The 57,397-nt window shown below is 70.5% G+C and carries 49 protein-coding genes and 2 pseudogenes (1 of these 51 running past the window's edge); 33 read left to right on the top strand and 18 right to left on the bottom strand.

Annotated features, from left to right (window positions below; all coding sequences use genetic code 11):
• The 5 genes from DSC45_RS16745 to DSC45_RS16725 all read left to right on the top strand — a co-directional run.
• Positions 1–1,020 carry the 3' portion of a zinc-binding dehydrogenase gene (locus DSC45_RS16745; protein ID WP_119291642.1) on the top strand. 99 nt of this gene lie to the left of the window's left edge, so only the last 1,020 of its 1,119 coding nucleotides appear in the window; its start codon lies beyond the left edge, outside the window; it ends in the stop codon at positions 1,018–1,020.
• A gap of 73 nt (positions 1,021–1,093) precedes the next feature.
• Positions 1,094–1,864, top strand: coding sequence for an IclR family transcriptional regulator (locus DSC45_RS16740; RefSeq protein ID WP_162929247.1), 771 nt, complete (start codon positions 1,094–1,096; stop codon positions 1,862–1,864).
• 115 nt (positions 1,865–1,979) lie between these two features.
• Complete coding sequence (locus DSC45_RS16735) at positions 1,980–3,443, top strand: NAD-dependent succinate-semialdehyde dehydrogenase (protein ID WP_240434670.1); 1,464 nt, start codon at positions 1,980–1,982, stop codon at positions 3,441–3,443.
• A gap of 22 nt (positions 3,444–3,465) precedes the next feature.
• Positions 3,466–4,914, top strand: a complete 1,449-nt coding sequence (locus DSC45_RS16730; protein ID WP_119291636.1) for an MFS transporter — start codon at positions 3,466–3,468, stop codon at positions 4,912–4,914.
• On the top strand, positions 4,911–5,444 hold the full coding sequence (locus DSC45_RS16725) for a formaldehyde-activating enzyme (protein WP_119291634.1): 534 nt from the start codon (positions 4,911–4,913) through the stop codon (positions 5,442–5,444). The genes DSC45_RS16730 and DSC45_RS16725 overlap by 4 nt, the downstream gene beginning before the upstream one ends.
• Before the next feature lie 48 nt (positions 5,445–5,492).
• Here the strand turns inward: DSC45_RS16725 and DSC45_RS16720 are convergent, their stop codons facing one another.
• Positions 5,493–6,176 carry a class I SAM-dependent methyltransferase gene (locus tag DSC45_RS16720; protein WP_119291632.1) on the bottom strand — a complete coding sequence of 228 codons (684 nt, stop codon included), beginning with the start codon at positions 6,174–6,176 and terminating at the stop codon, positions 5,493–5,495.
• Positions 6,177–6,283: 107 nt separating this feature from the next.
• On the opposite strand from DSC45_RS16720, the gene DSC45_RS16715 reads away from it, so the two are divergent.
• Positions 6,284–7,105 carry a helix-turn-helix domain-containing protein gene (locus tag DSC45_RS16715; protein ID WP_119291630.1) on the top strand — a complete coding sequence of 274 codons (822 nt, stop codon included), beginning with the start codon at positions 6,284–6,286 and terminating at the stop codon, positions 7,103–7,105.
• A gap of 20 nt (positions 7,106–7,125) precedes the next feature.
• Here DSC45_RS16715 and DSC45_RS16710 read toward each other — a convergent pair whose 3' ends face one another.
• From DSC45_RS16710 to DSC45_RS16690, 5 genes are all read right to left on the bottom strand, one after another.
• Positions 7,126–8,205, bottom strand: coding sequence for a LacI family DNA-binding transcriptional regulator (locus tag DSC45_RS16710; RefSeq protein ID WP_240434686.1), 1,080 nt, complete (start codon positions 8,203–8,205; stop codon positions 7,126–7,128).
• Positions 8,206–8,362: 157 nt separating this feature from the next.
• Positions 8,363–9,163, bottom strand: a complete 801-nt coding sequence (locus tag DSC45_RS16705; protein ID WP_240434669.1) for a succinate dehydrogenase/fumarate reductase iron-sulfur subunit — start codon at positions 9,161–9,163, stop codon at positions 8,363–8,365.
• Positions 9,160–11,118 (bottom strand): fumarate reductase/succinate dehydrogenase flavoprotein subunit, encoded by a 1,959-nt coding sequence (locus DSC45_RS16700; RefSeq protein ID WP_119291624.1) that lies wholly within the window; start codon positions 11,116–11,118, stop codon positions 9,160–9,162. Before DSC45_RS16700 ends, DSC45_RS16705 begins: the two co-directional genes overlap by 4 nt.
• Complete coding sequence (locus DSC45_RS16695; protein WP_119291623.1) at positions 11,118–11,942, bottom strand: hypothetical protein; 825 nt, start codon at positions 11,940–11,942, stop codon at positions 11,118–11,120. The genes DSC45_RS16700 and DSC45_RS16695 overlap by 1 nt, the downstream gene beginning before the upstream one ends.
• A gap of 63 nt (positions 11,943–12,005) precedes the next feature.
• Positions 12,006–12,302, bottom strand: coding sequence for a hypothetical protein (locus DSC45_RS16690; protein WP_119291621.1), 297 nt, complete (start codon positions 12,300–12,302; stop codon positions 12,006–12,008).
• 473 nt (positions 12,303–12,775) lie between these two features.
• Here DSC45_RS16690 and DSC45_RS16685 point away from each other — a divergent pair, with 473 nt between their 5' ends.
• The 7 genes from DSC45_RS16685 (at position 12,776) to DSC45_RS16655 (ending at position 23,655) form a co-directional block, all read left to right on the top strand.
• Positions 12,776–15,112, top strand: a complete 2,337-nt coding sequence (locus DSC45_RS16685; protein ID WP_119291619.1) for an ABC transporter family substrate-binding protein — start codon at positions 12,776–12,778, stop codon at positions 15,110–15,112.
• A 290-nt stretch (positions 15,113–15,402) separates the two neighbouring features.
• A complete protein-coding gene (gene typA / locus DSC45_RS16680; RefSeq protein WP_119291617.1) occupies positions 15,403–17,310 on the top strand; it encodes a translational GTPase TypA in 1,908 nt (635 codons plus the stop codon).
• A 537-nt stretch (positions 17,311–17,847) separates the two neighbouring features.
• Positions 17,848–19,479 (top strand): peptide ABC transporter substrate-binding protein, encoded by a 1,632-nt coding sequence (locus DSC45_RS16675; protein WP_119291615.1) that lies wholly within the window; start codon positions 17,848–17,850, stop codon positions 19,477–19,479.
• 80 nt (positions 19,480–19,559) lie between these two features.
• On the top strand, positions 19,560–20,489 hold the full coding sequence (locus DSC45_RS16670) for an ABC transporter permease (RefSeq protein WP_119291614.1): 930 nt from the start codon (positions 19,560–19,562) through the stop codon (positions 20,487–20,489).
• Complete coding sequence (locus DSC45_RS16665) at positions 20,482–21,441, top strand: ABC transporter permease (RefSeq protein WP_119291612.1); 960 nt, start codon at positions 20,482–20,484, stop codon at positions 21,439–21,441. The genes DSC45_RS16670 and DSC45_RS16665 overlap by 8 nt, the downstream gene beginning before the upstream one ends.
• A gap of 11 nt (positions 21,442–21,452) precedes the next feature.
• The gene (locus DSC45_RS16660) at positions 21,453–22,514 is read left to right on the top strand and encodes an ABC transporter ATP-binding protein (protein ID WP_119291610.1); all 1,062 of its coding nucleotides are present in this window, start codon (positions 21,453–21,455) and stop codon (positions 22,512–22,514) included.
• A complete protein-coding gene (locus tag DSC45_RS16655; RefSeq protein ID WP_119291608.1) occupies positions 22,507–23,655 on the top strand; it encodes an ABC transporter ATP-binding protein in 1,149 nt (382 codons plus the stop codon). Before DSC45_RS16660 ends, DSC45_RS16655 begins: the two co-directional genes overlap by 8 nt.
• 140 nt (positions 23,656–23,795) lie before the next feature.
• On the opposite strand, the gene DSC45_RS35755 is transcribed toward DSC45_RS16655, so the two are convergent.
• Both DSC45_RS35755 and DSC45_RS16645 read right to left on the bottom strand, forming a co-directional pair.
• A complete protein-coding gene (locus DSC45_RS35755) occupies positions 23,796–24,443 on the bottom strand; it encodes a hypothetical protein (protein ID WP_162929246.1) in 648 nt (215 codons plus the stop codon).
• 36 nt (positions 24,444–24,479) lie between these two features.
• On the bottom strand, positions 24,480–24,923 hold the full coding sequence (locus DSC45_RS16645) for a hypothetical protein (RefSeq protein WP_119291604.1): 444 nt from the start codon (positions 24,921–24,923) through the stop codon (positions 24,480–24,482).
• A 400-nt stretch (positions 24,924–25,323) separates the two neighbouring features.
• On the opposite strand from DSC45_RS16645, the gene DSC45_RS16640 reads away from it, so the two are divergent.
• The 5 genes from DSC45_RS16640 (at position 25,324) to DSC45_RS16620 (ending at position 31,013) form a co-directional block, all read left to right on the top strand.
• Entirely contained in the window at positions 25,324–26,958 is a 1,635-nt protein-coding gene (locus tag DSC45_RS16640; protein ID WP_119291602.1) for a peptide ABC transporter substrate-binding protein, read from the top strand.
• A gap of 70 nt (positions 26,959–27,028) precedes the next feature.
• Positions 27,029–27,952 (top strand): ABC transporter permease, encoded by a 924-nt coding sequence (locus tag DSC45_RS16635; RefSeq protein WP_119291600.1) that lies wholly within the window; start codon positions 27,029–27,031, stop codon positions 27,950–27,952.
• Positions 27,945–28,922: an ABC transporter permease gene (locus DSC45_RS16630; protein ID WP_119291598.1), complete on the top strand. Its 978-nt coding sequence runs from the start codon at positions 27,945–27,947 to the stop codon at positions 28,920–28,922. The genes DSC45_RS16635 and DSC45_RS16630 overlap by 8 nt, the downstream gene beginning before the upstream one ends.
• Positions 28,923–28,930: 8 nt before the next feature.
• Positions 28,931–29,908 carry an ABC transporter ATP-binding protein gene (locus tag DSC45_RS16625; RefSeq protein WP_119291868.1) on the top strand — a complete coding sequence of 326 codons (978 nt, stop codon included), beginning with the start codon at positions 28,931–28,933 and terminating at the stop codon, positions 29,906–29,908.
• Positions 29,901–31,013, top strand: a complete 1,113-nt coding sequence (locus DSC45_RS16620; RefSeq protein WP_205571349.1) for an ABC transporter ATP-binding protein — start codon at positions 29,901–29,903, stop codon at positions 31,011–31,013. Before DSC45_RS16625 ends, DSC45_RS16620 begins: the two co-directional genes overlap by 8 nt.
• Before the next feature lie 129 nt (positions 31,014–31,142).
• On the opposite strand, the gene DSC45_RS16615 is transcribed toward DSC45_RS16620, so the two are convergent.
• Complete coding sequence (locus tag DSC45_RS16615) at positions 31,143–32,939, bottom strand: serine/threonine-protein kinase (protein ID WP_240434668.1); 1,797 nt, start codon at positions 32,937–32,939, stop codon at positions 31,143–31,145.
• 172 nt (positions 32,940–33,111) lie between these two features.
• On the opposite strand from DSC45_RS16615, the gene DSC45_RS35750 reads away from it, so the two are divergent.
• Complete coding sequence (locus tag DSC45_RS35750; protein ID WP_162929245.1) at positions 33,112–34,167, top strand: hypothetical protein; 1,056 nt, start codon at positions 33,112–33,114, stop codon at positions 34,165–34,167.
• 18 nt (positions 34,168–34,185) lie between these two features.
• On the opposite strand, the gene DSC45_RS16605 is transcribed toward DSC45_RS35750, so the two are convergent.
• Positions 34,186–36,327, bottom strand: coding sequence for a S9 family peptidase (locus DSC45_RS16605; protein ID WP_119291594.1), 2,142 nt, complete (start codon positions 36,325–36,327; stop codon positions 34,186–34,188).
• Positions 36,328–36,501: 174 nt separating this feature from the next.
• Between DSC45_RS16605 and DSC45_RS16600 the strand changes: the two genes are divergently transcribed.
• The 4 genes from DSC45_RS16600 (at position 36,502) to DSC45_RS16585 (ending at position 40,333) form a co-directional block, all read left to right on the top strand.
• Positions 36,502–36,696 (top strand): hypothetical protein, encoded by a 195-nt coding sequence (locus tag DSC45_RS16600; RefSeq protein WP_119291592.1) that lies wholly within the window; start codon positions 36,502–36,504, stop codon positions 36,694–36,696.
• A gap of 47 nt (positions 36,697–36,743) precedes the next feature.
• Positions 36,744–37,646 (top strand): N-acetyl-1-D-myo-inositol-2-amino-2-deoxy-alpha-D-glucopyranoside deacetylase, encoded by a 903-nt coding sequence (mshB, locus tag DSC45_RS16595; RefSeq protein ID WP_119291590.1) that lies wholly within the window; start codon positions 36,744–36,746, stop codon positions 37,644–37,646.
• On the top strand, positions 37,643–38,044 hold the full coding sequence (locus DSC45_RS16590) for a DUF6113 family protein (RefSeq protein ID WP_119291588.1): 402 nt from the start codon (positions 37,643–37,645) through the stop codon (positions 38,042–38,044). The genes mshB and DSC45_RS16590 overlap by 4 nt, the downstream gene beginning before the upstream one ends.
• A 141-nt stretch (positions 38,045–38,185) precedes the next feature.
• Positions 38,186–40,333 (top strand): hypothetical protein, encoded by a 2,148-nt coding sequence (locus DSC45_RS16585; RefSeq protein ID WP_119291586.1) that lies wholly within the window; start codon positions 38,186–38,188, stop codon positions 40,331–40,333.
• Positions 40,334–40,474: 141 nt separating this feature from the next.
• On the opposite strand, the gene DSC45_RS16580 is transcribed toward DSC45_RS16585, so the two are convergent.
• Positions 40,475–40,906 carry a DUF2000 domain-containing protein gene (locus DSC45_RS16580; protein WP_119291584.1) on the bottom strand — a complete coding sequence of 144 codons (432 nt, stop codon included), beginning with the start codon at positions 40,904–40,906 and terminating at the stop codon, positions 40,475–40,477.
• Positions 40,907–40,955: 49 nt separating this feature from the next.
• Between DSC45_RS16580 and DSC45_RS16575 the strand changes: the two genes are divergently transcribed.
• On the top strand, positions 40,956–41,765 hold the full coding sequence (locus DSC45_RS16575; RefSeq protein ID WP_119291583.1) for a helix-turn-helix transcriptional regulator: 810 nt from the start codon (positions 40,956–40,958) through the stop codon (positions 41,763–41,765).
• Positions 41,766–41,793: 28 nt separating this feature from the next.
• Here the strand turns inward: DSC45_RS16575 and DSC45_RS16570 are convergent, their stop codons facing one another.
• Together DSC45_RS16570 and DSC45_RS16565 are read right to left on the bottom strand one after the other, a co-directional pair.
• On the bottom strand, positions 41,794–42,636 hold the full coding sequence (locus DSC45_RS16570) for a transglutaminase family protein (protein WP_119291581.1): 843 nt from the start codon (positions 42,634–42,636) through the stop codon (positions 41,794–41,796).
• Positions 42,637–42,653: 17 nt separating this feature from the next.
• Positions 42,654–43,844 (bottom strand): GNAT family N-acetyltransferase, encoded by a 1,191-nt coding sequence (locus tag DSC45_RS16565; protein WP_119291579.1) that lies wholly within the window; start codon positions 43,842–43,844, stop codon positions 42,654–42,656.
• A gap of 141 nt (positions 43,845–43,985) precedes the next feature.
• Here DSC45_RS16565 and fdxA point away from each other — a divergent pair, with 141 nt between their 5' ends.
• Together fdxA and DSC45_RS16555 are read left to right on the top strand one after the other, a co-directional pair.
• On the top strand, positions 43,986–44,306 hold the full coding sequence (gene fdxA, locus DSC45_RS16560) for a ferredoxin (RefSeq protein WP_119291577.1): 321 nt from the start codon (positions 43,986–43,988) through the stop codon (positions 44,304–44,306).
• Positions 44,307–44,525: 219 nt separating this feature from the next.
• Positions 44,526–45,620, top strand: coding sequence for a bifunctional succinyldiaminopimelate transaminase/glutamate-prephenate aminotransferase (locus tag DSC45_RS16555; RefSeq protein ID WP_119291575.1), 1,095 nt, complete (start codon positions 44,526–44,528; stop codon positions 45,618–45,620).
• 160 nt (positions 45,621–45,780) lie between these two features.
• On the opposite strand, the pseudogene DSC45_RS16550 reads toward DSC45_RS16555, so the two are convergent.
• Both DSC45_RS16550 and DSC45_RS16545 read right to left on the bottom strand, forming a co-directional pair.
• Positions 45,781–46,017, bottom strand: a pseudogene (locus DSC45_RS16550) (ATP-binding protein); the annotation flags it as partial.
• Positions 46,018–46,390: 373 nt separating this feature from the next.
• A complete protein-coding gene (locus DSC45_RS16545) occupies positions 46,391–47,365 on the bottom strand; it encodes a heavy metal transporter (RefSeq protein ID WP_205571347.1) in 975 nt (324 codons plus the stop codon).
• A gap of 165 nt (positions 47,366–47,530) precedes the next feature.
• On the opposite strand from DSC45_RS16545, the gene dapE reads away from it, so the two are divergent.
• Positions 47,531–48,610, top strand: a complete 1,080-nt coding sequence (gene dapE / locus DSC45_RS16540) for a succinyl-diaminopimelate desuccinylase (RefSeq protein WP_119291572.1) — start codon at positions 47,531–47,533, stop codon at positions 48,608–48,610.
• A gap of 151 nt (positions 48,611–48,761) precedes the next feature.
• The gene (locus DSC45_RS16535) at positions 48,762–49,511 is read left to right on the top strand and encodes an LOG family protein (protein WP_119291570.1); all 750 of its coding nucleotides are present in this window, start codon (positions 48,762–48,764) and stop codon (positions 49,509–49,511) included.
• A 157-nt stretch (positions 49,512–49,668) separates the two neighbouring features.
• Here the strand turns inward: DSC45_RS16535 and folP are convergent, their stop codons facing one another.
• Positions 49,669–50,538, bottom strand: coding sequence for a dihydropteroate synthase (gene folP / locus DSC45_RS16530; RefSeq protein ID WP_119291568.1), 870 nt, complete (start codon positions 50,536–50,538; stop codon positions 49,669–49,671).
• A 149-nt stretch (positions 50,539–50,687) separates the two neighbouring features.
• Here folP and DSC45_RS36380 point away from each other — a divergent pair.
• Both DSC45_RS36380 and DSC45_RS16520 read left to right on the top strand, forming a co-directional pair.
• Positions 50,688–51,002 (top strand): annotated as a pseudogene (locus DSC45_RS36380) (DivIVA domain-containing protein); the annotation flags it as partial.
• 314 nt (positions 51,003–51,316) lie between these two features.
• Positions 51,317–51,898: a DNA-3-methyladenine glycosylase I gene (locus tag DSC45_RS16520; RefSeq protein ID WP_119291566.1), complete on the top strand. Its 582-nt coding sequence runs from the start codon at positions 51,317–51,319 to the stop codon at positions 51,896–51,898.
• Between the two features lie 27 nt (positions 51,899–51,925).
• Here DSC45_RS16520 and DSC45_RS16515 read toward each other — a convergent pair whose 3' ends face one another.
• On the bottom strand, positions 51,926–52,726 hold the full coding sequence (locus tag DSC45_RS16515) for a 2-cyclohexenylcarbonyl CoA isomerase (protein ID WP_119291564.1): 801 nt from the start codon (positions 52,724–52,726) through the stop codon (positions 51,926–51,928).
• Positions 52,727–53,051: 325 nt separating this feature from the next.
• Here DSC45_RS16515 and DSC45_RS16510 point away from each other — a divergent pair, with 325 nt between their 5' ends.
• Entirely contained in the window at positions 53,052–53,219 is a 168-nt protein-coding gene (locus DSC45_RS16510) for a DUF3117 domain-containing protein (RefSeq protein ID WP_003966491.1), read from the top strand.
• A 130-nt stretch (positions 53,220–53,349) separates the two neighbouring features.
• Here the strand turns inward: DSC45_RS16510 and DSC45_RS16505 are convergent, their stop codons facing one another.
• Positions 53,350–54,024, bottom strand: a complete 675-nt coding sequence (locus DSC45_RS16505; RefSeq protein WP_119291562.1) for an O-methyltransferase — start codon at positions 54,022–54,024, stop codon at positions 53,350–53,352.
• A gap of 188 nt (positions 54,025–54,212) precedes the next feature.
• On the opposite strand from DSC45_RS16505, the gene sigE reads away from it, so the two are divergent.
• On the top strand, positions 54,213–55,025 hold the full coding sequence (gene sigE, locus DSC45_RS16500) for an RNA polymerase sigma factor SigE (RefSeq protein ID WP_119291560.1): 813 nt from the start codon (positions 54,213–54,215) through the stop codon (positions 55,023–55,025).
• A complete protein-coding gene (locus tag DSC45_RS16495; RefSeq protein WP_119291558.1) occupies positions 55,022–55,993 on the top strand; it encodes an anti-sigma factor family protein in 972 nt (323 codons plus the stop codon). Before sigE ends, DSC45_RS16495 begins: the two co-directional genes overlap by 4 nt.
• Positions 55,994–57,397: the final 1,404 nt, after the last annotated feature.

Below are 57,397 nucleotides of genomic sequence, written 5' to 3'. Positions count from 1 at the left end.
ATCGCTGCCACCGGTGTCTGCGCCAGCGACGCACACACCCGCAGCGGACGTATCCCCTCGCCGATGCCCTGCGTGCTCGGCCACGAGGGCGCGGGCGTGGTCGTCGACACGGGCGAGGGCGTCACCCACGTCGTCCCCGGCGACCATGTCGCCCTCTCCTGGATGCCCAACTGCGGGACGTGCCGCTACTGCACGGCCGGGCGACCGGTGCTGTGCTCCGCGAGCGCACCCGCGCTCCTCGCGGGGACGCTGATGGACGGGACCGTCCGGATGCACGACGGCGACCAGGACATCCACCACTACTCGTTCCTGTCGACCTTCGCCGACCACACCGTCGTACCGGCGGCCAGTGCGGTGAAGATCCCCGACTCCGTCCCGCTGGACGTGGCCGCGCTGGCCGGCTGCGGCGTGCTCACCGGCTACGGCGCCGTGGTCAACCGCGCGAAGGTCGCGCCGGGCGACACCGTCGTCATCTACGGAGCCGGTGGCGTGGGGCTCAGTGCCGTCATGGGCGCGCAGTTGGCGGGCGCGGACCAGATCATCGTGGTCGACCCGCAGGAGGACAAGCGCGCCGGAGCCGAGATCTTCGGAGCGACCCGCATGCTCGCCCCCTCCGACGACGTGGTGGCCACCGTGCGCAGGCTCACCGGTGGCGCGGGCGCCGACGTCGCGATCGACGCGGTCGGCGCGAACGGCCTCCTCGAGCAGGCCTTCGACGCGACCACCCCGGGCGGCACCGTGGTGTGCGTGGGCGTGCCGGCGGCCGACTCCTACGCGCAGGTGCCGGGCGCCCGGTTCGTACGCGAGGAGAAGTTCCTGACCGGCAGCCTCTACGGATCCAGCCGTCCGGGACAGGACATCCCCAAGCTGCTGTCCCTCTTCGCGAGCGGACGGCTGCCGATCGACAAGCTCGTCTCGCAGACGTACCGCTTCGACGAACTCGACACCGCCTTCGACGACCTCGCGGCGGGCAGCAACCGGCGCGGCGTCGTCATCGTCGACCCGGACCTCGTGAACTGACCCGGATGGTCGGGGAGGTGCCGATCTGCCGATGAGGGTCATCGAAAACGGAACGGAGGGTAGGGGGCCGATCATGAGTGAGCGAGCATCGTCCCCCGCCTACCGTGTCCCGGCCGTCGTGCAGGCCTTCGACCTGCTCGACACGCTGGCCGAGCACCGCAGGGGACTCCGGCTGAGTGACCTGGTGGAACGCCTGGGCCTGTCGAAGAGCACCACGCACCGACTGCTGCGCACGCTGCAGGACCTGGGCGCGGTGACCAAGGACGGCAACGACGGCCGCTACGTGCTCGGCAGCAGGCTCGCGCTCTACGCGCAGGCGTCCGGGCACCCGCACACCGGTCTCATCGCCCCCTTCTACTCGGTGGCGGAACGCATCAGGGACCGGCACGACGAGACGATCCAGCTCGCGGTGCTCTCCGGCGCCGAGGTCACCTTCGTCGCCTACGTCGAAACCACCCAGGCCGTTCGGCTGTTCACCCGGGTCGGCCGTCGGCTGCCGGCCCACGCGTCGGCCAGCGGCAAGGCCATCCTCGCCTTCCGGGACGAGGCGGCCCTCACCCCGGTGCTCGACGCGGGACTGGCCGAACTCACCGACCGGACCATCACCGACGAGAAGCGGCTGCGCGCGGAACTGAGCACCATCCGCACCCGCGGCTGGGGATCCGAGGTCGAGGAGTCGGCGCGGCACCTGTCCTGCTTCTCCGTGCCGGTGCTCGACCGGGCGGGGTCCGCGGTCGCCGCGGTCACCGCCTGCGTACCGACGGCCGAGGTTCCGGGCGAGCACGCCGAACAGCTGGTCGGTGACCTGCGGTCGGGCGCCGAAGAGCTCGGCCGGTACCTCTGACCGGTACGCCTGGCCGTACCTGCACGACCGAACACTGACGGCGCCGGCGACGGCACCGCCCGGTGGCCCTTCGGGCTGCCTCGAACACGATGAAAGATGTCGGAAGGTTCATCCCATGACGGATATGACAGACGCTGCGCGCGCCGCGGCCGAACGCGTCGACCCGCGCCTGCACTTCGGCGGAGCGCACCGGGAGACCGCGAGCCGGTTCCGCGTCGAGGACCCGGCGACCGGCGAGACGATCGCCGAGGTCGCCGACGCGAGCGTGGCCGACGCGCGGGCGGCGCTCGACGCGGCCGCCGCCGCGCAGCCGGCACTCGCCGCCGGTTCGGCGCGACAGCGGGCCGAATGGCTGCGCGCCGCATACGACGCGGTCACCGCACGGGCCGAGGACTTCGCCCAGGTGATCACCGCCGAGATGGGCAAGCCGCTCGCCGAGGCGCGCGGCGAAGTGGCCTACGGCGCCGAGTTCCTGCGCTGGTTCGCCGAGCAAGCGGTCGCGGTCCACGGCGAGTTCGGCCCGGCCCCGAACGGCACCAACCGGATCATCACCACCCGCCGCCCGGTCGGCCCTGCCCTCCTGATCACACCGTGGAACTTCCCGCTGGCGATGCTGACCCGCAAGGTCGGAGCCGCACTCGCCGCCGGCTGCGCCACGGTGATCAAGCCCGCGGCCCAGACACCGCTCACCGCGGCACTGCTCACCGAGGTGCTCGTCGGCATCGGACTCCCGGACGGCGCGGTGAACCTGGTGTCCACCACGCGCGACGCCGAGGTCTCCGAGGCACTGATGGCGGACCCGCGGCTGCGCAAGGTGTCGTTCACCGGATCCACCCGGGTCGGCTCGCTCCTGATCCGGCAGTCGGCGGAGCAAGTGCAGCGCACCTCCATGGAGTTGGGCGGCAACGGCCCCTTCCTGGTCTTCGCCGACGCCGACCTGGACGCCGCGGTGGACGGCGCGATGGTCGCCAAGTTCCGCAACGGCGGCGAGTCCTGCGTCGCCGCCAACCGGTTCCTCGTCCACCACGAGGTGGCCGAGGAGTTCACCGCCAGGTTCACCGAGCGGGTGCGCGCCCTGGTACCGGGCCCCGGCTTCGCCGAGGGCAGCACCCTGGGACCGCTGATCGACGCACGCCAGCGAGACAAGGTCGCAGCCCTCGTCGAGGACGCCGTCGACGCCGGTGCCAAGGTGCTCACCGGCGGGTCCGCCGTCGACGGCCCGGGCTACTTCTACCGTCCGACGGTCCTCACCGACGTCGCCCCCGACGCCCGGATCGCGCACGAGGAGATCTTCGGCCCGGTCGCGCCCGTCTCCACCTTCACCACCGAGGACGAAGCGGTCGCCTACGCCAACGCCACGCCCTACGGCCTCTCGGCGTACGTCTTCACCCGCGATCTCTCGCGCGCCCTGCGGGTGAGTGAAGCGCTGGAGACCGGCATGGTCGGCGTCAACACCGGCGTGGTCTCCGAACCCGGCGCCCCCTTCGGAGGCGTCAAGGCCTCCGGGCTCGGCCGCGAGGGCGGCCGGACCGGCATCGAGGAGTACCTGGAGACGCAGTACCTGAACGTGGCCATCTGACCGCCGGGAGGGTGGTTTTCCTGTGACAACACTGTCCCCCGCGCCCACGCGCGGAGAGATACCGAAGGTCCCGGAGCAGAGCGCGGCCGACCGGCAGCGTCGTCGCTTCCTGCGCCGGCTGACCGCCGCGACCGGCGGCGGGATGTTCATCGACGGATTCGTCTTCGCCTGTATAGCCGTGGTCGTGGCGGGACAGGTGTTCCGGGACGATCTGGGGATCACGCCGCTGTGGCTGAGCATGATCTCCGCCTCCACCCTGGTCGGCACGATCATCGGCGGCCCGGTGGTCGGCCAGTTGACCGACCGGTTCGGCCGGCGCCCGATGTTCACCGCCGATCTCTGCCTCTTCCTGGTCGCCTCGGTGCTGATGTTCTTCGTCACCGACCCGTGGCAGATCGTCGTACTCGGTGTGGTGATGGGCTTCGCGGTCGGCGGCGACTACGCCATCGGGTCGCCCATGCTCGGCGAGTTCGCCCCGGCCCACAGCCGCGGCCACTACCTGGGCGTCCTGGAGATCCTCTGGAACGTCGGGTACGTCGTGGCGTTCGCCGCCGGATTCTTCATCACCCGGGCCGATCCCGAGGCCTGGCGCTGGGCACTGGCCCTCGGCACCGTCCCCGCGGCGGTCGTGCTCGGGCTGCGGCACGGTCTGCCCGAATCCCCGCGCTGGCTGATCGCGCACGGGCGGCGGGCCGAGGCGGAGAAGATCCTCAGCGAACACCTCCAAGTGCCCGCCGGAGATGCCGAGTTCGCCGACGAGCAGGCGGCGGGGGAGGAGCGGTCCGGCACTCCGTACCGCACGCTGTTCCACCGCGACTACCTCGGCCGGACGCTGTTCTGCAGCGTGTTCTGGATCTGTATCGTCCTGCCGTACTTCGCGATCACCTTCTTCCAGGCGGACATCCTCGGCACCATCGGGATCTCCGACCCGCTGCTCACCGCCGTGTTCGGGACCCTGGTCGCACTCGCGGGTGCCGCACTCGGCTGGTTCCTGATCGACCGGGTGGGCCGCCGCAAGATCCTCGTACTGCCGATGTTCGTCACGGGTGTGGCGCTGCTCGCCGTCGCGCTGAGCGCTCATCTCCCGCAGCCGCTGATCGTGACGTTCTTCTTCCTGTACCTCTTCGCGTACGGGGTGATGAGCATCCTGCCCGGGGTCTATCCGCTCGAGGTGTTCCCCACCTCCGTGCGTACCACCGGCATGGGCGTCTCGGCGGCGGCCTCCCGGGTGGGCGCGGCGATCGGCACCTTCGTGCTGCCGCTGTCGCTCACCGGGCTCGGCCTCGCGCCGACACTCGGGATCACCGCGGCGGTCTGCTTCCTGGGCGGTGTGGTGTCCCTGGTGATGGCTCCGGAGACGGCGGGACGCGCCCTGTCGGTCACCGGCGGCAGGGACGCCGCCGCCTCCACGCTTCCGACCTCGACCTCGACCTCGACCTCGACCACGACCTCGAAAGGATCATCCTCATGACCGCGCACACTCCCGAGAGCCTCGACGGGCGCCTGGCCCAGGGCTGGGGCGGCACCAATCCGAACGGCGTGCACGTCAACGTCCTGCTCGCCGAACGCGGTTCGGCCACCTCGGCCGCGATGGCCACCACCTTCGCAGGCCCGACCAGCGGCTTCACCCCGATCCTGGTCTGCGTCGGCCCCGACCAGCCCTCGTACGAGACGGTCAACCCGCCGACCCTCATGCTCAACAAGACCGAACTCGACACCGACCTGCTCGGCGCGCTGGCCGCCGGCGCCTGCCAGGTCGGCATCGCCCAGGCCGTGCTCGACGTGGTCGCCGAAGGGCTGCTCGCCACCGACCAGTCCCACCAGGTCTTCGTCTCCCTCTGGCTCAACCCCGAGGCCGAGGAGCACGAGCCGGTGCGCGACGCCGCGCGCACCGCCACCGCCGCGGCCCTGCGCGAGGCCGTCACGGGACGCGCTCCCGAGGACGCCCGGCGCCTGGTGGAGGACCGTGACACCCTCACCCACCCCTTCTACGGCGGCTGAGCGGACGCGGCACCGGGGGCCGCCCAGCACCGCCCGCGACAACGCGCTTCAGCGGCCCCCGCCGCCCCGACTCCCGCTCTGCTCAGCGCCCTTGCGCACCAGCAGATGGGTCTCCCGGAACTGCCGCCGATCGGTGGGCCGTGGCTCGCGGGTCAGCCGGGCCACCTCGGCCAGGCCGGCCGTGCGCAGCAGCGCGGCGAGGTGATCGGGGCACCAGCGATACGCCGGCGCGACCGCGTGGTCGAACACCTGCGTCCGGTGGGACGCGTCCTCGCTCGCCCAGAAGCCGATCAGGAGGTGGCCGCCGGCTGCCAGTACGCGATGGAACTCCGCCAGGACGAGAGGGAGTTGCTCCGGCGGTGTGTGGATCACCGACCACCGCGCGAGGACGCCGGCCAGTTCCCCGTCGGCGATGTCCGACGCGGTCATCGAGCCCACGTCGAACCGCAGCGAGGGGTGAGCCTCCCGCGCCAGCTCGACCATCGCGCCCGAGGCGTCGACACCGAACGCCGCGAGCCCCAACTCAGCGAGATACGCGGTGACATGACCGGGTCCGCACCCCAGATCCCCGACGGGCCCGCCCCCGCTCGTCCGTACCGCCTCGGCGAAAAGCCCCAGGGCCGCCCGGTCCACCGGACTGTCCCGCAGCGAGTCGCGGAACAACTGCGCATAGGTGGAGGCGACGGCGTCGTACGCCTCGCGCGTCACCTGGAGAGCATCGTCTTCGACCATGCGCGCGACCTTAGTTGCCGGGTCCGACAATCCCGCGTGCCGTACGAGAACTCCGCGGGGGACATTCGTCCAAGACAGGCGCCGCGTCCTGGGCGACACTGGAAGCCATGAGCAGCCAGGAAGCCGGGCTCGACCTGGCGGAGCACGGGAGCGAGGACGGCTGGGAGATCGCCCACGGCACGGCCTCGCTCGACGGCGTCCGGATGGCCGGCTTCCGGGACAGTGCGGCCGGCGGGCTCGATCTGTACGTGGTCCCGCAGCCGGTGGTGGTGGTCGTGATCGGGCTCGGGGACCAGCCGTTCACCGTCGAGAACTCCGGCGGCAGCCGGCCCCTGAACGGCTTCGTGGCCGCGCTCGCGCCGGGCCCGAGCCGGGTACGCGGCGATCACGGCGAGTGCCTCGAGATGCGGCTCTCGCCCCGGTCCGCATACGGCCTGCTCGGTGTCTCGCCACGTGAGTTCGCCGGGTCGCAGGCCGGGCTCGACGAGGTGTGGGGCAGATCCGGCCGGCAGCTTCGCGAGAAGCTCTCCGACACCTCCTCCTGGCAGCAACGCCTCGCGCTCACCGACGAGTTCCTCGTACGGCGGGCCGAACGGGCACCCGAGGTCGCGCCCGAGGTCGCCGCCGTCTGGCAGCACATCGTGACCCGCAGGGGCCGGGTGCGGATCGCCGACCTCGCGGCGTCCTGCGGGTGGAGCCGTAAGCGGCTCTGGTCCCGGTTCAGCGATCAGATCGGCCTCACGCCGAAGCGCGCGGCGATGCTCGTGCGCTTCGACCACGCGGCACGCGCGCTGCGGTCGGGCGTGAGTCCGATCGACGTCGCGACGGCCTGCGGCTACGTCGATCAGCCGCATCTCCACCGCGACGTACTCGCCTTCGCGGGCTGCACCCCCGGCGCGGTGGCGCGCGGGGTGCCGCCCGCGGGCTGAGAGGGAGCGGCAGGGCTGACTCAGCCCGCCCCGCACCCGCAGCTCTCCCGCCGCACCACATCCACCGGCAGCACCCGGGACTCCGGCTCGCCCGCGGAGCCCGCCGAGCCGAGCCGGTGGACCAGGAGGTCGACGGCCTCCTCACCGAGCCGGCGCATCGGCTGGCGCACCGTCGTCAGCGCGGGCCGGACGAGCCGGCCGAGCGGGATGCCGTCGAACCCGGTGACGGCCACGTCCTGCGGCACCCGCAGACCGCGCCGCTCGAGCGCGTGCAGTGCCCCGATCGCCATCTGGTCGTTCGCGAACAGGATGCCCTGCGGCACCTGCGTCCCCGCTCGGTCGAGCAGTGCCTCGACGGCCTTCGCGCCCTCGGCCTGGGTCATCAACTCCGGTCGTACGTCAGGGGATTCAGGTACCGGTAGGCCGGCGTCGCGCCGAGCCGCCGCGTACCCGTCGAAGCGGGCCTGGGCGTCGGGGGAGTCCTCGACGCCGCCGACGAACGCGAGCCGCCGCAGACCGTGGTCCTCGATGAGGTGGCGGGTGATCTCACGCTGTCCGTCGGCGTTGGCCACCTCGATGTGGTCCAGGTGGTCGGGGCCCTCCGGATCGCGCGGACCGGCCAGCATCACCACGGGGAGCCGACGGGATATCACCTCGAGGTCCTCCGTCGGCACCGTCCTGGCCAGCACCGCGAAGCCGTCCACGCGTCCGGCGACCTTCGCCACCAGGCTCTCCGGACCGCCGCTCAGCGAGGCCGCGATCAGCAGGGCGTACCCGTGCCGGCGGGCGGCCCGTTCCATGCCCCGGATGATCTGGTCGGAGTACAGCATGAAGGCGTGGTCGTCGTCGGCCTCCGTGCCGGCGGCTGCCGCCGCGGCCTCGGACTCGGTGTCCGGGTCCGAGTAGTCCGGGAAGCAGAGGCCGAGGACGCCGGTGGAACGGCTGGCGAGCCCGCGGGCGTTGCCGCTCGGCACGTAGCCGAGCTCGCGGGCCGCGGCGAGGACCTTGTCCCGGGTCTTCTCGCGCACGGAGTCGGGGTTGCGGTAGACCCGGGAGACCGTCGCGATGGATACGCCCGACCGCTCGGCCACGTCGTACACCGTGGGGGTTGAACTCACCGGATCGCCTGCTCGCCTTGGGTGCCGTACGGGATGAAAGCGCATTCATCCTAGGTGCCGAGGGAGGCGCGGGCAAGGTCGTACTGCCCCGTCCCCGCCCCACCGCCCGGCATGGGCCCAGGTCGCAGGCCGGGCACGGCTACTGCTCGCCCCGCCTCCGGATCTTGTTCCCGAGCCAGACCAGCGGGTCGTACTTACGGTCCGCCGCGCGCTCCTTCAGCGGGATCAAGGCATTGTCGGTGATCCGGATGCCCTCGGGACAGACCTCCGTACAGCACTTCGTGATGTTGCAGTAGCCGAGACCGTGCTCGTCCTGCGCGGTCGTCTTCCGGTCGAGTCCCGACTCGGCGGCCGCGTCCAGCGGATGCATGTCCAGCTCGGCGACCCGCATCAGGAACCGCGGACCGGCGAAGGCGCCCTTGTTCTCCTCGTGGTCACGGACCACATGGCAGGTGTCCTGGCACAGGAAGCACTCGATGCACTTACGGAACTCCTGCGGCCGGTCCACGTCCTCCTGCATCATCCGGTACTCACCCGGAGCCACCCCCTGCGGCGGCACGAAGGACGGCACCTCGCGGGCCTTGGTGTAGTTGAACGACACATCGGTGACCAGGTCCCGCACCACGGGGAAGGCCCGCAGCGGCGTCACCGTGATCGTCTCCTCGCGGGTGAACACCGACATCCGCGTCATGCACAGCAGCCGCGGCCGGCCGTTCACCTCCGCACTGCACGAACCGCACTTGCCCGCCTTGCAGTTCCAGCGCACGGCGAGGTCCGGTGCCTGGGTCGCCTGCAGCCGGTGGATGATGTCGAGGACCACCTCGCCCTCGTTGACCTCGACCTCGAAGTCCGCCAGGTCGCCGCCGTCGATGTCACCGCGCCACACCCGGAAACGCCCGGTGTAGGAGGTGGAGGCGGGCGGCACGCTTGTCGTCGTCACTCGAAAAGCTCCTCTTCGGCCAGGTACTTCACCAGCTCCTCCTTCTCGAAGAGGGCGAGCAGGTCGGGGCGGATCGGCTCGGTCTCGACCCGTTCGAGGCGGATCTGGCCGCGCACCGGGTCCGCGGCCTGCGGGCCCCTGCGGGCCGCTTCCGGATCGGCGAGCCGGCACAGCAGATTCGCCCGGCGCCATCCGCGGTCCATCCCGGGGAAGTCCTCGCGGGTGTGGCCGCCGCGGCTCTCGGTGCGCTCCAGGGCGGAGCGGGCGATGCACTCGCTGACCAGGAGCATGTTCCTGAGGTCCAGGGCGAGGTGCCAGCCGGGGTTGAACTGCCGGTGCCCCTCCACGCCCGCGCGCCAGGCCCGTACCCGCAGCTCGGAGAGCCGCTGCAGCGCCTGCCGCATCTCGCCCTCCCTGCGGATGATGCCGACCAGGTCGTTCATCGACTGCTGGAGTTCCTGATGCAGGGTGTACGGGTTCTCCGGTGGCCGGCCGTCCTCGTCACCGGGCGCCGGGCCCTGAGCGGAGAACGGTCGCAGCGCCTCGTCCGCGGCCGCGTCGATGGCCTCCTCGTCCAGTACGGGACGGCGCTCGAGACCGGCCGCGTACCGGGCGGCGTGCAGTCCGGCTCGGCGGCCGAAGACCAGCAGGTCGGACAGTGAGTTGCCGCCGAGCCGGTTGGACCCGTGCATACCTCCCGCGACCTCACCGGCCGCATAGAGACCGGGTACGGCGACCGCGGCCGCGGTGTCCGACTCCACCGCGATGCCACCCATCACGTAGTGGCAGGTCGGGCCGACCTCCATCGCCTCCGCGGTGATGTCGACGTCCGCGAGTTCCTTGAACTGGTGGTACATGGACGGGAGTCGGCGCCGGATCACCTCGGCGGACATCCGCGTCGACACGTCCAGGAACACCCCGCCGTGCGGGGAGCCGCGGCCCTCCTTCACCTCGGAGTTGATGGCGCGGGCCACCTCGTCGCGGGGGAGGAGTTCGGGCGGCCTGCGGTTGTTGTCCGGATCCTCGTACCAGCGGTCGCCCTCCTCCTCGGACTGGGCGTACTTCTCCTTGAACACGTCCGGGATGTAGTCGAACATGAACCGCTTGCCCTCGGAGTTCCTGAGCACCCCGCCGTCGCCACGCACCGACTCGGTGACGAGGATGCCCTTCACCGAGGGCGGCCAGACCATGCCGGTGGGGTGGAACTGCACGAACTCCATGTTCAGGAGCGGCGCCCCGGCGAGCAGCGCGAGCGCGTGCCCGTCCCCGGTGTACTCCCACGAGTTGGACGTCACCTTGAAGGACTTGCCGATGCCGCCGGTGGCGACGACCACCGAGGGCGCCTCCAGAACGAAGAAGCGACCGGACTCGCGGTCGTAGCCGAACACCCCGGCCACCCGGCCGCCGTCACCCGACTCCTTGATCACCCGGGTCACCGTGCACTCCTGGAAGACCTTCAACCGGGCCTCGTGGTCGCCGAGTCGGGCCGCGTCCTCCTGCTGCAGGGACACCACCTTCTGCTGCAGGGTGCGGATCAGCTCCAGGCCGGTGCGGTCGCCGACGTGCGCCAGACGCGGGTACTCGTGCCCGCCGAAGTTGCGCTGCGAGATGCGGCCGTCGCCGGTGCGGTCGAAGAGCGCGCCCCAGGTCTCCAGCTCCCAGACCCGGTCGGGCGCCTCCTGTGCGTGCAGTTCGGCCATCCGCCACTGGTTGAGGAACTTGCCGCCGCGCAGGGTGTCGCGGAAGTGCACCTGCCAGTTGTCACCGTCGTTGACGTTGCCCATCGAGGCGGCGATGCCGCCCTCGGCCATCACGGTGTGCGCCTTGCCGAACAGCGACTTGCAGATGACCGCCGTACGCAGGCCCTGCTCACGCGCCTCGATGGCGGCCCGCAGCCCGGCGCCGCCGGCCCCCACCACGACCACGTCCCACTGCTGCCGTTCCACCTGGGACATCAGAAGAACCTCGGATCGTCGAAGGCACCGCTCGCCACCAGATACACGTACAGATCCGCCACGGCGACGCTGATCAGCGAGGCCCAGGCGAGCAGCATGTGCCGGTCGTTGAGCCGGCCGACCCACTGCCACAGGCGGTAGCGCACGGGGTGCTTGGAGAAGTGCTTGAGCTTGCCGCCGACGATGTGCCGGCAGGAGTGACAGGACAGGGTGTACGCCCAGATCAGCGCGATGTTGACCAGGAACACCAGGGTGCCGAGGCCCATATGGCCCCACGCGTAGTTCTCGTCGCGGAAGGCCAGCACGGTGTCCCAGGTCAGGACGACGGCGACCAGCATCGCGGCGTAGAAGAAGTACCGGTGCAGGTTCTGCAGGATCAGCGGGAAGCGGGTCTCGCCCGAGTACTTCTTGTGCGGTTCGGCGACCGCGCAGGCCGGTGGCGAGGCCCAGAAGCCCCGGTAGTAGGCCTTGCGGTAGTAGTAGCAGGTCAGCCGGAAGCCGAGCGGGAAGATCAGGATGATCAGGGCGGGCGACAGGCCCCACCAGCTGCCCACGAGCTCCCAGTTGGGGCCGCCCTTCATGGGGGCGCAGCTCTCCGCGAGGCACGGCGAGTAGAACGGCGACACATACGGCGCCGCGTAGTAGTCCGCGTTGGAGAAGGCCCGCCAGGAGGAGTACACGACGAAGGCGAGCAGCCCGGCGGCGGTCGCGGCGGGCGGCAGCCACCAGCGGTCGGTGCGCAGATGAGGGGCGGCGATGGCGGCCCGGGCCGGGCCGCGCACACCGCCCGGACTCTTGAGGTCGGGTTCGGTACCGGTGGCCAACGAAGATCTCCCGTCGGATGGGACTGCTCGGGTCGCGTGCGTTCGCGGGCGCCGAGGTGCTGCTCAGGGCGCGCGGCGGTCCCGGGCGCCGAGGCCCTCGTCGTCGGAGTCCGTCCACAGCGTGCGGTCGTAGGGTGCGTCGGGGATCGTGACCATCTCCGGCCGGTCCGGATCCCGGCCGGGCGTGTCCTGCGCAACGGCCTCGCCCAACAGGGCGACGCTGTCGCGCAGATGGCCGGCGTCGGTGCGTACCCGGCGTATGTCGACACCGGCGCCGATGTGCTGCTCCAGCCTTCCGACCGAGCGGTCGAGATCGTCCAGAGTTCGCTGAATCGCCGTCAAGTCATCGTGCAGGGACATGACTTGCCCTCACTTCCGCGGTCGCGGGCGGCAACGCTCATGCGCATGCGAGTGTCGCGCGTCACATCCCACGTTGTGAAGCGGTAGGAGAGTTTTCGATTTCTCTTTCACCCACCCCGACCCCGTCGGCCCCATCCGTCCCGCCCCCGTCGGCCACCCGCCGCGACCCGTCGGTCCCATCCCCCCGTCCTGCGGCAGATCGAGCCTGTCCGGCGATCGGGGACAGGCCCGCCAGGGCGAACGGAGGCCCGTCCGGCGCTCGAGGGCAAGGCCCTCGGGGCCGGGCCTGAAACGAATCCCCGTTGCGCCGCACGAGTGGCAATCCACCCCTCGGTCGCCGTGTCTCCCGCCCCCGCGCCCCCGGGCCCCCTTCAGTGGTCGATAGATGTGATCAACTCCCTATACGCCCATACGTGAACAAACCCGACTCTCCCGGCCCTCCGGGCCGGTGGGCCGCCCCGGAGGTTTCAGTCATGTCCCACGACGGCGTCAGACTCCGATCTGTCGCGCTCCTCACGACGGGCGCGCTCGCCCTGCCCGCCCTCGCCGGTTGCAGCTCGGGCGACGAGTCCGGCGCCGCATCCGCAGCCCAGGACGTACGCCCCGCCACCCGCGACCTCGTCGCCGACGGCGGCACCGCCAACTGGGCGGTCGACTCCGTGCCCGAGACGCTCAACTCCTTCCAGGCGGACGCCGGTTCGGCCACCACCCGGATCGCCGGTGCCGTACTGCCGTCCCTGTACACCCTGGACGACAAGGGCCGCACCGTACGGAACGCGGACTACCTGGAGAAGGCCGAGATCGTCGAGCGCGAGCCCAAGCAGGTCGTGCTCTACAAGCTCAACCAGGAGGCGGTCTGGAGCAACGGCCGCGAGATCGGTGCCGCCGACTTCGCCGCCCAGTGGCGCGCCCTGTCCGGCAAGGACTCCGCGTACTGGACCGCTCGCAACGCCGGCTACGAGCGCATCGAGAAGATCGAGCGTGGAGCCAACGACCTGGAGGTACGGGTCACCTTCAGCAAGCCGTACGCCGACTGGCGCTCCCTGTTCTCGCCGCTGTACCCCAAGGAGGTCATGGGCACCCCCGACGCGTTCAACGAGGGGGCGCGGCGCGGCCTCGACCAGACCGCGGGCCCGTTCCGGGTGCAGAAGGTCGACCGCAAGGGAGACCAGGTGACCCTGACCCGCAACCCGCGCTGGTGGGGCAGCCCCGCCAAGCTGGAGAAGCTGGTACTCAAGGCCGTACCGCAGAACAAGCGGGCGCAGGCCCTCGCGGACGGCGAGATCGACATCGCCGAGATCGGCGCCGGGGACGCGGAGCGCATCGCGCTCGCCGCCCGCGACCGCGGCGCGAAGGGTCCCCTCGCGCACGGCCCGGGCACGGACATGACCCCGTCGAAGGCCCTGATCTCCTGGGCGCGCGCGAACGGTTCGGACGGCGACGAGAAGGCCGAGGCCGAGACCGAGGCCCGGGAGAAGACGGCTCAGGCGCGCAAGAAGTACGCCGCCGGACAGAAGGGCCTGCGGCAGTTCGAGGTCCGCAAGTCGCTCGAGCCCGCCTACACCCAGCTCGCGCTCAACGGCGCCGAGGGCCCGCTCGCCGACGAACGGGTACGCCGGGCCGTGGCACGGGCCATCGACCGCAAGGCCATCGCCAAGACGGTGCTCGGCCCGCTGGGTCTGCCCGCCGAGCCGGTCGGCAGCCACCTCGCCCTCGCCGGACAGCAGGCGTACAAGGACAGCAGCGGTGCGCTCGGCAAGCAGGACGTGGCCGAGGCACAGGCGCTCCTCGCGGACGCCGGCTGGGTGCCTGGGGGAGCGGAGCAGGGCAAGAAGGCGGCCGAGGCCACCAAGGAGGACGAAGGGTCCGCCGGTGCCGCCGCCAAGGGCGAGAAGAAGTCCAAGGAATCCGAGGACGACACGTACATCGTCGGCGAGGACGACTCGAAGCCCGGCGATCCAGGTGTCCCGGCGCTCTCGCTCTCCGAGTCCGCCGGCCGCCAGCAGGTGGCGCTCAAGGAGCAGGCCCGCGCGGTGTCGGCCGCGGCACGGGACGGCCTGCCGGACGAGGTGCGGCGCGAGGAGGGCAAGGAGAAGAAGCGGGCGAAGGAGGCCGACCAGGCGCGGCACGGCGGCGCCCCCGGCGCGTACGCACCGAAGGGCACGGCCGCTCCGAAGGAGGGCGCCTCCGCGCACAGCAGCGCCTCCCCGAAGGCCGCGGGCGGCCCGCTCGGCAAGGACGGCAAGCCGCTCACCCTGCGCTTCGTACTCCCCTCCGGTGCGGGCTCGGACTCGCTGCGTGCGGTGGCCGACAAGATCTCCGGGATGCTGTCGAAGATCGGCGTCCGTACGGAGACCGAGAAGGTCGAGGACGACAGTTACTTCAAGGACCACATCGCCTCCGGCCAGTACGACCTCGCCCTCTACTCGTGGCCCGGCACCGCCTACCCGGCGACCGACGCCCGGCCGATCTTCGCCAAGCCGGAGCCGGCGGCGGACGGCTCGCTCAACGTCGAGCAGAACTACACCCGGGTCGGCACCGACCAGATCGACCAGCTCTTCGAGCAGGCGGTGTCCGAGCTGGACGACGAGGCCTCGCGGGACCTGGTGAAGAAGGCGGACGCCAGGATCTGGGCCGCCGCAGGATCGATTCCGCTCTACCAGCGCCCGCAGCTCTTCGCGGCCAAGCGCAATCTGGCCAACGCGGGCGCCACCGGCTTCGAGACCCCGCACTACGAGGACATGGGCTTCCTCGAGCGCGGCGCCCACCCGGGCCCGGACGGCTCGGCCGAGCCGAGCAAGAAGGACTAGCCCCGCCTCGTCCGGGGGCCGTCCCGCACCTCTGACCCCGTACCTCTGAACTCCCTCAAGTGCCTTGCCCGCCGGTCTTGCCGGCGGGCACACTTGTGGCACCCACTTGACCTGCGCTTTCCCCTCCGTACCACCCCCGCCGAACCCTGCGGAGGCCGCCTGTCCGGCAGGCCCGTACCATGGGGTGAGGCCGTGGCATGTCTGCCCGGCAGGGCCCGCGTACAACTGCAGCCGCAGTACGTGCGCGCAGCCGCTCCGAGTTCCATTCATCCACGGGAGAAGCACCGCACGTGCCCACGCGCCACGACATCCGTAACGTCGCCATCGTCGCCCACGTCGACCATGGCAAGACGACCCTCGTAGACGCCATGCTGAAGCAGGCCGGTGCCTTCGCCGCCCACGCCGCCGAGTCGCTCGACGACCGCATGATGGATTCGAACGACCTGGAGCGTGAGAAAGGCATCACGATCCTCGCCAAGAACACGGCGGTGAAGTACCACCCCAAGGACGGCGGGGACCCGATCACGATCAACATCATCGACACCCCCGGCCACGCCGACTTCGGTGGCGAGGTCGAGCGCGGTCTGTCGATGGTGGACGCGGTCGTGCTGCTCGTGGACGCCTCCGAGGGCCCCCTTCCGCAGACCCGCTTCGTGCTCCGCAAGGCGCTGCAGGCCCGGATGCCCGTCATCCTGTGCATCAACAAGACGGACCGCCCGGACTCCCGGATCGACGAGGTCGTCAACGAGACGTACGACCTGTTCCTGGACCTGGACGCGGACGAGGACCAGATCGAGTTCCCGATCGTCTACGCCTGCGCGCGTGACGGCGTCGCCTCGCTGACCAAGCCGGAGGACGGCACCGTCCCGGCCGACAGCGACAGCGTGGAGCCGTTCTTCACGACCATCCTGGACACCGTCCCGGCCCCGCAGTACGACGCCGAGGCCCCGCTCCAGGCGCACGTCACCAACCTGGACGCCGACAACTTCCTCGGCCGTATCGCGCTGCTCCGGGTCGAGCAGGGCGAGCTGCGCAAGGGGCAGACCGTCGCCTGGATCAAGCGCGACGGCACCATCGCCAACGTCCGCATCAGCGAGCTGATGATGACCGAGGCGCTGACCCGCAAGCCCGCCGAGGTCGCGGGCCCCGGCGACATCTGCGCCGTCGCGGGCATCTCCGACATCATGATCGGCGAGACCCTGGCCGACCCCGAGAACCCGATCGCGCTCCCGCTGATCACGGTCGACGAGCCGGCCATCTCCATGACCATCGGTACCAACACCTCGCCGCTGGTCGGCCGTGGCGGCACCGGCAAGGGCGCGGACGCCAAGTCCGCGGTCAAGGACCGCAAGGTCACCGCCCGTCAGGTCAAGGACCGCCTGGCCCGCGAGCTGATCGGTAACGTCTCGCTGCGCGTGCTCGACACCGAGCGCCCGGACACCTGGGAGGTGCAGGGCCGCGGCGAGCTGGCCCTGGCCATCCTGGTCGAGCAGATGCGCCGCGAGGGCTTCGAGCTCACCATCGGCAAGCCGCAGGTCGTCACGCAGGAGATCGACGGCAAGACGCACGAGCCGGTCGAGCGCATGACGATCGACGTGCCCGAGGAGCACATGGGCGCCGTCACCCAGCTCATGGGTGTCCGCAAGGGCCGTATGGACAACATGTCGAACCACGGCTCCGGCTGGGTCCGCCTCGAGTTCGTCGTCCCCTCCCGCGGCCTCATCGGCTTCCGTACGGAGTTCCTGACCAACACCCGCGGTACGGGCATCGCGCACTCGATCCACGAGGGCCACGAGCCGTGGTTCGGCACCCTGACGACCCGTAACAACGGCTCGCTGGTCGCCGACCGCGCCGGTTCGGTCACGCCGTTCGCGATGATCAACCTGCAGGAGCGCGGCGTCCTGTTCACCGAGCCCGGCACCGAGGTGTACGAGGGCATGATCGTCGGCGAGAACTCGCGCGCCGACGACATGGACGTGAACATCACCAAGGAGAAGAAGCTCACCAACATGCGTGCGGCTTCCGCGGACACCACCGAGAACGTGGTGCCGGCCCGCAAGCTCTCCCTGGAGCAGTCCCTGGAGTTCTGCCGCGACGACGAGTGCGTCGAGGTGACCCCGGAGGCGATCCGTATCCGCAAGGTGAACCTGGACAAGACGGAGCGCGCCCGCGCGGCCTCGCGCGCCAAGCACCACTGATCCGAGCGCCCGTCCGGACGTCGCACGCGTGTGACATCCGATCGGCCCGACTCCGCCTCAACTGGCGCTGGAGTCGGGCCGATAGGCGTTCCGGGGTAACTTCTCGGCATCGATCTACGCGCCTAGATTCCCGTCGGACACCGCCTCTGGTCGAATGCCCGTCAGCGGGCGTGACGGAAGCTCCGGATCGGCCGTCGTGGCAACTGGTTTTCCGCGATCACTTGTCCGGAATCCGGACGTTGCTGACCGATAGATGTGTAACGAGTCCGTTTCGCGACCATCTATCTCGGATCGGTTTGTCCAGATTTCGGAAGAAGTACGGCTCAGGTGTGATCGAACCGAGACCAAAAGGGTGTGGTCGGGCGCAACCCCATGGCTAATAGTTGACGGCGTAGAGCTCGGGTCAATGGGTCACGCGCTGTGGGGAGCGCCGACTCACGAGCACACTGGGGCACTTCCTATACGTCGTCAGGGGTGGCGGCGGGACGAATCGTGCCCCCTCTTGCAGTGAACAAGTGGACTCATGAGGAGGAACCCATGCGTGGTGCCAAGAGCGCCAAGTGGGTCGCGATAGCCGCCGTGTTTGCGCTGGGTGCGACCGCCTGCGGCGGGGGCGATGGCGGCGACAGCGGCAACGACAACAAGGCCGTCGACAAGGACGGCATCGTCAGTTACGCGAACGGCGAGCCGCAGAACGCGCTCCAGCCGGCGAACACGATGGAGGCGTACGGCAGCGTCGTCATCGACTCGCTCTGGACGGGTCTCGTTCACTACGACAGTGACGGCAACATCACGTACGAGAACGCCGAGTCGGTCGAGCCGGACAAGGACAACAAGGTCTGGACCGTCAAGCTCAAGAAGGGCTGGAAGTTCCACGACGGCGAGGCGGTCACCGCCAAGTCGTACGTGGACGCCTGGAACTGGGCCGCGAACCCCGCGAACGGTCAGCAGAACAGCTCCTGGTACCGCGACATCGAGGGCTACGACGAGGTCCACCCCGAGAAGGGGAAGGCCAAGACCGAGAAGATGTCCGGTCTGAAGGTCGTCGACGACAACACCTTCACCATCTCGCTGAAGTCCGGCATCCCGTACTACGCGTACAAGCTGGTGTACACGCCGTTCTACCCGCTGCCCTCCAAGTTCTTCGAGGACCCCAAGGCCTACGGCGAGAAGCCTGTCGGCAACGGTGCCTACAAGTTCAAGAGCTGGGACCACAAGAAGTCCATCAAGGTCGTCCGCAACGACGACTACAAGGGCGAGGACAAGGCCAAGAACGGCGGCATCGACTTCAAGGCGTACACGAAGGACACCGCCGCCTACGCCGACCTGAAGTCCGACAACGTCGACTCGATGCCCATCATCCCGAACAGCGAGGTCGCCAACTTCAAGCAGGACTTCGGCGACCGCGCGATCGAGATGGACTACTCGGCCATCAACACGATCAACCCGGCCTTCTACACGAAGCAGTGGAAGGACATCGACGTCAAGGTCCTGCAGGGCCTGTCGATGGCGATCGACCGCGACACCATCGCCAAGACGGTGTTCAACGGCACCCGTGACTCCGCCACCGGCTGGGTCGCCAAGGGCGTCAAGGGCTACCAGGACGACGCCTGCGGCAAGTACTGCAAGTACGACCCGAAGGCTGCCGCCAAGCTCGTCAAGGAAGGCGGCGGCGTCCCGGGCAACAAGATCTCGCTCCAGTACAACGCCGACCAGCCGCACAAGGACTGGGTCGTCGCGGTGTGCAACAGCATCACCAAGGCCACCAAGGTCAAGTGCGTCGAGGACGCGGTGACCGACTTCGCGGCCGACACCGAGATCCGCGACAAGAAGCAGGTCAAGTCGATGTACCGCTCCGGCTGGGTGCTCGACTACCCGTTCAACGGCAACTTCCTCGCCGACCTCTACGGCACCGGCGTCGACGGCAACAAGGGCGGCTTCTCGGACCCGAAGTTCGACAAGCTGGCCAAGGCTGCCGACGGCGCGAAGACGGTCGAGGAGTCCGCGAAGCTGTACGGCGACGCCGAGAAGCAGCTCGTCAACACCTTCCCGGGCATCCCGCTCTGGTACAACAAGACGCTCTCCGCGCACTCGAACAACGTGAAGAACGTCAAGTTCGACCAGGCCGGTGACCCGATCTTCACCGACGTCGAGGTCTTCAAGAAGTAGTCGTCAGAGCCTCACCCCGTGGCGGCGGTCGGCAATCCCGACCGCCGCCACAGGTCGGCTCTGCAGTGGACGGAGGCATGATGGGGCGCTACGTCGCGCGGCGACTGCTCCAGATGATCCCGGTGTTCATCGGGACCACCCTGTTGATCTTTCTCATGGTCAACGTGCTCCCCGGCGATCCGGTCGCCTCACTTTGGGGGGACAAGCCGCCGGACCCCAGCCAGGTGGCACAGATCAAGCACGACCGTGGGCTCGATCTGCCGCTCTGGCAGCAGTACCTGCACTACATGGGCGGGCTGCTGCAAGGGGACTTCGGCAACACCATCGCCGGTAACCGGCCGATTCTCGACGAGATGACTCAGGCCTTCCCGGTCTCGATGCGTCTCGCCGCCATGGCCTGGGGATTCGAGATCGTCGTGGGTATCTCCCTCGGCGTCCTGGCCGGAATCCGCCGCGGCCGCATCATCGACAACTCGGTCACTCTGATCACCCTCTTGGTGATCTCGGTTCCGATCTTCGTCTTCGGTCTGTTCTTCCAGCTGATCTTCGGCAACCAGCTCGGTTGGGTCACCCCCACGGTCCAGGACTCGACCGACACGGCGCAGTTGCTCCTGCCGGCTCTCGTGCTCGGCATGGTGGGTCTCGCCTACGTGGCGCGACTGACCCGCACCTCGATCGCCGAGAACCGCCAGGCGGACTACATGCGCACCGCGGTGGCCAAGGGGCTGCCCAAGCGGCGCATCGTCTCGCGCCACCTGCTGCGCAACTCGCTGATCCCGGTGGTGACTTACCTGGGAACGGACATCGGCACGCTGATGGGCGGCGCGGTCGTCACCGAGGGCATCTTCAACGTCACCGGCGTCGGCAACCTGCTCTTCCAGGCGCTCGCCCGACGCGAGGGCGCGGTCATCGTCGGCATCGTCACCGTCATGGTGCTCGTGTACCTCCTCGCCAGCCTGCTCGTCGACCTGCTTTACGCGGTCCTGGACCCGAGGATCCGTTATGCCTGACCTGACCAAGACGGAAACGACGGACGCGACAGGCCCATCGGCGGACGTCACGGCCGCTGAGCCGAAGAACGGCGGGGGCAACGTCGGCAAGCCGCGGAGCCTGTGGGGCGACGCGTGGCGCGATCTGCGCCGCCGGCCGCTCTTCGTCATCGGTGGACTGCTGATCATCCTGGTCCTCCTCGTGGCGGCCTTCCCCAGCCTCTTCACCAGCACCAACCCCGCGTCGGGTGACCTGCAGAACCACTTCCTGCAGAAGCCTTCGTACGGTCACCTCTTCCAGGAGGACTGGTTCGGCTACGACCGGCAGGGGCGGAGCATCTACGCCCGCGTCGTGCACGGCACGCGCAACTCGGTGATGGTCGGCTTCGGCGTGACCATCCTGATCACGCTCTTCGGCGGACTGATGGGAATGCTGGCCGGCTACTTCGGTGGCTTCTGGGACACCCTCATCTCCCGCCTCACCGACGTGTTCTTCGGAATCCCGTTCCTGCTCGGCGCGATGGTCGTCCTGAACGCCTTCCCCAACCGCAGCGTGTGGGTCGTCACCGGCGCTCTGGCCTTCCTCGGCTGGACGCAGATCACCCGCGTCATGCGGGGTGCGGTCATCACGACCAAGCACTCCGACTACGTGACGGCGGCCCGTGCTCTCGGCGCCGGAACCAAGCGGATCCTGCTCCGGCACATCCTGCCCAACGCCATGGCCCCGGTGATCGTGATCGCGACCATCGCACTCGGTACGTACATCGTCGCCGAGTCGACGCTCTCGTTCCTCGGTCTCGGCCTCGCAGGCGGCGAGATCTCCTGGGGCGGCGACATCTCCGACGCCGTCGCCGACATCCGCAACAACCCGCACACGCTCTTCTTCCCGGCCGGAATGCTCAGCCTCACGGTGCTGGCGTTCATCATGCTCGGCGACGCGGTGCGCGAAGCCCTCGACCCGAAGCTGCGCTGAGGGAGGCGTACATGACCAGCATAGAGATCAACTCGGACTCGGCCCCCTCCTCCCGCTCGGGTGGGGACCACGGCGGCAGACTCCTGGATGTCCGGGACCTGCACGTCGAATTCCACACCCGCGACGGCGTGGTCAAGGCCGTCAACGGCGTCAACTACAGCGTGGACGCGGGCGAGACGCTCGCCGTCCTCGGTGAGTCCGGCTCCGGCAAGTCGGTGACGGCCCAGGCCGTCATGGGCATCCTCGACATGCCGCCGGGGAAGATCCCGCAGGGAGAGATCCTCTTCCGCGGCCAGGACATGCTCACCATGTCGAACGAGGAGCGGCGGAAGATCCGCGGCCAGAAGATCGCGATGATCTTCCAGGACGCGCTCTCCTCGCTCAACCCCGTGCTCTCGGTGGGCTATCAGCTCGGCGAGATGTTCCGCGTGCACGAGGGACTGAGCCGCAAGCAGGCCAAGGTGAAGGCCATTGAGCTCATGGAGCGGGTGAAGATCCCGGCCGCCAAGGACCGGGTGAACGACTTCCCGCACCAGTTCTCCGGCGGTATGCGCCAGCGCATCATGATCGCCATGGCGCTCGCGCTCGAGCCGGACCTGATCATCGCCGACGAGCCGACCACGGCTCTCGACGTGACGGTCCAGGCCCAGGTGATGGACCTGCTCGCGGAGTTGCAGCAGGAATTCAACATGGGTCTGATCCTGATCACCCACGACCTGGGTGTGGTCGCGGACGTCGCCGACAAGATCGCGGTGATGTACGCGGGCCGGATCGTCGAGACCGCGCCGGTGCACGAGCTGTACAAGCGCCCCGCGCACCCGTACACGCGCGGTCTGCTCGACTCGATCCCGCGGCTCGACCAGAAGGGCCAGGAGCTCTACGCGATCAAGGGCCTGCCGCCCAACCTGATGCACGTGCCGTCGGGTTGCCCGTTCAACCCGCGGTGCCCCAAGGCGCAGGACATCTGCCGCACCGAGATCCCGGCACTCGTCCCCGTGACGGAGCAGGACGGGACCGACCTGCCGGGCCGCGGCAGCGCATGCCACTTCTGGGAGGAGACGATCCATGGCTGAGGTCAACAAGGCCGAGGAGCCCGCCGACGCGACGCCGAACGTCTCCGAGGTGGACGAGCTGGACGCCGCGAGCGAGACCGAGGCGGTCGCCGCGATCGAGGCGTCCGTCGACCGCGGCGAGCCGATTCTGCAGGTGCGGAACCTGGTCAAGCACTTCCCGCTGACCCAGGGCATCCTGTTCAAGCGGCAGGTCGGCGCGGTCAAGGCCGTCGACGGAATCTCCTTCGACCTGCACCAGGGCGAGACCCTCGGCATCGTGGGCGAGTCCGGCTGCGGCAAGTCGACCGTCGCCAAGCTCCTGATGATGCTGGAGCAGGCGACCGCGGGCGAGGTCTTCTACAAGGGCCAGGACATCACCAAGCTGTCCGGCCGCGCCCTGAAGGCCGTGCGCCGCAACATCCAGATGGTGTTCCAGGACCCGTACACGTCCCTGAACCCCCGGATGACCGTCGGCGACATCATCGGCGAACCCTTCGACATCCACCCCGAGGTGGCGCCGAAGGGTGACCGCAGGCGCAGGGTCCAGGAACTCCTGGACGTGGTCGGGCTCAACCCGGAGTACATCAACCGGTACCCCCACCAGTTCTCCGGCGGCCAGCGTCAGCGCATCGGCATCGCCCGCGGGCTCGCCCTGAACCCCGAGATCATCATCTGCGACGAGCCGGTCTCCGCGCTCGACGTCTCGGTCCAGGCACAGGTCATCAACCTGATGGAGCGTCTGCAGGACGAGTTCAACCTGTCGTACATCTTCATCGCCCACGACCTCTCCATCGTCCGACACATCTCCGACCGCGTCGGCGTCATGTACCTCGGCAAGATGGCGGAGATCGGGTCCGACCAGGCGATCTACGAGCACCCGACGCACCCGTACACCCAGGCACTGCTGTCCGCCGTGCCGGTGCCGGACCCCGAGGCCCGTGAGGGCCGGGAGCGGATCATCCTGACCGGTGACGTGCCGTCGCCGGCGAATCCGCCGTCGGGCTGCCGCTTCCGCACCCGCTGCTGGAAGGCGCAGGACAAGTGCTCCAAGGAGGTGCCGCTGCTCGCGATCCCGGAGCGCTTCAAGAGCTCGGACACACCGGTGGCACACGAATCGGCCTGCCACTTCGCCGAGGAGAAGGACGTCGTCCACGCGGCCTGACGGGGCGCGGGGCGGAGTCGGACCGGCGCCGATTCCTCGTCCCAGCACCGTGAGCGGGAAGTCGGCCGTCCACTGAGTCGCCTTCCCGCGTGAGCGCCGAAGCGCCCGGAACCGATCCGGTTCCGGGCGCTTCGGTGTGTTCAGGAGCTGGGAGCGGCGGCACTCCCGGCCGGACAGCCCTTCTTCGCCGCGAGGCGGGCGAGGTGGGTCCGCGGATTCTCGCGAGGCTTCTTCAGGCAGTCGACCAGCCCGGTGGTGGCTGACGATTTGTCCCACGTGACGACACGACCGCTGCCGGCGCCCGTCGTGGAGCCGGAGCAGTGAAATCGGTACGTGGCCTCGACGACCCGGAGGCCTTGGTAGTAAACGGGCCGCGCGGCGCTGCCCGGAAATTCCACCTCGGCTTTCCGGGCCACGTCCGAGGTCTTTTCTCCGACGTGCGCCAAAGGTTTCCTGATGTCGCTGCTCAGACTTTTCAGGATCTCGGAATCACTGGGCGAGGTGCCGCGGGATCTTCCGCGTGCCTTTCCCGTGTCCGAACCGGTTGCTGAAACCGTGGCCCGGTGAGGATCGTAGGGCGCGGCGCGAGTTCTGAGAGTTCCTCCGGATTTTATGTCGACCGGCTCGTCAAGGACAGCCAGTTTCCACTTGTCCGAGACATCCCAGGTGAACTCCGCGGCACAGGGGCTCTCTTTCGCCGCCTCCGACCGTCCGGCGGACTCCTCCGCGCCGCAACCGGTGCTGAACAGGATCGCTGTGAGCGTTGCGGCGACCCAGGCCTTACGCATGAGCCGCACCTCTGATTCCCGAGTTGCCTACGACGGTCAGGCCACGCCGCCGTTGTCGATGCAACCGCCCTTCGACGGCTGGAACAGCTTCGTCTCCAGCTGCACCCTCTGGCCCTCGGGCCGTTCGAAGTTGTAGGTGTAGTCGGCCATCTTGGGTTCCAGGTTCCAGTGCCAGGTGAGGTCGATGCTGTTGCCCTTGTAGAACTTGGCGTAGTAGTCCGCCGTGTCGTCGCTGTCATTCCACTGGGTCAGCTTTTCGCCGTTCGCCGTGAAATTCATTCCGACTCGATCGCCGTTGTCCGGGTCGACATGGGTCACGTACGAGTCCCGGCCGCCGGCGTCGGTGGCGCTGGCCGAGCTCCCATGGCTGCATTTCCACGGGTCGCCGTCCTTCGCCTGCGCGGAACTGGTCAGTACCGTGGTCGAAAGAAGGGCTGCCGCGGAAGCGGCAAGGGCGAGTCGTGCGGGCCTGCGGAACATTTTTATCCCCCTTGTTGGATCTTGCGGATCGGAATATTACGCAGGCGAATTACGGAGTGTCAATGTGTCTCCGGCATCGGTGTATTCGCCTGTCATCGACGGGTATTTGAGTCGGTATTGGTCAAATGGGATGCCGGGATTCGAGTGTCCGTGAATCTGATTCCAGCTCAATTCCCTGTGCTGAGTGGCCTGTTGGTGCGGAAGAGGGTCGGGCGGCGTTGCCTTCGGGTGCGGCCGGCCGTCGGGACCGGGTGAAGGGGCGTCACGGCGGGGCGAGATGCTCGGGCCGCCGGGCCGGACATTAGGAAGAAACCCGGACGGCAGACGTAAAGATGCGCAGCAACTGAGGATGGGTTCTATTTGATCGCAAGTCTCCATTTGCCCGATTAGGAGGTACTCCATGCGGGGAGTCACACACGCCAAGTGGATCGCCTGCGCGGTGACCGTCGCGCTCGCGGCCACTGCCTGCGGCGGCGGGGCCGACACCAGTGGTGGCGGCGGCGACGGCTCCGGGATCGTACGGTCCTCGTGGGGAGACCCGCAGAACCCGCTGGAGCCGGCCAACACCAACGAGGTGCAGGGCGGCAAGGTCCTCGACATGATCTTCCGCGGTCTGGTGCGCTACGACCCGAAGACGGGCGAGGCGCAGAACATGGTGGCCGAGAAGATCGACACCAAGGACTCGCAGAACTTCACCGTCACCCTCAAGGACGGCTGGACCTTCAGCAACGGCGAGAAGGTCACCGCCAAGTCCTTCGTGGACGCCTGGAACTACGGCGCGCACGTCGACAACACCCAGAACAACTCCCCGTTCTTCGACAACATCGAGGGCTACGACGCCGTCCACCCGGAGTCCGGCAAGCCCACCGCCAAGACGATGTCGGGCCTGGTGGTCAAGGACGCCAAGACGTTCACGGTCAAGCTCGCCGAGAAGTTCTCGCTGTGGCCGCAGACCCTCGGCTACCAGGCTTTCTCGCCGCTCCCGCAGTCCTTCTTCAAGAACCACGACGCCTGGCTGAAGAAGCCCGTCGGCAACGGCCCCTACGTGGTCGACTCGTACACCAAGGGCTCCGGCATGAAGCTCCGCAAGTGGGACGAGTACAAGGGAGAGGACGCGGCCAAGAACGGCGGCGTCGACCTCAACGTCTACACCGACAACAACACGGCGTACACCGACCTGATGGCCGGCAACATCGACCTCGTCGACGACGTGCCGGCCAAGCAGCTCAAGAACGTCAAGAGCGACCTCGGCGACCGGTACATCAACCAGCCGGCCCTCATCATCCAGACCCTGGTCTTCCCCTTCTACGACAAGAACTGGGGCAAGAAGGGGATGGAGAAGGTCCGCCAGGGCCTGTCCATGGCGATCAACCGTGAGCAGATCACCAAGCAGATCTTCCAGAACACCCGCACCCCGGCGAAGGACTGGACGTCCCCGGCCCTCGGCGACAAGGGCGGCTACGACCCCGAAGGCTGCGGCGCCGCCTGCAAGTACAACCCCGAGCAGGCCAAGAAGCTGATCGCCGAGGGCGGCGGACTGCCCGGCGGCAAGGTCACCATCACCTCGAACGTCGACACCGGCTCGCACCGCGAGTGGATGGACGCGGTCTGCAACAGCATCAACAACGCGCTCGGCAAGGGCGCGGTCTGCACGGTGAACCCGGTCGGCACCTTCGCCGACTTCAAGAACCAGATGAGCACCTTCAAGATGACCGGCGCCTTCCGCTCCGGCTGGCAGGCGGACTACCCGCTGATCCAGAACTTCCTGGAGCCGCTCTACTCCACGGGAGCCTCCTCCAACTACGGGAAGTTCACCGACAAGAAGTTCGACGACCTGGTGGCCCGCGCCAACCAGGAGTCGGACACCGCCAAGGCCGTGGAGGACTTCCAGGAGGCCCAGAAGCTCCTCGCCGGCCAGATGCCGGCCATCCCGCTCTGGTACCAGAACGGCAGCGCCGGCTATTCGGAGAACGTCGGTGACGTGGCCCTGAACCAGTTCAGCGTCCCCGTCTACGAAGAGATCACCGTCAACTGACCTGCCCCCGGCGGCCGTTCACCTTTCCCGTGCGAGAGGTGACGGCCGCCACCGACGCTCCGGAGCCCTCATGGGACGGTATGTGATCCGGCGGCTGCTCCAGATGATCCCGGTGTTCATCGGCAGTACGTTCCTGATCTTCTTCATGGTGTACGCGCTCGGTGACCCGGTGGCCGCGCTCTTCGGCGACAAGGCCCCGGACCCCGCCACCGCCGCCCGCATCCGGCACGACCTGTACCTCGATCAGCCGCTGTGGAAGCAGTACCTGCACTACATGGGGCAGATCTTCCAGGGCGACTTCGGTACGGCGTTCAACGGCCAGAAGGTCACCGAACTCCTGGCCTCCGCCTACCCGGTGACGCTCCGTCTGACCATCGTGGCGATCGTCATCGAGCTGATCGTGGGCGTCACGCTCGGCGTCGTCAGCGGACTGCGCCGCGGGCGTGCCGTCGACAGCAGCGTGCTGATCCTCACGCTGATCGTCATCTCGGTGCCGACCTTCGTGACCGGCTACGTGCTGCAGTTCCTGTTCGGTGTGAAGTGGGGTGTGATCCGGCCGACGGTGTCCACCGACGCCCCGTTCGGCGAGCTGATCCTGCCCGGCATCGTGCTCGCCCTGGTCTCCCTCGCGTACGTCACCCGCCTGACCCGGACCTCCATCGCGGAGAACGTACGCGCCGACTACGTGCGAACCGCCGTCGCCAAGGGACTGCCCCGGCGCCGCGTCATCACCCGCCACCTGCTGAGGAATTCGCTGATCCCGGTCATCACCTTCGTCGGCACCGACATCGGGTCCCTGATGGGCGGCGCCATCGTCACCGAGAAGATCTTCAACATCCATGGCGTCGGCTTCCAGATCTACCAGGGCATTCTGCGCAACAACGCACCGACCGTCGTCGGCTTCGTGACCATCCTCGTGATCGTCTTCCTGCTCGCCAACCTGCTCGTCGACCTCCTGTACGCGGTGCTCGACCCGAGGATCCGATATGCCTGAGCAGCACGACCCGAAGCAAGCCATGGCACCGACCGGCGGTGGCGGAGCCATGGACCTCGCCATGAACGAGGCCGAGTCCCTGCAGAGCACGCCCGGAGGGCCGGCAGGCACCGGAGCCGAGGCCAAGGCACGCAGCCTGTGGTCCGACGCCTGGCACCAGCTGCGCCGCAACCCGATCTTCATCGTCTCCGCGCTGCTCATCGTCTTCCTGGTGCTGATCGCCATCTGGCCGCAGCTGATCGCGAGCGGCGACCCGCTCAAGTGCGATCTGGCCAAGTCCGAGGAGGGGTCCGCACCCGGCCACCCCTTCGGCTTCGACACCCAGGGCTGCGACGTCTACACCCGCACCGTGCACGGGGCGCGCGCCTCCATCACCGTCGGCGTCTGTGCGACCGTCGGTGCCGCGCTGCTCGGCAGCGTGCTCGGCGGCCTCGCCGGGTTCTTCGGCGGCTGGTGGGACGCGCTGCTCTCGCGTATCGCCGACATCTTCTTCGGCATCCCGATCATCCTCGGCGGCCTGGTGCTGCTGTCCGTCGTCACCTCCACCACCGTGTGGCCGGTGGTCGGATTCATCGTGCTGCTCGGCTGGCCGCAGATCTCCCGTATCGCCCGAGGATCGGTGATCACCGCCAAACAGAACGACTACGTGCAGGCCGCGCGTGCCCTCGGTGCGAGCAACTCCCGCATGCTGCTGCGCCATGTGACGCCCAACGCCGTCGCCCCGGTGATCGTCGTCGCGACCATCGCGCTCGGTACCTACATCGCACTCGAGGCCACCCTGTCGTTCCTCGGTGTCGGGCTCCGGCCGCCCACCGTGTCCTGGGGCATCGACATCTCCAACGCCGCCCAGTCCATCCGCAACGCCCCGCACATGCTCCTGTGGCCCGCGGGTGCGCTGAGCATCACCGTGCTCGCCTTCATCATGCTCGGCGACGCGGTGCGCGACGCCCTCGACCCCAAGCTGAGGTGACCGACGCGATGTTGCTCGACGTACGCGATCTGCACGTGGAATTCCGCACCAGGGACGGCGTCGCCAAGGCGGTCAACGGCGTCACGTACTCCGTCGAACCCGGCGAGACCCTGGCCGTGCTCGGTGAGTCCGGCTCCGGCAAGTCCGTCACCGCGCAGGCCATCATGGGCATCCTCGACATCCCGCCCGGGAAGATCACCGCCGGCGAGATCAACTTCCAGGGCCGCGACCTCCTCCGGCTCAAGGAGGAGGAACGGCGCAAGGTCCGCGGCGCCGAGATGGCGATGATCTTCCAGGACGCGCTGTCGTCGCTCAACCCGGTGCTCAGCGTCGGCGACCAGCTCGGCGAGATGTTCACCGTGCACCGCGGCATGTCGAAGAAGGACGCGCGGGCCAAGGCCCTCGAACTCATGGACCGCGTACGGATCCCGGCCGCGAAGGAACGCATCGGCCAGTACCCGCACCAGTTCTCCGGCGGTATGCGCCAGCGCATCATGATCGCGATGGCACTCGCGCTCGAACCCGCCCTGATCATCGCCGACGAGCCCACCACCGCTCTCGACGTCACCGTGCAGGCCCAGGTCATGGACCTCCTCGCGGAACTCCAGCGCGAACTGAACATGGGCCTGATCCTCATCACCCACGACCTCGGCGTGGTCGCGGACGTCGCCGACAAGATCGCCGTGATGTACGCGGGCCGCATCGTCGAGTCGGCCCCGGTGCACGACATCTACAAGGCGCCCGCCCATCCGTACACCAAGGGCCTGCTCGACTCGATCCCGCGGCTCGACCAGAAGGGCCACGAGCTGTACGCGATCAAGGGGCTGCCGCCCAACCTGACGGCCATCCCGCCCGGTTGTGCCTTCAACCCGCGCTGCCCACGGGCCCAGGACGTCTGTCGCACCGATGTGCCCCCGCTCGCGACGGTCTCCGAGGACCGCCAGAGCGCCTGCCACTTCTGGAAGGAGACGCTGCGCGATGCCTGAGCTCACCGAGGAAGCGAGAGACGCGGCGCCGGTCCCGGCGGGCGAACCGATCCTCGAAGTACGCGGCCTGGTCAAACACTTCCCGCTCACCCAGGGCATCGTGATCAAGCGGCAGATCGGTGCGGTCAAGGCCGTCGACGGCGTCGACTTCACGCTGCACCAGGGCGAGACCCTGGGGATCGTCGGCGAATCCGGCTGCGGAAAGTCCACCGTCGCCAAACTCCTGGTCAACCTGGAACGTCCGACCGCGGGCGAGATCTTCTACAAGGGCGACGACATCAGCCGGCTCTCCGGCCGCGCCCTGAGAGCCGTACGCCGCAACATCCAGATGGTGTTCCAGGACCCCTACACATCCCTGAACCCCCGGATGACCGTCGGCGACATCATCGGCGAACCGTACGAGATCCACCCGGACGTGGCCCCGAAGGGCTCGCGCCGGCGACACGTCCAGGAACTCCTGGACGTGGTGGGGCTCAACCCGGAGTACATCAACCGCTATCCGCACCAGTTCTCCGGCGGCCAGCGCCAGCGCATCGGCATCGCCCGCGGCCTCGCCCTGCGCCCCGAGATCATCGTCGCGGACGAACCGGTCTCGGCGCTCGACGTGTCCGTACAGGCACAGGTCATCAACCTGATGGAGCGTCTGCAGGACGAGTTCAGCCTGTCCTATCTCTTCATCGCGCACGACCTGTCGATCGTGCGGCACATCTCCGACCGGGTCGGGGTGATGTACCTCGGCCGCATCGTCGAGATCGGCACGGACACCCAGATCTACGAGCACCCGACGCACCCGTACACCCAGGCGCTGCTGTCCGCCGTGCCCGTACCCGACCCGGACGCGCGGGAGGGGCGGGAGCGGATCATCCTGACCGGAGACGTGCCGTCCCCGGCCAACCCGCCCTCGGGCTGCCGCTTCCGCACCCGCTGCTGGAAGGCGCAGGAGCGCTGCGCGCAGGAGGAACCCCTGCTGACCGTGCCGTCGTTCTTCCGCGACACCGGCGCAGCCACCGACCACCCGTCGGCCTGCCACTTCGCCGAGGAGAAGCAGATCGTGGCGGGGGACGGCACGGACGACGGCGGCGACGGTCGGCCCTCGACGCCTTAACGTCCGGGCAACGCACCCGACGCGCCCCCGAGACACGCCCTTGGCACGCTGTTCCGCGTACGGCCGTGCGGGTGCCGTGTGGGCCGGCCGGAGAACGCCATGTCACTCCGGCCGGCCGGCCGTTCCGCCTCAGGAAGCGGCCGGCTTCCAGCGGGTCGCCGTCACCACGTAGCTGCTGAGGTCGTGATTGTCCGGGGACTTGTCGATGCGGTCGATCCACATCAGGACGACGCTCTTCTCCGCGGTCTCGAAGCAGATGCCGGTGTCCTTCTTGAGCACCGAGTCGTCCTGGATCTGCGCGATGGTGACCGGGTTGGGCAGGGTGGACTCCCGTGCGGTGTCGCGGCAGTCGGCGGCGCCGATGTTCCGTTCGGTGGTCCTGCCCATCAGGCCCATGTTGTCGACGAGATGCAGGCCGCTGTTCTCCGCGGTGCCGTCCTTGCCGCAGTTCATGTATTCGAGGTGCTTGCCGTCCGCCTGGTAACTGCCGTGGTTCGTGGTGGCCATCGCCAGAGTGTCGAGGTCGACGAGGACGCTGTCCGCGCCGGAGCAGGCGGAGAACGCTTCGCCCCGTTCGGCGGGCGGGCGGATCACCATGCGCTTGTCGGATTCGGCGAGCTTCAGGTTACCGGAGCCGCCGCTGCCGCCCTTGTCGGAACCGTCGCCGCCGGAGCCCTTGCCCCCGGACTCCCCGCCGCCGGTGCCGGCGTCCGCCTGCTTGTCGTCACCGTTCCTGGTCACCAGGTATGTGGCGCCGGCGCCGATGAGGAGGGCGGCGAGCACCGCCGCGATGAGGACGACGGACTGACGGCGGCGGGGCGGGCCGTCGTGCGCCGCTCCGGAGGGCACCGCGGGCGTCGGCACTGCCGTGTGCGGGTGAGGGCCGGCCGGGACCGCCCCGACCGGTACCGGAGCCACGGCTTCGGCAGGCGGTGGCGCGTCGGTGACCGGGCGCAGGGGACCCGGCCGTCCGGGCGCGGGCCAGGCGTCGGCTCGGGGGTCGGGTGCGGGCGTGGCCGAGGGCACGGGCCGTTCGGCCGCCGGAGCCGGTGGGGCGCCGGCTCCCGCCCCACCGGCAGCCGTGGCCGGCAGCCACCAACCCGCCTCACGGGCGAAAGACATCCCGCCCGCCCGGCACAACTCGATGACCTGAGCCGGAGTGGGCCGCTCGGCCGGGTCCTTCGCCAGGCAGGCCGTCACGATCGGCAGCAACTCGGGCGGGCAGTCGCCCGGTTCGGGCTCCTGCGCCACGATCCGGTAGAGGATCGCGTGTCCGTCGCCCTCGCCGAAGGCGTGCCCACCGGTGGCCGCGAAGTGGGCGACCATGCCGAGCGCGAACACATCGATCTCCGGACCCGCCAGCGCGGCCCCCGTCACCTGCTCGGGCGCCATGTACGCGGGCGTGCCGAGCCGGACGTCGGTCCCGGTGAGCGCCGTGGTGTCCGCCGCGCGGGCGATGCCGAAGTCGATGACGCGCGGTCCGTCCGCCGCGAGCAGGACATTGCTCGGCTTCAGATCCCGATGCACGACGCCCACACCGTGGATGGACGCCAGCGCTTCCGCGATCCCCGCCACCAGGGACAGCGCCACCGGGGGTGCGAGCGGGCCGTGTTCGGTCACCGCGTCCGCGAGTGCCGGGCCCGGCACATAGGCACTGGCCAGCCACGGCTGCGCGGCCTCGGTGTCGCTGTCCACCACCGGGGTCGTGTAGGTGCCGTGCACCCGCCTGGCGGCCTGCACCTCCCGGGCGAACCGCCGCCGGAACTCGGGGTTCTCGGCGTACTCCCGGCGCACCACCTTGAGGGCGACCGGTTGCCCTCCGCGGGTGTGCGACAGGTACACCACGCCCATCCCGCCGGCGCCGAGGCGCCCCTTCAGCTCGTACCCGGAGATCTCCCGCGGATCCTCAGCGGTGAGTTCCTGCACTGCTCCCCCTCGTCGTCTCGGTCGGCGCCCGGAACGGACATCCTCGCGTCCGGCTCGCCGATGCCGTCGGCCGGGGGCCGTCGCACCCGCCGGGCGGCCGGGGTGCCGGCGTACGGGTGCTCCGGAGCACCCTCTTGTTCAATGGTCCTCCCGGCGGGAGGATCAGGTCCTCATGGGGCAGCCGCAGATACTCACCCGCGGGGCACGGATCTCCGGAACCGTCGCCTGCGCACTTGTCGCGCTCATCTCGGTGGGCTGGATCGTCCGTGATCTCGCCAAGGCGGACGGCCCCAGCCGTCTGTGGTGGATGTGGGCCGGGCTGCCGGCCGGCTTCTCCGGACAGGAGCTGTGGGTCACCGGACTCACCGATCTGATGCTGTTCCCGGTGTGTGCCGCGGTCGCGTTCACGGCGCTGCGCTCACCGGCCGCCGCCCCCGCGTTCGTCGCGGCCGGGATCCTGACCGTCGCGCTGCGGCTGCCGTCGCTGTGGATCCTGACTTCCGACTGGACCCGCCTGTGGGGTTCCGAGGACCTGCGCGGCCAGGCCCTGTGGAGCGCCGGTGCGCAGATCGCGCTCGCCCTCACCCTGATCGGTCTCGCCCTGTGGGGCTGGCGGCCACCTGCCCGGCTGACGAGCCACGGCTACCCGCCGCCCCCTCAGGAGGCGGCGGCGGCCCGGCCGTCCAACGGCGCCGCGGCGACCGCGTTCATCTTCCTCGGCGCCGCAGCCCTGGTCCGCGCCTCCTGGGAGATCTACCGGCTCGAGGAGTACGGCTGGGACGTGTACGAGAGCCGGCTCACCGGCGGCCGGAACGCGGTCCTCACCCTGCTCTCCACCCCGTCCGCCTGGTCCGCCGCCGCGCTCGTCCTGATCGCCCTGGTGGCGGCCGTCGCCGCCCTGAGCCACGCGACGTTCAGCCGCCCGCTCGGCATGACGGCGGCCACGGCGGTCCTCGTGTGGGGCGTCCTCGACATCAGCGCGGCGGTCAAGACCGACGCCTTCGACAGCATCACCGACGCGCCGCTGCTGACCCAACTCCACCTGTCGAGTGCCGTGTTGTACGCGGCGGCGGGTGCGATCGTGCTCGTCGCCCTCTCCCAGCGAGGCGAACATCCTCCCTACGGCGGCCCGAGCCACGGCTCCACCTACGCCTACGAACCGCCCGCCCCGTACGACCCACGGCCGCCGTACGACCCGCCGCCGTCGCCCTACGGGCCGCCGCGGTAGTACGCACTCCGCCGCGGCTCACACCCCGGCGGGCTCCAGGGACAGCGCGCGCCGCAAGAAGTCCACCTGCAGCCGCAGCAGGTTCTCCGCCACCTGCTCCTGCGGAGTCATGTGCGTCACCCCGGACAGCGGCAGCACCTCGTGCGGCCGCCCGGCGGCGAGCAGGGCCGAGGAGAGCCGCAGCGTGTGCGCCATCACCACGTTGTCGTCCGCGAGACCGTGCACGATCATCATCGGCCGGGCCGGCTCCACCGCACCGCTCAACCCGTCATCGGTGACCAGCGAGTTCGCCGCGTACACCGCGGGCTGCTCATGCGGATCGCCGAGGTACCGCTCGGTGTAGTGGGTGTCGTACAGCCGCTGGTCGGTGACCGGTGCGCCCACGATCGCCGCATGGAAGACGTCGGGCCGCCGCAGCGCCGCGAGCCCCGCGAGATAGCCGCCGAACGACCAGCCGCGGATCGCGACCCGGGACAGATCGAGCGGGAAGGCATCGGCGAGCGCCTGCAGCGCCGCCACCTGGTCGTCGAGCACCACCGAGGCGAGATCGTCCTTGATCGCCTTCTCCCAGGCGGGAGTTCGCCCGGGCGTCCCTCGCCCGTCCGCGATCACCACGGCGAAACCCTGGTCGGCGAACCACTGCGAGGAAAGATACGGATTGTGCGCCGCCAGCACGCGCGCGTGGTGCGGTCCGCCGTACGGATCGAGCAGCACGGGCAGCGGCCCGTCGCCCTCCTGGTAGTGCGAGGGGAGCAGGACGGCGCACGGGATGCGCCGTGCGCCCGCCTCGGTCAGCGTCACGCGCGGGGTGATACCCGGAAGTTCCGCGTACGACGGGACGAGAGCTGTCTGCTTGCCGTCCCGCAGCACCTGCACCTGCGTCCCAGGCTGCCCGGGCAGCGCCGAGACCAGCACCGTGACCGAGCCCGAGCGGACCGCCGAGTGCACACCGGGTTCCTGCGAGATCCGCTCCAGGCCCAGCTCGTTGACCCGGTACACATGGATCTCGCCGGTCTCCGGCGCGGCCGCTTCGGCGCCCGCGGAAGCGGCGATCAGCACATCGTCGTCGCTGATGTCGAGCACGGCCCGCACCTGCAACTGGGCTCCGGTCAGCGGCCGTTCACCCACCGAGAGCACACGTGCGCCTCCCTCGTCGGCGATCCGTACCAGCTGTCCCGACGGCGACCAGGCCGGTACGCCCGGCAGCAGCTCCAGCCAGTCCGGGTCCTCGTCCGCGTGCACCATCCGCGTCGACCCGTCCGCCGGGTCCACCGCCAGATACAGCTGACTGCGCTGGTCCCGCGACTGGACGAGCAGCAGCGGTGCACCGGATGCCGACCAGTGCACCCGGGCCAGATACGGATAGCGCGCCCGGTCCCACTCGACCTCCACGCGCGCGCCGTCGAGCCCGAGCAGGCACAGCCGTACCTCCGCGTTGTCCGTACCGGCCGAGGGGTAGGCGACCCGCGCCGGTTCGCGGTCCGGGTGCGCGGGGTCGGCGATCCACCAACGGCGTACGGGGGAGTCGTCCACCCGGGCCGCGAGGAGCCGGTCGGAGTCGGGGGACCACCAAAAGCCCCGGTAGCGGCCCATCTCCTCCGCCGCGATGAACTCCGCGATGCCGTAGGCGACTTGCTCGGACTCCGGCGTCGCCAGCGCCCGGTCGTCCATGCCTTCGGCATCCGTGACGCGCAGCGCGCCCCGGGCGACGTAGGCGATGTGGCGGCCGTCGGGGGAGGGGCGCGGGTCGATCACCGGTCCCGGAACCCGCAGTTCACGTGTGGTGCCGTCACACAGACCGGCGGTGAACAGGCGGCCCGACAGGGCGAAGGCGGCCAGTTCCACGGCCGTGTCGGTGGCGTAGCCGACGATCCCGCCGCCGCCCTCGCGGGTGCGCTCGCGCCGCGCGCGTTCCGCCGCGGACAGCTGCTCGCCCGCGCCGGCGAGCAGGGCCGCGGGGTCGGCGGCCACCCGCTCCTCGCCCGACGACGCTTCAAGATCAAGGACCCGGAGGACGTTGGCCCGATCGGTGCCCGAGCCGGAACGGAGGAAGGCCACACGTGCGCCGTCCGGGGACACGGTGAACGCCCTGGGAGCCCCGAGCGAGAAGCGCTGGGTGCGGGCATGCCGGCGGGGGAAGCTCTGCTGTCCGGTGGTCATGGTTCGAGGCTACTGATCCGAGGGGCCGCATGCGCCCCTCGTGCTGCCATGCTCCGATGCCGAGCCCGGGCACGGAAAGTTATGATTCGGTAGCGCTGGGCGGTCGTTACAGCTTCCCGGCGCTTCCCTGTGTCCGTTCGTGTGGGTCATGCGAATTCTTGGAGGTGAACCGCTGTGGCACTGTCGATTTCGGCGGTGGTGCTCTTTGCGGTGATCGTCTTCCTGTTGATCAGGAAGTCGGGGCTCAAGGCGGGACACGCGATCGTGTGTGTGCTGCTCGGCTTCTACCTCGCCAGCTCCTCGGTGGCGCCGACCATCAACGAACTGACCACCAACGTCGCGGGCATGATCGGCGGCATCAAGTTCTGACCCCGGCTGCGGCCGGCGGTGCCCCTTCGGCCTCGTAGGCTTGAGCCATGACCGAACTGGCGGACCGCCGTCTGCTCCTGGTGCACGCGCACCCCGACGACGAGTCGATCAACAATGGCGCGACGATGGCCAAGTACGCCTCCGAAGGCGCCCACGTCGCGCTCGTCACCTGCACCCTCGGCGAGGAGGGCGAGGTGATCCCGCCGGACCTGGCCCATCTCACCGCCGACCGGGAGGGCACTCTCGGCGCCCACCGGATCGGCGAACTGACCGCCGCCATGAAGGAACTCGGCGTCACCGACCACCGGTTCCTCGGCGGCCCGGGCCGCTTCCACGACTCCGGGATGACGGGTCTCGCCACCAACGACCGCCCCGGCGCCTTCTGGGCCGCCGACGTGGACGAGGCCGCCGCCCTCCTGGTCGCGGTGATCCGCGAGCTCCGCCCCCAGGTCCTGGTCACCTACGACCCGCACGGCGGCTACGGGCACCCCGACCACATCCAGGCCCACCGGGTCGCGATGCGCGCCGCCGACCTCGCGACCGAGGCGGCCTTCCGCCGCGACCTCGGTGAACCGCACACCGTCGCCAAGGTCTACTGGAACCGCGTGCCCCGCTCCGTGGCCGACGAACGCTTCGCCGCACTGCGCGCGGGCGCACTCGACGAGCTGCCCTTCGACGAGGCGGCCGAGCCCGACGACGTACCCGGACTCGTCGACGACGCGGTGATCACCACCGAGATCGACGGCCGGGCCGCGGCCCCGGCGAAGGCGGCCGCGATGGCCGCGCACGCCACGCAGGTGGCGGTCGAGGGCCCCTGGTTCGCGCTCTCCAACCACCGGGCGCAGCCCCTCTTCGACATCGAGTACTACGAGCTGGCGCGCGGGAATCCGGGCGCCCCCGACGGCGAACGCGAGACGGATCTGTTCGCAGGAGTGGTGACGTCCCTGTGAGTACATCCGAAAGATCGATCGGCGAACCGCTGCGCCCCGGCCGCATCGCCCTGCTGGTAGCCCTCTTCATCGCCGGTGCACTCGCCGGTCTCGCCGGTGCACTGGTCCAAGGCGGCCTGTTCCCGGGCGGGTTGCTGCTCGCGCTCCTCGGCGCCGCCGGTCTGTTCCACGGCGGCTCCAGGCTGACCGGCGGCAAGAGTGGGGCGCTCGCTCCGGGGGGCGGCTGGCTCCTGACCGTGCTGCTGCTGACCTCGAGCCGTTCCGAGGGCGACTTCGTCTTCGCTGCCGGACTCGGCTCGTATGTCTACCTTTTGGGTGGAATCACGCTCGCTGTGATCTGTGCCACGGTCGGCTCCGTGCAGCAACCGGACAGGTCCGCCACCCGACTTGGCAGGTGACGTACCAGTTCGGACCGGGGCTTGTTCGTCTTTGACGCAGTCAGCGGATGACGCCCCGGGACGGCCAGTATGGTGGTGCGCGCCGCCGAGCTGCCCGCGCACGGACAAGACGGGCGGCGGAGCCGATCGGGAGAACCTGCCTTGAGTCGTGAAACTGACAGTTCGTCCTCCGGGCCCAAGGGGCGCGGCGGAGCCGCCTACCCCTCGGGTACGCCGCCGTACGGAACCGACGGCGGTCCGGAAGCCGGTGCAGACGCGGAGCGGCCGGGAACCGACAAGCAGTCGGACGAGCCCGAGACGCAGACCACGCTGACCACCAGGGTCCGGATCAACATCCCCGGATCCCGCCCCATCCCGCCGCTCGTCATGCGCACCCCGGTGAACGAGGGCGAGGCGTCCGGCGAATCCTCGCCGCTCCCCAGGGGCGGCTCCGAGCCGGCCGGACCGAACGGGTCCGCGCCCACTCCGCCCGCCGCGCCCGCTGCCGAGCCGGCGCCCGAGCGCTCCGAACCGGAGGAGCAGGCCACCAGCGACTGGTTCGCCCCGCGCAAATCGCGTGGCGGGGCGAAGAAGCCCGGCGGCCCGCCGGCCGGTACTCCGGGTCCCGGTGCGGCCGGTACCGCCGGTACGTCCGGCGGTCCACCATCGCGCGGCCCGTCGTCGGGTCCTGCCGCCTCCGGCACTCCGGCGGGTGGCACGCCTGCCGCGGGTACGCCCGCGGGTGGTCCGCGCCCCGGCGGCCCGCGGTCAGGCTCCTCCGGCGCTCCGGGTACGCCCGGGTCCGGCCCCGGCGCTCCGGGTGCGCGCCCGACCCCTCCGGGCGGTCCGCAGACTCCCGCCACCGGTTCGCCCGCCCCGAGCACCGGCGCCGGTCCCTGGGGCAACGGCGGTGCGCCGCCCACCGGTTCGCCCGGGCCCGGGCGTCCGGGAGCCGCCGGCCCGCGGCCGCCCGCCGCGGGCGGTCCTCCCGTACCGCCGAGTGGGCCGACCACCGGCCCCGCCACCGGCGACGGGCTCGTCCTGCCGCCCGGTTTCCGGCAGCAGGGCGACGCCGAGCCGCCGCGGATGAGCGACGACACCGCCGTCCTCACTCCGCAGAAGCCCGGCCCCGGCGGCCCGGTGCCCGGCGGCGGGCACGTCTCGGGCGACACCCTCAACAGCGGCATCCCCGTGGTGCCCACCGGTCAGGGCCCCGGCCAGCAGTCGGGCCCCGGCGGCCCGTTCGCCGGCGGACCCGCGGCGCCCCACACCCCGCACACCCCGCCCGTGCTGCCCGAGCCGCCGCAGCAGCAGGGCCCGCCGCCCGCCGCCGGGAGCCGGCCCGCCGCGCCGGCCAAGCGCGGCCGCAACAAGCTGGTTCTGGCCGGCGCGGGCGTCTTCACCGTCCTCGTGCTCGCGTACGGCGCCGGGCTCCTGATGAACCACTCGGACGTACCGAAGGGCACCACGGTCCTCGGCGTCGACATCGGCGGCGGCACGCACGACGCGGCCGTCAAGAAGCTGGACGCGGCGCTCGGCAAGCGCGCCACCCAGGACGTCCGGCTGAACGTCGACGGCGACGAGGCCGCACTCAAGCCCGAGAAGGCCGGTCTGTCCCTGAACTACCAGGCCACCGTGCGCAACGCGGCCAGCAGCGACTACAACCCGGTGTCCGTGATCGGCTCGCTCTTCGGCGGCGAGCGCGAGGTGGAGCCCGAGATCCCGACGGACGAGGAGAAGCTGGCCGACGCGCTCGGCCGGGTCGCCGGAACCTCGGGAAGCGCCGCCGAGGGAACCATCAAGTTCCAGCCGGGCAAGGCCGTTCCGGTGTACGGGAAGACCGGCAAGCGCCTCAACCCGCAGGGCTCGATCACCGCCGTCGAGGAGGCGTACCGGTCCCAGTTGGAGACCGGCGAGAGCAAGCCGGTGCAGCTGCCGGTGTCCTCGGCCAGCCCCAAGGTCTCCAAGGCCGAGGTCGACCGGATGATGAAGTCGTTCGCCGAGCCGGCGATGTCCGGTCTCGTCACGGTGCAGACCGACCCCGCGCACTCGGTGTCGTTCAGCCCCGAGAAGTCGATCTACAAGTTCCTCACCGTGGTGCCGACCTCCGAGGGCAAGCTGGTCGAGAAGTTCGACCCGGTAGCCCTCAAGAAGCTCTACGGCACGACGTTCGACGGGGTCACCGTCACCAAGGGAGACGGCAGCAAGAAGCCGGTCAGCTGGCAGGAGGTCGCCGGCGCACTGCGCGAAGCGCTGCGTGGCACCACGGCAGCGGACCGGATCGGCACGATCCAGACGAACGGGAACTGAACGGGAACTGGTCGTCGCCCCCGCTCCTCGAGCCCCTCAGGGGAACGAGGAGCGGGGGCCGTGGCAGCGCCCGAAGGCGCCGACGGGAGCCCCGGGCAGCGGCCTGCCGGTCTCGTCCCACGAGCGCCGGACGGGCTCGATTCACGGATGCATACGCGCACCCTTGAGCGCCTTGTCCACCCCGTTCCGCGGCCCATGCACCGCGATTCCCACCAGATCGAGCTGATCGCGAGGCACCGCCCGTACCGCCGCCCGATTGGCACGATCGTGCCCCGTGGCGAACAGGTCGGAGGTGAACACCGTCCGCGGCAGCCCGCGCGACAGGATCCGGCCGTGCGCGGTGGTCAGCAGTTCCTTGCCGCCCTCCAGGACGAGCACCGGCTGCCGGAACATCGGCAGATACGGGGTGTCGTCGGCGTCGGCGTACGGCTCCCCGACGAGTTCGGGGATCTCCCGCGCCAGACCGCTGACCAGGAAGGCGGTGACGTTCAGACGCTGCCAGACGGCCAGGTCGTCGCGGAGCAGGACGGCGATCTTGGTATCGAAGCGGACGGGCTCAATCTCGTGTTCCATACCCCGAGACTGCTCCGCCCGGTCCGGCCACGTCTTGTACGTTCTTTGCATGGCCGCAGGTCAGGAGATCAAGGCGTGGCGCCCGCCGGTCAGCGGTGTGGTGGAGGTCTTCCACGCCCGCTTCACCGAGCACGCGTACCCGATGCACGTGCACGACACCTGGACGCTCCTGATCGTCGACTCCGGTGCGGTCCGCTACGACCTGGCGGGCGAACACATCACGCCGCACGACACGGTCACCCTGCTCCCGCCGCACGTGCCGCACAACGGCTCACCGGCCACCGAGGGCGGCTTCCGCAAGCGGGTCGTCTACCTCGACGAGAGCCGTCTCGACGCCCGCTTCATCGGCCCGGCCGCCGACCGCCCCGACCTCGCCGACCCGCTCCTGCGCCGCCATGTCTCGCGGTTGCACGGCGCCCTCGCGCGGCCGGGCGACGAACTCGAGGCCGAGAGCCGCCTGGTACTCATCGGCGACCGCCTCCGCGGCCATCTGCGGCCGCGCCTGACTACCGGAGCGCCGCCCGCCGGTCCGCCCCTCGCCCGCGCCCTGCGCGAACTGCTCGACGCGCGCGTGGCCGAGGGCCTCACGCTCGACGAGGCGGCCCGCCTCCTGCACGCCCACCCCAGCCACCTCGTACGGGCCTTCAGCGGCGCGTACGGCATCGCCCCGCACCAGTACCTGATGTCCCGTCGCGTCGACCGGGCCCGGCGGCTGCTGCTCGACGGAATGCCGTCGGGACGGGCCGCGGTGGCGGCCGGCTTCTTCGACCAGGCGCACTTCACCCGGCACTTCAAGCGGACGGTCGGTGTCACGCCGGGCCGCTTCGTCCTCGACGGACGCCGCACCCGCGCCGCGTAGCACCTCCCGAAGTCCCGGGGGCGGCACCTCAGTTGAGCATGGCCCTGGCCACATGCGCCTGCGCGCGCAGATCGTCCGCGGCCTTGGGATCCACGACCTCCACCACCTCGGCGTACGACTCGAGTTCGGCCGCTCCCTCGAGGTACTCGCCGCGCCGTACGAGGAGTTGGGCCCGCTCCTGGCGCAGCCGGGCCGGGTGCGAGGGCAGCAGCAGCGACAGGTCGACGGCCCACAGCGAGACGTCGGAACGCTCGGGTCGCCCGGCGGCCCAGGCGCGGATGTTGTTCAGGATCCGCAGCACGGTCTCCAGCGGATCGGCGGGCCGCAGCATCGACGGTTCGAGCGAGGCCCCGGTGGTGCCCGCCACCAGAAGCTCGGCATCCCCGCCGTCCAGTACCCGCCCGCCGTCGAACGGGTCGGCCAGCACCTGCTCGCCGGGCGCCGTGTCCGGCGGCCCGAAACCGACCACGAAATGACCGGGCAGAGCCACCCCGTACACCGAGGCACCGGCCCTTCGGGCGACCTCGAGCCACACCACCGACAGCAGGATCGGCAGCCCTCTGCGGCGCCGGAGCACCTCGTGCAGGAGAGACGACTCCAGGCGTCGGTAGTCGCCCTGTGTGCCGTGGAATCCGTGGCCTCCGCCGAGGAGGTCGGCGAGCGCCGTCGCCCAGGTGTGCGGTCCTCCCGGCTGGAAGGGCAGCATTCCGGCGAGCCGGTCGAGCTCGATCTGGGCGGCGTCGATGCCGGCCTCGTCGAGACCGGGGTCGGCCTCGGCGCCGATCAGCAGGCAGAGCAGGGCCAGGTCCGGTCGTTCGGCCCTGGCCTCGTCGGCGAACCGACGCCGGCGTTCGGGGATCGGCTGGCGCATACGTCCCTCGTGCCCACTCAACGCGATCGGAAGCGGTCGTCGGAGCCCGGAACGCCGTCGGCCTCCACGCGCGCGTGGAGGCCGTTCTCCGGCTCTACGCGCGCGTGGCCGGTGAAGTCCGGTGGGAGCGCCGCAGCGTCGGGTGCACGGAAGTGGCTGTACCGGTGATGGACGGTGAAGCCGAGGCCGCCGTACAGCGCCCGGGCTGCCGCGTTCTCCTCCTCGACCTGCAGCCACGCGGCCGACGCACCCTCGTCGAGCGCACGCCGCGCGAGCGCGGCCATCACAGCCGTGCCGAGGCCCGCGCGCCGCCGACCGGGATCCACCTCGACCGCCATGAACCCGGCCCACCGCCCGTCCACCACACAGCGGCCGATCGCCGCGGGTACGGCCCCCTCGCCGTCGATCGTCGCGAACCACACCGAGGGCCCGCTGCCGAGCACCTGCCGCACATGAGGCCCCGGCTCACCGGCCCGCTGGTACCGCCGCAGCCAGTCCGCGTCGCAGCTCCGCGACAGCCGTACCGTGTCCACCGGTACGCCCTCGACGTCCCCGACCGGCGCGAGCGCGCCGACCAGAACCCCTGCCGTCACTTCCCGCGTCCATCCGCGCGCCGTGAACCCCGCCACGAGCGCCTCCTGGACGTCTCCCTCGGTCCCCGCGCGCGGGGACCCGGAGCGGGTGGCCAGCTGGGCGTACGCAGGCAGCCCGCGCGACGCGTACCACGCGCGCGTGGCCGTCAGCGCCTCGTCGAGCGGCAGGCCAGGGTCGCCCAGCGGCAGCAGCGAGTTCGCGCGCCGCGTGAAGCCACGGCGGGGTGCGTCTCCCACCCGCGGGCCCCCTGCCGGAAGCGGAGCGGCAGCAGCCCGCAGCACCCAGTCGCCGAGCCGTTCGCTCTCCACCGGCTGCCAGGCGCGCGCCATCACGTGCGCCATCTCGTCGAAGGTCGCCGCCGGACCACGTCGCCGGGCAGGAGCCGGCGGCACGATCTTCCCCGCGACCAGGGTTGACTCCTCGATCCGGACGACCTCTCCGGTGCGCCGTGTGATGAGCAGCACACCGCCGGTCCAGGATGTGAGAACCCCGACCGTGTCCGTGAACCGATCCGTGCTGTTTCCGTCTTCGTACCTGCGGCGCACCGAGACGCGTTTTCCCACGTCACCGGGGTTAATCTGGACTTCGAGGCGGCCGCCTCCGATGATTTCCAAGGCTCTCTCCGCCCCTCCTGTTCGGATCATCCCCCGGAACGGAGATACTAGGTGCGGGCATCGACGACGCCGCGCTCCCGCGCGCCAGGCGGCGGAGGCCTGAGGAGGCCCGCCAGCGCCCTATCGAGGAGGAACGACAGCGTGACCTACGTCATCGCGCAGCCTTGTGTCGACCTGAAGGACAAGGCCTGTATCGAGGAGTGCCCGGTCGACTGCATCTACGAGGGCTCCCGGTCCTTGTACATCCACCCGGACGAATGCGTCGACTGTGGTGCCTGTGAGCCGGTCTGCCCGGTCGAGGCGATCTTCTACGAGGACGACACTCCGGAGGAGTGGAAGGACTACTACAAGGCGAACGTCGAGTTCTTCGACGAGCTCGGTTCGCCGGGCGGTGCGAGCAAGCTCGGTCTGATCGAGCGCGACCACCCGTTCATCGCCGCACTGCCGCCGCAGAACCAGTAACGGCGGCCGCCGCCCCGGTCCCGTACGGCACACCGCCGTACGGGGCCGAGGCGTTTGCGCCGTCGGCCGGCGCGGTGACGCGTCGCGGACGGCGACCTGGCCGCGGTTCCTTCACGGGCCGCGGTCGTGAAGAACGCGCACAGACAGCGCGAGAGCAGAGCGCGGACCGTGCAGGCACTGCGCAGTCGGTGTGAGAAGAGCGCGAAGAAAGCGAGTCCCGTGTCCGCCGTATCCGACCGGCTTCCCGTCTTCCCCTGGGACAAGCTCGAGCCCTACAAGGCCACCGCGGCAGCGCACCCGGGCGGCATCGTCGACCTGTCGGTCGGCACTCCCGTCGATCCGGTGCCGGACGTGGTGCAGAAGGCTCTGGTGGCCGCGGCGGACTCGCCGGGCTATCCGACGGTGTGGGGTACGCCCGCGCTGCGCGACGCGATCGCCGGCTGGGCCGAGCGGCGGCTCGGCGCCCGCGGGGCCGGCCACCGCAATGTGCTGCCCGTGGTGGGCTCCAAGGAGCTCGTGGCCTGGCTGCCGACCCAGCTCGGCCTCGGCCCGGGCGACCTGGTCGGCGTCCCGCGGCTCGCCTACCCGACGTACGAGGTCGGAGCCCGCCTGGCCCGCGCCGAGCACGCGGTCTACGACGACCCGGTCACCGACCTCGACCCGGCCGCCCTGAAGCTGCTCTGGCTCAACTCGCCGTCCAACCCGACCGGCCGGGTCCTCGCCAAGGACGAACTGGCCCGCATCGTCGCCTGGGCGCGCGAGCACGACGTCCTGGTGTTCTCGGACGAGTGCTACCTGGAGCTCGGCTGGGAGGCCGAACCGGTCTCCGTGCTCGACCCGGAGGTCTGCGGCGGCTCGTACGAGGGCATCGTCGCCGTGCACTCGTTGTCCAAGCGCTCCAATCTGGCCGGCTACCGCGCCGCGTTCGTCGTGGGCGACGAGGCCGTGCTCGGTGACCTGCTGCAGATCCGCAAGCACGGCGGCATGATGACGCCCGCCCCGGTGCAGGCCGCCACGGTCGCGGCCCTCGGGGACGACACCCACGTGGCCGAGCAGCGCGAGCGCTACGCCGCCCGGCGGGCGTCCCTGCGCGAGGCGCTGCTGCGGCACGGCTTCCGGATCGAGCACAGCGAGGCGAGCCTGTACCTGTGGGCCACCCGCGGCGAGTCCTGCTGGTCGACGGTCGCCCATCTCGCCGAGCTCGGCATCCTGGTGGCACCCGGGGACTTCTACGGCGAGGCCGGGCACGAGTACGTACGGGTCGCCTTGACCGCCACCGACGAGCGGGTGGCCGCGGCCGTCCAGCGGCTCTGACCCGCTGACGCGCACCACGACGCAGCAGGGCCCGGGAGGCGACTCCCGGGCCCTTTGTGGTGCGTCCCGGCCCGCTGCCGGGCCGGTGGGCGGCTCAGCCGAGCGGCAGGCCCTGGGTGGGCAGGCCGCCGATGAGGTCCTGGGACGCGGCGCCCACGGTCGGTGCGGCGTCCTCGACGGCCTGGCCGCCGGTCTGTCCCGCGAGCCCGGTGGCGCTCTCGGCGGCGCCGCCGACGGCGTCGGCGTCGAGAGCGGACACCGCGCCGAGGGCGCCGGTGGCCGGCAGCTCGGCGGCGCCGGCCGTACCGGCAGCTCCGACGACGCCTGCCAGGGGCGCCGCTCCCGCTGCGACGAGCAGAGCGGTGCGGGCGATCCTGCGGGTCAGGGGGAGGGACATGTTGCTCCTTCGAAACGGTGGGACGGACATCGTCCTGACCGGTCCCGTGTGCCCGGTGCGGGTACGGAATCCGGCGTACGGACGTCGTGACTACCGCTGGGACGCCCCGAAGGTTTCGGTGTACCGGCGTAAAGAGTTGGCAATGCGCTGCGTGATCGACTCCGGACATAACCGGTCGAAGTGCGTCTTGGGTGAGGTCCTGAAGAATCCTCACTTCCCATGGGGCGCAAGGGGATTGACGATCCGTGCGAGGGCCCTGAACGCCGGTCGGGAAACGTCGCACGGGTGCCTGCGGACCGCCACCTTCGAGTGACGAGTCGTACGGGTGACGGCCACCGTCCCCGCGCGGGACGACGCTCCGTGTGCGAGGCCCTCAGCGCGCGGTGACGATCCGTACCGCCTCGTCCGCACCGTCCCCGGCGGACGCGCCACCGGCCGCCCCGTCCCCGGCCTCGCTCCACTCCGCCTCGGTCTCGGCCGCCTTCCAGTCACGGCCCGCGTACGAGACCCGCTCGATCCGCAGCTCGGCGGCGTGTGCGACGGCCCAGTGCGCGAGTTCCCAGCCGCGCCTGCCTCGGGTGCTCTCCGCCACCGCGGCCGTCGCGTCGGCCACCGGCACGGACACCGTGCGCCGTTCCTCGTCGTCGTCCGAACCGGAGCTGTCCGAAGCGACGGCTCCCGCGGCCTCGGTGCGGGGCAGTATGTCCGTCCCGAAGTCCCGCCTCAGGGCCTTGCGCACCTTCGCCGGGTCGCCGGGCCGGGTCGCCTTGCGGGTCTCGCAACTGAAGACGCCCGGCGACCTGCCGGTCAGGGCCGCCGCGAGCAGCGCAGCGTCCGGCTCGTGCTTGGCGTACGCCTGCGGGAAGCCGCTGCGCTGCACCCGCTGGGCGGCGACGGTCAGCGGCAGTCGGGAGTAGCCCGGGACCTCGGCCAGGTGCTCGTAGAACTTCTCCGAGGTGTAGACCGGGTCCATGATCTGCTTCTCGGTGCCCCAGCCCTGTGAGGGCCGCTGCTGGAAGAGGCCGATCGAGTCGCGGTCGCCGTGGTTGATGTTGCGCAGCCCGGACTCCTGGAGCGCGGTCGCCAGGGCGATCGTCACCGCCCGCTCGGGCATGCCCCGTGCGGTCCCGACGGCCGACACCGTCGCCGCGTTCACCGCCTGTTCCGCGGTGAACTCGTAGGTCCCGCCGTCCCCGTCGCCCGAGACGACCAGGCAGCGGGGTGCGCGCTTGCCGCCGCCCGCGTACTGCATCGCCAGATAGCCCGCGAGCGCGACCAGCACGGCGAGGGCCGCTCCGAAACGAAGGATCCGGCCACGCCTGCGGGTGGGGGAGGGCTGAGCTGGCACGCGGACCACCGTACCGGTGTCCGTGGGTGACCAGTGGCTCTCGTCGGGGCGCTGCGGACGCAGGTCCCGCGGCGAACGGAAGCTGGCCCTCCGGCGGGCGGACGCCGAGCCTCCACCCACCGGGGAGGAGACCGGGCGCGAAGACGCCTCGGCTAGGGTCGCGGCATGGCCGAAGCACCCCTTGACCTCACGCTCGACGCCGCGGAGCTCACCGCCCGGCTCGTCGACTTCCCGTCCGAGAGCGGACAGGAGAAGCCGCTCGCCGACGCGGTCGAGGCCGCCCTGCGCGCCCTGCCGCACCTTTCGGTCGACCGGCACGGGAACAACGTGGTCGCGCGCACCCGCCTCGGCCGTCCCGAGCGCGTCATCCTGGCCGGCCACATCGACACGGTGCCGATCGCGGAGAACGTGCCGTCCCGGCTCGACGAGGACGGCGTGCTCTGGGGGTGCGGCAGCTGCGACATGAAGGCCGGCGTCGCCGTACAGCTCCGGATCGCCCAGACCGTACGGGAACCCAACCGCGACCTGACCTTCGTCTTCTACGACAACGAAGAGGTCGCCGCCCATCTCAACGGCCTCGGCCACGTCGCCGACGCCCATCCCGACTGGCTGGAGGGCGACTTCGCGGTACTCCTCGAGCCCTCCGACGGGCAGGTCGAGGGCGGCTGCCAGGGCACTCTGAGGGTCCTCCTTCGCACCGGTGGCGAGCGTGCCCACTCGGCGCGCAGCTGGCTGGGCTCCAACGCCATCCACGCCGCATCGCCGATCCTCGAGCGGCTCACCTCGTACACCCCGCGGTACCCGGTCATCGACGGCCTCGAGTATCGCGAGGGCCTCAACGCGGTGCGTATCGAGGGCGGCGTCGCCGGGAACGTCATCCCCGACGCCTGCACGGTCACCGTGAACTTCCGCTACGCCCCGGACCGTTCCGAGGAGGAGGCGCTGGCGCATGTCCGCGAGGTCTTCGCGGACTGCGGTGTGCAGGAGTTCGTCGTGGACGACCACAGCGGCGCCGCGCTGCCGGGGCTCTCGCATCCGGCCGCCGCGGCGTTCATCGAGGCGGTCGGCGGCACCCCGCAGCCCAAGTACGGCTGGACGGACGTCTCCCGCTTCAGCGCCCTCGGCGTCCCGGCGGTCAACTACGGTCCGGGCAATCCGCATCTCGCCCACAAGCGGGACGAGCGTGTCGACACCGCGAAGATCCTCGCGGGCGAGGAGCGGCTGCGGTCCTGGCTCACGTCCTGACCGCACCCCGACCGACCGCGCCCTGACCCACTGCGCCCCGACCGAACCGGGCGTTCACGCGCACTCCGCCCGGAGCCGCCCGGCATTTACGCCCCGCTTCACACGGGTCGATCTACGCTGAGGGCAGCACCAAGGACGGAAGGGGATATTCATGAGCCACCCGGACGAGCAGGGACCGGTCGAGGAGCAGTACCTGGGCCCGGTGGTACGCCGCCGCTCGCAGATCCAGCCCGGCACCACGGACCAGCGACTCCTCGACACCGAGGGCGATTCCGAGTGGGTGCACACCGATCCGTGGCGGGTCATGCGTATCCAGTCCGAGTTCGTGGAGGGCTTCGGCGCGCTCGCCGAACTCCCGCCCGCGATCAGTGTGTTCGGCTCCGCCCGTACCCCCGAGGGCACTCCTGAGTACGAGGCCGGGGTGGAGATCGGCAAGGCCCTGGTGGAGGCCGGCTTCGCGGTGATCACCGGCGGTGGTCCGGGCGCCATGGCGGCGGCCAACCGCGGCGCGCGGGAGGCGAAGGGCACCTCGGTCGGCCTCGGTATCGAGCTCCCCTTCGAGCAGGGGCTCAACGAGCACGTCGACATCGGCGTCAACTTCCGCTACTTCTTCGTCCGCAAGACCATGTTCGTGAAGTACGCGCAGGGCTTCGTCGTCCTGCCCGGCGGACTCGGCACCCTGGACGAGCTCTTCGAGGCCCTCACCCTCGTCCAGACCCGCAAGGTCACCCGATTCCCGATCGTCCTGTTCGGCTCGGCGTACTGGGGCGGCCTCGTCGACTGGCTCCGCGACACGGTCATCGCCCAGGGCAAGGCGGCCTCCCGCGACCTCCACCTCTTCCACGTCACGGACGACGTGACAGAGGCGGTCACCCTGGTGACGAAGGAAGTATCGGGCTGAACGTCGGCACGGCCCGGCCGCAACTCCCGCCGGGCCGGCACGTCCGGCAACCGCGGCCCGCGCGGCGCGCGACGACACCCCATCCCGAGGGCGGAGCCCCGGGTTCCGGAGTGGAGCCCCGGCAATCAACGGGGCCCGGGGCCGGCCGGCCCCGGGCCTAACTCAAGCCCCGCCGCGCCACTGAGGGTGCGCGGACCCCCGCGATCGCCCCCACCATCTCCAACACCTGCCGCGTCTCGGCGACTTCATGCACCCGGTACACCCGCGCCCCGAGCCACGCGGACACCGCCGTCGTCGCCAGTGTCCCGATCAGCCGCTCCTTGACCGGCCGGTCGAGCGTCTCGCCCACGAAGTCCTTGTTGGACAGCGACACCAGGACCGGCCACCCGGTCTCCGCCATCTCACCGAGCCGCCGCGTCGCCTCGAGCGAGTGCCGGGTGTTCTTCCCGAAGTCGTGCCCGGGATCGATCATGACGGACTCCGGCGCCACCCCGAGCTCCACCGCGCGTTCGGCCAACGAGACCGTGACCTGCAGGATGTCGGCCATCACGTCCTCGTACGCGATCCGGTGCGGCCGGGTCCGCGGCTGGACACCACCCGCGTGCGTGCAGACGATGCCCACCCCGTAGCGTCCCGCCACCTCCGCGAGACGCGGATCGACGCCGCCCCAGGCGTCGTTGAGGAGATCGGCGCCCGCCTCGCAGGCCGCCTCGCCGACCTCGTGCCGCCAGGTGTCCACGCTGATGATCACGTCCGGGAACCGGCGCCGCACCTCGGCGACGAACCCGACCGTACGGCGCGCCTCCTCCTCGGCGGTCACCTCCTCGCCGGGGCCGGCCTTCACCCCGCCGATGTCGATGATCGCGGCGCCCTCGGCGACGGCCTGCTCGACGCGCGCGAGGGCCGGCTCGTCCCGGAAGGTGGCGCCCTGGTCGTAGAAGGAGTCCGGGGTCCGGTTCACGATCGCCATGATCACCGGCTCGTGCGCGGCGAACTCCCGCCCACCGAGCCGCAGTGGCCCTTGCATCCCCTGATTCCTCCTCGCGTCGCTCGCCTGCGACCTTAACTGTCAGTGCTCCATGGCACGATCGGACCCGAACAGTGTGCCGGGGCCGCCGCCCGCGAGGACCGCGGGGCGCTCCCGGGACACGGACGTCGGTGGTGCCTTCCGGGGAGATGGTCGTGTTCTGGTTCCTGCTCATCGCGCTCGTCGTGGTGGTCGCCGCGGTCGCGCTCGCCGTGGTGGGCGGCGGCGAGAAGGGCGCCCTGTCGCGTCCCGTGCCCGACCGCCTGGTCGACCCGCTGCCCGAGGAGCGCCCGGTGGGCCGGGCCGACGTGGAAGCGCTGCGCCTGCCGATGGCGGTACGCGGCTACCGCATGTCCGAGGTGGACGACGCGCTCGCCCGCCTCGGCGCGGAACTCGCCGAGCGGGACGCCCGGATCGCCGAGCTGGAATCGGCGCTCGCGGGCGCGGAGGCGTCGGCCGTCGGCGGCGGACTCTTCCCGGCGTACGGCACCGGTCAGCCGGCGCCGTACGACACCCGGCAGGACAGCCCGCAGGCGCCGTACGACACCGGAGAGATCCCCCAGCACCGACCGCAGGACCGGGGGGAGACCTCCGCGGCCCGGGCGCCGGGCGAGCCCCACTGCCCCGAGGACGCCACACCCACCGACCCGGGCACTCCCACCGACCCGGGCACTCCCACCGACCCGGGCACTCCTACCGACTCGGGCACCGCCGCCGACCCGTACGCCGTCGACCCCCAGGGCCCGGACGCGCCCTACGGCCCCGAGGAGCCCCGCCGGTGACCGCCGCACAGCCTGGCCCCGACGGAGCGCTCCGCTGCCCCTGGGCCCTGTCCAGCGAGGACTACACGGAGTACCACGACGGCGAGTGGGGACGCCCGGTCCACGGCGACGACGCGCTCTACGAGCGACTGAGCCTGGAGGCCTTCCAGTCCGGCCTCTCCTGGATCACCATCCTGCGCCGCCGTGAGGGCTTCCGCCGCGCCTTCGCCGACTTCAAGATCGGCTCGGTGGCGGCTTTCACCGAGACCGACGCCGCCCGCCTGCTCGCCGACGCGGGCATCATCCGCAACCGCGCCAAGATCGACGCCACCCTCGCGAACGCCCGCGTCCTCGCCGACTGGTCCCCGGGCGAACTCGACACCCTGATCTGGTCGTACGCGCCCGAGCCCGCCGGCCGCCCGGCGCCGCGCACCCTGGCCGACGTCCCGGCGATCACCGACGAGTCCAAGGCCCTGTCCAAGGCGCTCAAGAAGCGCGGCCTGCGCTTCATCGGGCCCACCACGGCGTACGCGATGATGCAGGCCTGCGGACTCGTCGACGATCACCTCGCCGACTGCAGGGCGCGCGGCGGAGGTTGAGCCGCGCGGGCGTGCGCCGGTGGGCCCTCACCGACCGAGATACGTCGGCTCCTCCTTCGCGATGAAGGCCTGTACCGCGATCGCGTGGTCCTCCGAAGCGCCCGCCTTCGCCTGCAGTTCCTCCTCCTTGAGCAGGGTCTCGGGCAGCGTGTGGGACGCGCTGTGCGCGAGCGACTCCTTGATCGCCGCGTAGGCGAGCGTCGGTCCGTCGGCCAGCGCGCGGGCCACCTTCCGTGCTTCGGCGGCGAGTTCGCCGGCGGGCACCACCCGGTTGGCGATCCCGAGCTCGTACGCCTCCTGGGCCTTGATGCTGCGCGGGAAGAACAGCAGGTCGGCCGCCCGGCCCTGGCCGACGAGTCGCGGCAGCGTCCACGACACGCCGGAGTCGGTGGTCAGCGCGACCCCGGCGAACGAGGTGTTGAAGCCGGCGGTGTCCGCCACGATCCGGTAGTCCGCGGCGAGCGCGAAACCGAATCCCGCGCCGGCCGCGACCCCGTTCACGCCCGCCACGACCGGCTTCGGCATCTCGGTGAGGGCGCGCACGATCGGGTTGTAGTGCTCGGCCACCGTGCTCATGGTGTTGCCGGTGCCCGCGTCGCGCTCGGCGGTGAGGGTGCCGATGTGCTCCTTGAGGTCCTGGCCCACGCAGAACGCCTTGCCCGTCGCCGTCAGCAGCACCGCCCGCACCGCGGGGTCCGCGGCGGCCGAGAGCACGGCCTCGCGCAGTGCGACCTTGGCCTCCGTGTTCATGGCGTTCATGGCCTCGGGGCGGTTGAGGGTGATCGTCGCGAGTCCGTCGTTCACCTCGTGGAGCACGGTGTCGGCCATGGTGCGGGTACCTCCGTCGCTGGGCGTTACGTCGTCGGAGCCAGGATGACGGAGATCGCAGCGGGCGGATATGTCGCAGGAGGTGTGACCTGCGTCTAACAATTCGGGATCGCAGTGACGCGTGGGGCGGCGCAGTATCGCAGTCACATCGCCGAATTGGGTGGTTTTGCTCAAGTGGCTTGCCCAAGCGATACGGACCGATGTTGGTCATCGGGTCCGGCCATGCGGGATAATGGCCTGGAAGCAATGTGTTCGATGCCGGTGACACAGCGCCTGTCATGGGGCCGCCGGCTGCGATGAGCTGGTTTCAGGAAGGGGAACGAGCATGGCGGCCATGAAGCCGCGGACGGGCGACGGCCCGCTCGAGGTGACCAAGGAGGGGCGGGGCATCGTCATGCGCGTTCCGCTCGAAGGCGGCGGTCGGCTTGTCGTCGAGCTGACGCCCGATGAGGCCGACGCGCTCGGCGACGCCCTCAAGAAGGTCGTCGGCTGACGCGGAGCGCTCAGCGCTGATTCAGGATGTGACTGCCCCGGCACACTAACAGCGTGTCGGGGCGTCGCCGTGCCGGGGTTCTGCCGGGGTCGAAGCCGGACCTGGGGCGGCGCCCGGCCGTCCCCGCCGCTCAGCGCTTGACGGCGCAGAGCAGCCCGTCGGCCGTGGGCAGCAGGGCCGGCAGCAGCTCCTGACTCTCCCGTACGGCCCGCAGCAGTTCCCGCTGGCGGACCACCTCGACGGGCTGCGGGCCCGAGTCGACCGTACGGCCGTCCGCGAAGACGCCCTCGAAGCAGACAAGGCCGCCGGGGCGGAGCAGGCGCAACGATTCAGCGAGGTACTCGAGGCACTCCATGCGGTCGCCGTCGCAGAACACCACGTCGTAGCCGCTGTCCGCGAGCCGTGGCAGTACGTCGAGGGCGCGCCCGGGGATGAACCGGGCCCGGTTGCCCGCGAAACCGGCCGCGCGCAGTGCCTCGCGGGCGAACTGCTGGCGCTCGGGCTCGGGGTCCACGGTCGTCAGGACGCCGTCCGGGCGCATGCCCTGCAGAAGGTGGATTCCGGACACGCCCGTGCCGGTGCCGATCTCGGCGACCGCCTTGGCTCCCGCGGTCGCGGCCAGCATGGCGAGCGTCGTACCGGTGGCCGGGGACACCGGACGCAGCCCTGACTCCCTGGCCCGCTCGCGGGCCCAGAGCAGAGCTTCGTCCTCGGCGACGAAGGCGTCCGCGAACGACAGGCTCGACTGCCGGTTGCCGGTGATGACCCTCTCCTGTCCCCGTTGTTGGCCTGGCGGTGACTGTATCCGCTGGCGCCGGGAACCCGCAGATGGGACCGGGCGTTAATGAGGGGGGAACTGAGGAGGAAACACCGGACGGGGAGGTGCGGGAGAAGCGCATGGGTCACGTCACCGAGCGCGGCGCAGATCAGGGCACCGCCCTTATGCCAAATTCACGTAAAAACGCTTACACGGAGCTAACGGTCGGGATGGCTATGGTAGGGGCTCCACTGGACACCACCAGAGCCGACAGGGGAGGTGCGGCTACGGCCGGTGACCGGGGAAAAGTGTCGCGACTGCGACGTCGTTTTCTCAGGTCGACGGGCGAGCCGAAATCCGTGACCAAGAATGCTGACCGTTTCCCCCGCAGCCCCCGAGGCGCGGGAGGTGCCACTGACACCGAATCCGCACACACCGCGACCTTTGCCGCCGATGCGGAATCGGGGGCGTGGACTCCGCCCAGCTGGGAGGAGATCGTCAGCACGCACAGCGGCCGTGTGTACCGCCTCGCCTATCGCCTCACGGGTAACCAGCACGATGCCGAGGACCTCACCCAGGAAGTCTTCGTCCGCGTCTTCCGCTCGCTGTCGACGTACACGCCCGGCACCTTCGAGGGCTGGCTGCACCGCATCACCACCAATCTCTTCCTGGACATGGTCCGGCGGCGCCAGCGCATCCGTTTCGACGCCCTCGGCGACGACGCGGCGGAGCGGCTGCCGAGCCGTGAGCCGTCGCCGCAGCAGGTCTTCCAGGACACCCACTTCGACGCCGATGTGCAGCAGGCGCTCGACACCCTCGCGCCGGAGTTCCGCGCCGCGGTCGTCCTGTGCGACATCGAGGGCCTGTCGTACGAGGAGATCGCCGCGACCCTGGGCGTCAAGCTGGGCACCGTGCGCAGCCGTATCCACCGTGGGCGCTCGCAGCTGCGCAAGGCACTGCAGCACCGTTCGCCCCAGGCCCGCGCGGAGCGGCGTCTGGTCGGGGCCACCGGTGTGCCCGCGCTGGGAGGAGGGGGCGCGTCCGCGTGAGTGGTTCACGTCCTACACCTGCCGAGCAGCACCTGGGGGACCGTCTCGCCGCCCTGGTGGACGGCGAGTTGGGCCATGAGTCCCGCGAGCGGGTGCTCTCTCATCTCGCGACCTGCGCCAAGTGCAAGGCCGAGGCCGATGCGCAGCGCCGGCTCAAGAGCTATTTCGCGGACACGGCGCCGCCGCCGCCCTCGGAGGGTTTCCTGGCGAGACTGCAGGGGCTGCCGGAGGGCGGCCCCGACGACGGTTCGCCGTTCGGTGGTGACGAGGTACTTCCGCTGTCGGCCGACCGTCTCTTCGGCATGCCCGGAGAGAGCGCGTTCCGTTACGCCCCCGCCGACGGTGGGGGCCTGCTGCCCGGCGGCGACTCCGGGCGCGGTTTCCGTATCCATGACGTCGGGCGCAGTACGGCGGAGCGATCGGCCTCGCGCGGCCGCCGGTTCGCGTTCGCCGCGGCCGGAGCCGTCTCGCTGGCCGCCATCGCGCTCGGCGGCGTCTCCACGGGACTGCCGAGCGACACCGGTGACGTAAGAGGCTCGAAGGCCGCCCCTCAGCGCAGCCAGGGCGGGGGCAGCGCCGCGACGAGCGACACGCAGCGTCGGCGTGGTGGGGGACAGCTGGCCGCTCAGGCGGGCCAGGCCGACACGATGGCAGCCCCGGCCGCCACCCCGAGCGCCTCGGCGCCGCTGCTGCCCGGCGTTCCGCAGCGCGAGCGGATGCTGCGGGAGGCGAGGGCTCAGGGCGTGCCGGTCTCCCCGCTGCTGTCCGGTGCCGCCGCTCTCTCGCCGCTGATACGGCCGGTGTCGGAGACCGCCGCGGAGCAGGCACGGGTACGAGGGCCGGGTGGCCGTGGGCCGGCACCGGGGCTCGACCCCAGGTCAGGACTCGACTCGACCTCGGGTGTCTGGGCCGGGGCATCGTCCCGTCCCACCGCGTCCTCGGGCCCGTCGGTTTCGTCCGCCCGCTGATCGGTCCCTGCGCGATCGCTCGTAAACCTGGTTGAATTCTGCTGGCCGTGTCCGTCCCGGGAATTGGTGCCCGGACGGTTGCGGCACCGGGGAACGAGACCGAGCCGCGCGACGCACGTGCGCGCGGCTCACCGCGGGATCGGGGTGCGACCGCCTCGGCCGCGCACCAGCTGTGGGGAGAACATGGACGAGCGCAAGCCCACCGGGCCGAAGGCGAAGTGGTGGAGCCGTCCACGACGTGCGGCAGGCGAGGGACACGCGGAGACAGCTGCGCCCGAGGCTGCGCCGGGCCCCTCGGGTTCCTCGCCCGGCGAGCCGCATCCGGACCGGCCTGCGACCTCCAACTCCCTCTCAGCGCAAGGCGGTACGGCGCCGGGGGCCGCAGTTGCGGATCCGGACGCGTCGGCCGGGACCTCCCCGGGATCGGCCTCTGCACAGGTCGCGGAGCCCGGTGACGGTGACTACTTGCTCCGGGGCTCCGGAGCTGTCTCGGGGGACGCTGCCACGGTCGATGCGGGGCCCGACTCGGCCCGTTCCGCAGGTCCGGCCGGTTCGGCGGATGCCGAGGGAGAGCCCGAGGACGCCGTGCCCCCTGCGGAGGACATATCCGGTGCGCCGGCAACCTCGGCGACGGACCTGCCCACGCCCGGCCCATCCGCGCGAACTCCGGTGCCAGCCACCGCCGTTGACGCAGCTCCCGGCCCCAGCGCTTCCTCCGCCCCTGACCCCGCTCCGTCGCCCGACACCGTTGCCTCGGGCACGCCCGCGTCGGGTACCTCTACCTCGGGTACGCCCGCCTCCAGTGCTCCCGCGTCGGCGACGCCCGCGTCCGGCACCCCCGTCGACGATCGGCCCAAGCCCCGCCACGCACCCGATCCGTACGGCACTCCGCCGTACGGCGAGCCCGGGCCATGGGCCCCCGCACCGCCCGTGCAGCGCCCGGTCGCCACTCCCGCGCAAGGCACCCGGGTGCCGCCTGGTTCTTCACCGGCCCCCGCGCAGCAGCCCATCACTACTCCGGCGCAGGGCACTCACGTGCCGCCGAACACCGCGCAAGGTACTCAGGTGCCGCCTGGTTCTGCATCGGCGCCCGCGCAGCAGTCCATCGCCACTCCGGCGCAGGGCACTCACGTGCCGCCGAACACTGCGCAAGGTACCCAGGTGCCGCCTGGTTCTGCACCGGCGCCCGCACAGCAGTCCATCGCCACTCCGGCGCAGGGCACTCACGTGCCGCCGAACACTGCGCAAGGTACCCAGGTGCCGCCTGGTTCTGCATCGGCGCCCGCGCAGCAGTCCATCGCCACTCCGGCGCAGGGCTCTCACGTGCCGCCGAACACTGCGCAAGGTACCCAGGTGCCGCCTGGTTCCGCGCAGGCGCCCGCACAGCAGTCCATCGCCACTCCG

The organism is Streptomyces sp. YIM 130001, assembly GCF_003574445.1.
Classification (GTDB): Bacteria; Actinomycetota; Actinomycetes; order Streptomycetales; family Streptomycetaceae; genus Streptomyces.
This window is presented reverse-complemented; position numbering and strand designations above follow the sequence as displayed.

Bases quoted from the DNA above. Each gene is read 5' to 3' on its own strand.
- DSC45_RS16740 (WP_162929247.1), top strand. From the start codon at position 1,094: ATGAGTGAGCGAGCATCGTCCCCCGCCTACCGTGTCCCGGCCGTCGTG.
- DSC45_RS16735 (WP_240434670.1), top strand. From the start codon at position 1,980: ATGACGGATATGACAGACGCTGCGCGCGCCGCGGCCGAACGCGTCGAC.
- DSC45_RS16725 (WP_119291634.1), top strand. From the start codon at position 4,911: ATGACCGCGCACACTCCCGAGAGCCTCGACGGGCGCCTGGCCCAGGGC.
- DSC45_RS16720 (WP_119291632.1), bottom strand. From the start codon at position 6,176: ATGGTCGAAGACGATGCTCTCCAGGTGACGCGCGAGGCGTACGACGCC.
- DSC45_RS16715 (WP_119291630.1), top strand. From the start codon at position 6,284: ATGAGCAGCCAGGAAGCCGGGCTCGACCTGGCGGAGCACGGGAGCGAG.
- DSC45_RS16700 (WP_119291624.1), bottom strand. From the start codon at position 11,118: ATGTCCCAGGTGGAACGGCAGCAGTGGGACGTGGTCGTGGTGGGGGCC.
- DSC45_RS16690 (WP_119291621.1), bottom strand. From the start codon at position 12,302: ATGTCCCTGCACGATGACTTGACGGCGATTCAGCGAACTCTGGACGAT.
- DSC45_RS16685 (WP_119291619.1), top strand. From the start codon at position 12,776: ATGTCCCACGACGGCGTCAGACTCCGATCTGTCGCGCTCCTCACGACG.
- DSC45_RS16675 (WP_119291615.1), top strand. From the start codon at position 17,848: ATGCGTGGTGCCAAGAGCGCCAAGTGGGTCGCGATAGCCGCCGTGTTT.
- DSC45_RS16670 (WP_119291614.1), top strand. From the start codon at position 19,560: ATGGGGCGCTACGTCGCGCGGCGACTGCTCCAGATGATCCCGGTGTTC.
- DSC45_RS16665 (WP_119291612.1), top strand. From the start codon at position 20,482: ATGCCTGACCTGACCAAGACGGAAACGACGGACGCGACAGGCCCATCG.
- DSC45_RS16660 (WP_119291610.1), top strand. From the start codon at position 21,453: ATGACCAGCATAGAGATCAACTCGGACTCGGCCCCCTCCTCCCGCTCG.
- DSC45_RS16655 (WP_119291608.1), top strand. From the start codon at position 22,507: ATGGCTGAGGTCAACAAGGCCGAGGAGCCCGCCGACGCGACGCCGAAC.
- DSC45_RS35755 (WP_162929246.1), bottom strand. From the start codon at position 24,443: ATGCGTAAGGCCTGGGTCGCCGCAACGCTCACAGCGATCCTGTTCAGC.
- DSC45_RS16645 (WP_119291604.1), bottom strand. From the start codon at position 24,923: ATGTTCCGCAGGCCCGCACGACTCGCCCTTGCCGCTTCCGCGGCAGCC.
- DSC45_RS16640 (WP_119291602.1), top strand. From the start codon at position 25,324: ATGCGGGGAGTCACACACGCCAAGTGGATCGCCTGCGCGGTGACCGTC.
- DSC45_RS16635 (WP_119291600.1), top strand. From the start codon at position 27,029: ATGGGACGGTATGTGATCCGGCGGCTGCTCCAGATGATCCCGGTGTTC.
- DSC45_RS16630 (WP_119291598.1), top strand. From the start codon at position 27,945: ATGCCTGAGCAGCACGACCCGAAGCAAGCCATGGCACCGACCGGCGGT.
- DSC45_RS16625 (WP_119291868.1), top strand. From the start codon at position 28,931: ATGTTGCTCGACGTACGCGATCTGCACGTGGAATTCCGCACCAGGGAC.
- DSC45_RS16620 (WP_205571349.1), top strand. From the start codon at position 29,901: ATGCCTGAGCTCACCGAGGAAGCGAGAGACGCGGCGCCGGTCCCGGCG.
- DSC45_RS35750 (WP_162929245.1), top strand. From the start codon at position 33,112: ATGGGGCAGCCGCAGATACTCACCCGCGGGGCACGGATCTCCGGAACC.
- DSC45_RS16605 (WP_119291594.1), bottom strand. From the start codon at position 36,327: ATGACCACCGGACAGCAGAGCTTCCCCCGCCGGCATGCCCGCACCCAG.
- mshB (WP_119291590.1), top strand. From the start codon at position 36,744: ATGACCGAACTGGCGGACCGCCGTCTGCTCCTGGTGCACGCGCACCCC.
- DSC45_RS16580 (WP_119291584.1), bottom strand. From the start codon at position 40,906: ATGGAACACGAGATTGAGCCCGTCCGCTTCGATACCAAGATCGCCGTC.
- DSC45_RS16575 (WP_119291583.1), top strand. From the start codon at position 40,956: ATGGCCGCAGGTCAGGAGATCAAGGCGTGGCGCCCGCCGGTCAGCGGT.
- DSC45_RS16570 (WP_119291581.1), bottom strand. From the start codon at position 42,636: ATGCGCCAGCCGATCCCCGAACGCCGGCGTCGGTTCGCCGACGAGGCC.
- dapE (WP_119291572.1), top strand. From the start codon at position 47,531: ATGGCCGAAGCACCCCTTGACCTCACGCTCGACGCCGCGGAGCTCACC.
- DSC45_RS16535 (WP_119291570.1), top strand. From the start codon at position 48,762: ATGAGCCACCCGGACGAGCAGGGACCGGTCGAGGAGCAGTACCTGGGC.
- folP (WP_119291568.1), bottom strand. From the start codon at position 50,538: ATGCAAGGGCCACTGCGGCTCGGTGGGCGGGAGTTCGCCGCGCACGAG.
- DSC45_RS16515 (WP_119291564.1), bottom strand. From the start codon at position 52,726: ATGGCCGACACCGTGCTCCACGAGGTGAACGACGGACTCGCGACGATC.
- DSC45_RS16510 (WP_003966491.1), top strand. From the start codon at position 53,052: ATGGCGGCCATGAAGCCGCGGACGGGCGACGGCCCGCTCGAGGTGACC.
- sigE (WP_119291560.1), top strand. From the start codon at position 54,213: ATGGTAGGGGCTCCACTGGACACCACCAGAGCCGACAGGGGAGGTGCG.